At 65.4% G+C, this 54563-nt stretch carries 55 protein-coding genes and 1 tRNA gene (2 of these 56 cut by a window edge); 34 read left to right on the top strand and 22 right to left on the bottom strand.

Annotated features, from left to right (window positions below; genetic code table 11):
* Positions 1–1217 carry the 3' portion of a phosphoenolpyruvate--protein phosphotransferase gene (ptsP, locus tag AC4BAR_RS14715; RefSeq protein ID WP_490628637.1) on the top strand. Its footprint begins 568 nt before the window's first position, so 1217 of the gene's 1785 nt are visible here — the last part of the coding sequence; the start codon falls outside the window, past its left edge; it ends in the stop codon at positions 1215–1217.
* Positions 1218–1290: 73 nt separating this feature from the next.
* On the opposite strand, the gene AC4BAR_RS14710 is transcribed toward ptsP, so the two are convergent.
* The 5 genes from AC4BAR_RS14710 to AC4BAR_RS14690 all read right to left on the bottom strand — a co-directional run bounded on the left by AC4BAR_RS14710 (position 1291) and on the right by AC4BAR_RS14690 (position 5138).
* A complete protein-coding gene (locus AC4BAR_RS14710; RefSeq protein WP_490628636.1) occupies positions 1291–1803 on the bottom strand; it encodes a porin in 513 nt (170 codons plus the stop codon).
* Between the two features lie 175 nt (positions 1804–1978).
* Positions 1979–2977, bottom strand: a complete 999-nt coding sequence (gene lipA / locus AC4BAR_RS14705) for a lipoyl synthase (protein ID WP_490628635.1) — start codon at positions 2975–2977, stop codon at positions 1979–1981.
* An 18-nt stretch (positions 2978–2995) separates the two neighbouring features.
* Positions 2996–3670, bottom strand: coding sequence for a lipoyl(octanoyl) transferase LipB (lipB, locus tag AC4BAR_RS14700; protein ID WP_490628634.1), 675 nt, complete (start codon positions 3668–3670; stop codon positions 2996–2998).
* A gap of 8 nt (positions 3671–3678) precedes the next feature.
* Positions 3679–3966, bottom strand: coding sequence for an HP0495 family protein (locus tag AC4BAR_RS14695; protein WP_490628633.1), 288 nt, complete (start codon positions 3964–3966; stop codon positions 3679–3681).
* An 11-nt stretch (positions 3967–3977) separates the two neighbouring features.
* Positions 3978–5138 carry an MBL fold metallo-hydrolase gene (locus AC4BAR_RS14690; protein ID WP_490628632.1) on the bottom strand — a complete coding sequence of 387 codons (1161 nt, stop codon included), beginning with the start codon at positions 5136–5138 and terminating at the stop codon, positions 3978–3980.
* Positions 5139–5384: 246 nt separating this feature from the next.
* On the opposite strand from AC4BAR_RS14690, the gene AC4BAR_RS14685 reads away from it, so the two are divergent.
* The 9 genes from AC4BAR_RS14685 (at position 5385) to AC4BAR_RS14645 (ending at position 12499) form a co-directional block, all read left to right on the top strand.
* Positions 5385–5873 (top strand): ATP synthase subunit I, encoded by a 489-nt coding sequence (locus AC4BAR_RS14685; RefSeq protein ID WP_490628631.1) that lies wholly within the window; start codon positions 5385–5387, stop codon positions 5871–5873.
* 4 nt (positions 5874–5877) lie between these two features.
* On the top strand, positions 5878–6753 hold the full coding sequence (gene atpB, locus AC4BAR_RS14680; protein WP_490628630.1) for a F0F1 ATP synthase subunit A: 876 nt from the start codon (positions 5878–5880) through the stop codon (positions 6751–6753).
* Positions 6754–6814: 61 nt separating this feature from the next.
* Positions 6815–7078, top strand: coding sequence for a F0F1 ATP synthase subunit C (gene atpE / locus AC4BAR_RS14675; protein ID WP_007830191.1), 264 nt, complete (start codon positions 6815–6817; stop codon positions 7076–7078).
* A gap of 70 nt (positions 7079–7148) precedes the next feature.
* The gene (locus AC4BAR_RS14670) at positions 7149–7619 is read left to right on the top strand and encodes a F0F1 ATP synthase subunit B (protein ID WP_490628629.1); all 471 of its coding nucleotides are present in this window, start codon (positions 7149–7151) and stop codon (positions 7617–7619) included.
* Between the two features lie 9 nt (positions 7620–7628).
* Positions 7629–8159, top strand: coding sequence for a F0F1 ATP synthase subunit delta (locus AC4BAR_RS14665; RefSeq protein ID WP_490628628.1), 531 nt, complete (start codon positions 7629–7631; stop codon positions 8157–8159).
* 46 nt (positions 8160–8205) lie between these two features.
* Positions 8206–9759 (top strand): F0F1 ATP synthase subunit alpha, encoded by a 1554-nt coding sequence (atpA, locus tag AC4BAR_RS14660; RefSeq protein ID WP_490628627.1) that lies wholly within the window; start codon positions 8206–8208, stop codon positions 9757–9759.
* A gap of 20 nt (positions 9760–9779) precedes the next feature.
* A complete protein-coding gene (gene atpG, locus AC4BAR_RS14655) occupies positions 9780–10658 on the top strand; it encodes a F0F1 ATP synthase subunit gamma (RefSeq protein WP_490628626.1) in 879 nt (292 codons plus the stop codon).
* A 17-nt stretch (positions 10659–10675) separates the two neighbouring features.
* Positions 10676–12079 carry a F0F1 ATP synthase subunit beta gene (atpD, locus tag AC4BAR_RS14650; RefSeq protein ID WP_490628625.1) on the top strand — a complete coding sequence of 468 codons (1404 nt, stop codon included), beginning with the start codon at positions 10676–10678 and terminating at the stop codon, positions 12077–12079.
* Positions 12080–12082: 3 nt separating this feature from the next.
* Positions 12083–12499: a F0F1 ATP synthase subunit epsilon gene (locus tag AC4BAR_RS14645; RefSeq protein WP_490628624.1), complete on the top strand. Its 417-nt coding sequence runs from the start codon at positions 12083–12085 to the stop codon at positions 12497–12499.
* A 79-nt stretch (positions 12500–12578) separates the two neighbouring features.
* Here the strand turns inward: AC4BAR_RS14645 and AC4BAR_RS14640 are convergent, their stop codons facing one another.
* Positions 12579–13295, bottom strand: a complete 717-nt coding sequence (locus tag AC4BAR_RS14640) for an RNA polymerase sigma factor FliA (RefSeq protein ID WP_490628660.1) — start codon at positions 13293–13295, stop codon at positions 12579–12581.
* A gap of 473 nt (positions 13296–13768) precedes the next feature.
* Between AC4BAR_RS14640 and AC4BAR_RS14635 the strand changes: the two genes are divergently transcribed.
* On the top strand, positions 13769–14326 hold the full coding sequence (locus tag AC4BAR_RS14635; protein ID WP_490628623.1) for an OmpA family protein: 558 nt from the start codon (positions 13769–13771) through the stop codon (positions 14324–14326).
* A 166-nt stretch (positions 14327–14492) separates the two neighbouring features.
* Here AC4BAR_RS14635 and flhC read toward each other — a convergent pair whose 3' ends face one another.
* The 4 genes from flhC to AC4BAR_RS14615 form a co-directional block, all read right to left on the bottom strand.
* Positions 14493–15029, bottom strand: coding sequence for a flagellar transcriptional regulator FlhC (gene flhC, locus AC4BAR_RS14630; protein WP_490628622.1), 537 nt, complete (start codon positions 15027–15029; stop codon positions 14493–14495).
* 54 nt (positions 15030–15083) lie between these two features.
* On the bottom strand, positions 15084–15413 hold the full coding sequence (flhD, locus tag AC4BAR_RS14625) for a flagellar transcriptional regulator FlhD (RefSeq protein ID WP_490628621.1): 330 nt from the start codon (positions 15411–15413) through the stop codon (positions 15084–15086).
* Positions 15414–15757: 344 nt separating this feature from the next.
* Positions 15758–16387, bottom strand: coding sequence for a response regulator (locus tag AC4BAR_RS14620; protein WP_490628620.1), 630 nt, complete (start codon positions 16385–16387; stop codon positions 15758–15760).
* Positions 16384–17496 (bottom strand): hybrid sensor histidine kinase/response regulator, encoded by a 1113-nt coding sequence (locus tag AC4BAR_RS14615; RefSeq protein WP_490628619.1) that lies wholly within the window; start codon positions 17494–17496, stop codon positions 16384–16386. Before AC4BAR_RS14615 ends, AC4BAR_RS14620 begins: the two co-directional genes overlap by 4 nt.
* Positions 17497–17734: 238 nt before the next feature.
* Here AC4BAR_RS14615 and AC4BAR_RS14610 point away from each other — a divergent pair, with 238 nt between their 5' ends.
* From AC4BAR_RS14610 to AC4BAR_RS14595, 4 genes are read left to right on the top strand one after another with little or no spacing between them, the layout of a single operon-like run.
* Positions 17735–18571: a Rossmann-fold NAD(P)-binding domain-containing protein gene (locus tag AC4BAR_RS14610; RefSeq protein ID WP_490628618.1), complete on the top strand. Its 837-nt coding sequence runs from the start codon at positions 17735–17737 to the stop codon at positions 18569–18571.
* A gap of 60 nt (positions 18572–18631) precedes the next feature.
* Positions 18632–19081, top strand: coding sequence for a YybH family protein (locus tag AC4BAR_RS14605; RefSeq protein ID WP_490628617.1), 450 nt, complete (start codon positions 18632–18634; stop codon positions 19079–19081).
* Between the two features lie 4 nt (positions 19082–19085).
* Positions 19086–20099 (top strand): YheT family hydrolase, encoded by a 1014-nt coding sequence (locus tag AC4BAR_RS14600; RefSeq protein ID WP_490628616.1) that lies wholly within the window; start codon positions 19086–19088, stop codon positions 20097–20099.
* Positions 20092–20634 carry a DUF2946 family protein gene (locus AC4BAR_RS14595; RefSeq protein WP_490628615.1) on the top strand — a complete coding sequence of 181 codons (543 nt, stop codon included), beginning with the start codon at positions 20092–20094 and terminating at the stop codon, positions 20632–20634. The genes AC4BAR_RS14600 and AC4BAR_RS14595 overlap by 8 nt, the downstream gene beginning before the upstream one ends.
* A gap of 81 nt (positions 20635–20715) precedes the next feature.
* Here the strand turns inward: AC4BAR_RS14595 and AC4BAR_RS14590 are convergent, their stop codons facing one another.
* Together AC4BAR_RS14590 and AC4BAR_RS14585 are read right to left on the bottom strand one after the other, a co-directional pair.
* Positions 20716–21231: a c-type cytochrome gene (locus AC4BAR_RS14590; protein ID WP_490628614.1), complete on the bottom strand. Its 516-nt coding sequence runs from the start codon at positions 21229–21231 to the stop codon at positions 20716–20718.
* Between the two features lie 174 nt (positions 21232–21405).
* A complete protein-coding gene (locus tag AC4BAR_RS14585; protein WP_490628613.1) occupies positions 21406–22722 on the bottom strand; it encodes a hypothetical protein in 1317 nt (438 codons plus the stop codon).
* A gap of 287 nt (positions 22723–23009) precedes the next feature.
* Here AC4BAR_RS14585 and AC4BAR_RS14580 point away from each other — a divergent pair.
* The 12 genes from AC4BAR_RS14580 (at position 23010) to AC4BAR_RS14525 (ending at position 38696) form a co-directional block, all read left to right on the top strand.
* A tRNA-Arg gene (locus AC4BAR_RS14580) sits at positions 23010–23085 on the top strand.
* 730 nt (positions 23086–23815) lie between these two features.
* The gene (locus AC4BAR_RS14575) at positions 23816–24676 is read left to right on the top strand and encodes a 3-hydroxybutyryl-CoA dehydrogenase (RefSeq protein WP_490628612.1); all 861 of its coding nucleotides are present in this window, start codon (positions 23816–23818) and stop codon (positions 24674–24676) included.
* 431 nt (positions 24677–25107) lie between these two features.
* Positions 25108–26748: an acyl-CoA synthetase gene (locus AC4BAR_RS14570; protein WP_490628611.1), complete on the top strand. Its 1641-nt coding sequence runs from the start codon at positions 25108–25110 to the stop codon at positions 26746–26748.
* An 11-nt stretch (positions 26749–26759) separates the two neighbouring features.
* Entirely contained in the window at positions 26760–27512 is a 753-nt protein-coding gene (locus AC4BAR_RS14565; protein ID WP_490628610.1) for an ABC transporter ATP-binding protein, read from the top strand.
* Positions 27509–28222, top strand: a complete 714-nt coding sequence (locus tag AC4BAR_RS14560; RefSeq protein ID WP_490628609.1) for an ABC transporter ATP-binding protein — start codon at positions 27509–27511, stop codon at positions 28220–28222. Before AC4BAR_RS14565 ends, AC4BAR_RS14560 begins: the two co-directional genes overlap by 4 nt.
* A 42-nt stretch (positions 28223–28264) precedes the next feature.
* A complete protein-coding gene (locus AC4BAR_RS14555) occupies positions 28265–29473 on the top strand; it encodes an ABC transporter substrate-binding protein (RefSeq protein WP_490628608.1) in 1209 nt (402 codons plus the stop codon).
* A gap of 76 nt (positions 29474–29549) precedes the next feature.
* A complete protein-coding gene (locus tag AC4BAR_RS14550; RefSeq protein WP_490628607.1) occupies positions 29550–30437 on the top strand; it encodes a branched-chain amino acid ABC transporter permease in 888 nt (295 codons plus the stop codon).
* Positions 30438–30447: 10 nt separating this feature from the next.
* A complete protein-coding gene (locus tag AC4BAR_RS14545; protein WP_490628606.1) occupies positions 30448–31419 on the top strand; it encodes a branched-chain amino acid ABC transporter permease in 972 nt (323 codons plus the stop codon).
* A 453-nt stretch (positions 31420–31872) separates the two neighbouring features.
* On the top strand, positions 31873–33549 hold the full coding sequence (locus AC4BAR_RS14540) for a hypothetical protein (protein WP_490628605.1): 1677 nt from the start codon (positions 31873–31875) through the stop codon (positions 33547–33549).
* Positions 33550–33829: 280 nt separating this feature from the next.
* Positions 33830–35656 carry a peptidase domain-containing ABC transporter gene (locus AC4BAR_RS14535; RefSeq protein ID WP_490628604.1) on the top strand — a complete coding sequence of 609 codons (1827 nt, stop codon included), beginning with the start codon at positions 33830–33832 and terminating at the stop codon, positions 35654–35656.
* Between the two features lie 32 nt (positions 35657–35688).
* Complete coding sequence (locus AC4BAR_RS14530) at positions 35689–37023, top strand: HlyD family type I secretion periplasmic adaptor subunit (protein WP_490628603.1); 1335 nt, start codon at positions 35689–35691, stop codon at positions 37021–37023.
* A 95-nt stretch (positions 37024–37118) separates the two neighbouring features.
* Positions 37119–38696 (top strand): TolC family protein, encoded by a 1578-nt coding sequence (locus tag AC4BAR_RS14525; RefSeq protein WP_490628602.1) that lies wholly within the window; start codon positions 37119–37121, stop codon positions 38694–38696.
* Positions 38697–38705: 9 nt separating this feature from the next.
* Here the strand turns inward: AC4BAR_RS14525 and AC4BAR_RS14520 are convergent, their stop codons facing one another.
* On the bottom strand, positions 38706–39938 hold the full coding sequence (locus tag AC4BAR_RS14520; protein ID WP_490628601.1) for a YbfB/YjiJ family MFS transporter: 1233 nt from the start codon (positions 39936–39938) through the stop codon (positions 38706–38708).
* A gap of 173 nt (positions 39939–40111) precedes the next feature.
* Here AC4BAR_RS14520 and AC4BAR_RS14515 point away from each other — a divergent pair, with 173 nt between their 5' ends.
* The 4 genes from AC4BAR_RS14515 (at position 40112) to AC4BAR_RS14500 (ending at position 41903) form a co-directional block, all read left to right on the top strand.
* Positions 40112–40603, top strand: coding sequence for a hypothetical protein (locus AC4BAR_RS14515; RefSeq protein WP_490628600.1), 492 nt, complete (start codon positions 40112–40114; stop codon positions 40601–40603).
* Positions 40604–40693: 90 nt separating this feature from the next.
* Positions 40694–40996 (top strand): DUF5076 domain-containing protein, encoded by a 303-nt coding sequence (locus AC4BAR_RS14510; RefSeq protein WP_490628599.1) that lies wholly within the window; start codon positions 40694–40696, stop codon positions 40994–40996.
* Positions 40965–41540: an MOSC domain-containing protein gene (locus AC4BAR_RS14505; protein ID WP_490628598.1), complete on the top strand. Its 576-nt coding sequence runs from the start codon at positions 40965–40967 to the stop codon at positions 41538–41540. The genes AC4BAR_RS14510 and AC4BAR_RS14505 overlap by 32 nt, the downstream gene beginning before the upstream one ends.
* Positions 41541–41597: 57 nt before the next feature.
* Entirely contained in the window at positions 41598–41903 is a 306-nt protein-coding gene (locus AC4BAR_RS14500) for a DUF1840 domain-containing protein (RefSeq protein ID WP_490628597.1), read from the top strand.
* 73 nt (positions 41904–41976) lie between these two features.
* Here AC4BAR_RS14500 and AC4BAR_RS14495 read toward each other — a convergent pair whose 3' ends face one another.
* The 8 genes from AC4BAR_RS14495 to AC4BAR_RS14460 form a co-directional block, all read right to left on the bottom strand.
* The gene (locus tag AC4BAR_RS14495) at positions 41977–42957 is read right to left on the bottom strand and encodes a tripartite tricarboxylate transporter substrate-binding protein (RefSeq protein WP_490628596.1); all 981 of its coding nucleotides are present in this window, start codon (positions 42955–42957) and stop codon (positions 41977–41979) included.
* Between the two features lie 105 nt (positions 42958–43062).
* Entirely contained in the window at positions 43063–44310 is a 1248-nt protein-coding gene (locus tag AC4BAR_RS14490) for a phenylacetate--CoA ligase family protein (RefSeq protein ID WP_490628595.1), read from the bottom strand.
* A 14-nt stretch (positions 44311–44324) separates the two neighbouring features.
* Positions 44325–45134 (bottom strand): ABC transporter ATP-binding protein, encoded by an 810-nt coding sequence (locus tag AC4BAR_RS14485; protein ID WP_490628594.1) that lies wholly within the window; start codon positions 45132–45134, stop codon positions 44325–44327.
* A gap of 99 nt (positions 45135–45233) precedes the next feature.
* Entirely contained in the window at positions 45234–46571 is a 1338-nt protein-coding gene (locus AC4BAR_RS14480) for an ABC transporter substrate-binding protein (protein WP_490628593.1), read from the bottom strand.
* A gap of 126 nt (positions 46572–46697) precedes the next feature.
* Positions 46698–47774: a branched-chain amino acid ABC transporter permease gene (locus tag AC4BAR_RS14475; protein WP_490628592.1), complete on the bottom strand. Its 1077-nt coding sequence runs from the start codon at positions 47772–47774 to the stop codon at positions 46698–46700.
* Between the two features lie 51 nt (positions 47775–47825).
* Positions 47826–48755 (bottom strand): branched-chain amino acid ABC transporter permease, encoded by a 930-nt coding sequence (locus tag AC4BAR_RS14470; RefSeq protein WP_490628591.1) that lies wholly within the window; start codon positions 48753–48755, stop codon positions 47826–47828.
* Positions 48756–48763: 8 nt separating this feature from the next.
* Complete coding sequence (locus AC4BAR_RS14465) at positions 48764–49546, bottom strand: ABC transporter ATP-binding protein (protein WP_490628590.1); 783 nt, start codon at positions 49544–49546, stop codon at positions 48764–48766.
* 11 nt (positions 49547–49557) lie between these two features.
* The gene (locus AC4BAR_RS14460) at positions 49558–51501 is read right to left on the bottom strand and encodes an AMP-dependent synthetase/ligase (RefSeq protein WP_490628589.1); all 1944 of its coding nucleotides are present in this window, start codon (positions 51499–51501) and stop codon (positions 49558–49560) included.
* Positions 51502–51664: 163 nt separating this feature from the next.
* Here AC4BAR_RS14460 and AC4BAR_RS14455 point away from each other — a divergent pair, with 163 nt between their 5' ends.
* Positions 51665–52399 carry a Crp/Fnr family transcriptional regulator gene (locus tag AC4BAR_RS14455; protein WP_490628588.1) on the top strand — a complete coding sequence of 245 codons (735 nt, stop codon included), beginning with the start codon at positions 51665–51667 and terminating at the stop codon, positions 52397–52399.
* Positions 52400–52426: 27 nt separating this feature from the next.
* Complete coding sequence (locus tag AC4BAR_RS14450) at positions 52427–53254, top strand: pseudouridine synthase (protein WP_490628587.1); 828 nt, start codon at positions 52427–52429, stop codon at positions 53252–53254.
* Between the two features lie 4 nt (positions 53255–53258).
* Here the strand turns inward: AC4BAR_RS14450 and AC4BAR_RS14445 are convergent, their stop codons facing one another.
* On the bottom strand, positions 53259–53924 hold the full coding sequence (locus AC4BAR_RS14445; protein ID WP_490628586.1) for a hypothetical protein: 666 nt from the start codon (positions 53922–53924) through the stop codon (positions 53259–53261).
* Positions 53925–54093: 169 nt separating this feature from the next.
* On the opposite strand from AC4BAR_RS14445, the gene htpG reads away from it, so the two are divergent.
* Positions 54094–54563, top strand: partial view of a molecular chaperone HtpG gene (gene htpG, locus AC4BAR_RS14440; RefSeq protein ID WP_490628585.1) — the beginning only. 1474 nt of this gene lie beyond the right edge of the window; only the first 470 of its 1944 coding nucleotides appear in the window; it begins with the start codon at positions 54094–54096; its stop codon lies beyond the right edge, outside the window.

Raw genomic sequence — 54563 nt, 5'->3', positions numbered from 1 at the left:
CGCCGGCCGACATGCTGCAGTTCAAGCAGAGCGTGTTTGCCGGCTTCGTGACCGATGTCGGCGGCAAGACCTCGCACACCGCCATCGTGGCGCGCAGCATGGACATCCCGGCCGTGGTGGGAGCGCGCAGCGCCAGCCAGCTGGTGCGCCAGGACGATTGGGTCATCATCGACGGCGATGCCGGCGTGGTCATCGTCGACCCGTCGCCCATCATCCTGGCCGAATACGGTTTCAAGCAACGCCAGGGGGAGCTGGAGCGCGAGCGCCTGACGCGGCTGCGCTACACACCGGCGGTGACGCTGGACGACCAGAAGGTGGAGCTGCTGGCCAACATCGAAATGCCCGACGACGCCCCGGCCGCGGTGAGCGCCGGCGCGGTGGGCGTGGGCCTGTTCCGCAGCGAATTCCTGTTCATGGGGCGGCAAGGCCAGTTGCCCGGCGAAGAGGAGCAGTACCAGGCTTACCGGCGGGCGATCGAGGGCATGCAAGGCCTGCCGGTCACCATCCGCACCGTGGACGTCGGGGCCGACAAGCCGCTGGCCAAGGCCGGCGAGCGCGGCTACCGCGACGACGCCCACCTGAACCCGGCCCTGGGGCTGCGCGCCATCCGCTGGAGCCTGGCCGACCCGGCGATGTTTTTGACCCAGCTGCGGGCGGTGCTGCGGGCGGCTGCCCATGGCCAGGTGAACCTGCTGTTCCCCATGCTGGGCAATGCCCGCGAGATCCGGCAAACCCTGGCGCTGGTGGACGTGGCCCGCGCCGAGCTGGACCAGCGTGGCGTGGCCCATGGGGCCGTGAGCCTGGGCGCGATGATCGAGGTGCCGGCGGCGGCCCTCAACGTCAAGCTGTTCCTGCGCTACTTCGACTTTCTGTCCATTGGCACCAACGACCTGATCCAGTACACCCTGGCCATCGACCGGGCCGACGAGTCGGTGGCCCATTTGTACGACCCCACCCACCCGGCGGTGCTGCGCCTGGTGGCCGACACCATTGCCGAGTGCAACGCCCAGGGCAAGGGCGTCAGTGTGTGTGGCGAAATGGCCGGCGACGTGGGGCTGACCCGCTTGCTGCTGGGCATGGGCCTGCGCAGCTTTTCCATGCACCCGGCGCAGATTCTGGCGGTCAAGCAGCAGGTGCTGCGGGCCGACACCGCCAAGCTCAAACTGTGGGCCCAGCAGGTGATGGCGGCCGACGAGCCGGCCGAGCTGCTGGCCTGAGGGCGCCGTCAGCCACCCAGAAAAAAGGGCACCCGAGGGTGCCCTTTGCCGTTGGCTGTCCGGGTGGACAGCGTCAGAACGCGTACTTGGTGCCCACGCTGAAGGTGTGGACCGGTTCGCCCTCGAACTTGGTGTAACGGTAGTCGCCGGTCAGGCTCAGTGCCGGTGCCAGCGGGTAGTCCACGCCGGCGCCCAGGTAGAGGCGGTTGCGGTCGACCTTGACGCCGTTGACCTTGCTTTCCAGGTTGACCACACCGGCCTTGAACCGGCCGGTCAATTCCGGCGTCAGCGGGTAGCTGGCCACCAGGCCGGCATAGGCGCCGCGCAGCTTGATGCCCTGGTCTTTGCCCAGGCTGTCGGCACCGAATTCAACGGCCAGGCTGGGGTCGATCTTGTAACCCAGGGCCAGGCCCAGGCCTTGGTCGCTGTACTTCACCTTGGTGCCACTGCCGTTGTCCAGCTTGGCGCGGGCCATGTTGAGTTTCGCTTCGAAATACAGGCCATTCACTTGGCTGCTCTGGGCGCTGGCGGTGCCGGCCAAACCGAGAGCCAAGGCCAGTGCGGTGGCGGTCAATCCATGGTGCATGTGTGTGCGTGGAACCTGGGCTTGCACCCAGTCAGGGACAGCGCCTGCCTCCACTCCTTTCGGTTCTGTGCTGTCGGGTGGGCGCCACGGATCCCGCAGGGGCCCGCTGGCATTGGGCCGGATTCTAGGGAGTCTGTCTCGCCGAGGCCAGCGGCAGTTTGTAAAGTGGCCCGACTCAGCCCGGCACACCGGCCGCGTGGGCCTGCTGGTCGGCATGGTAGGAGCTGCGCACCATCGCCCCCACCGCGGCATGGCTGAAGCCCATCTCGTAGGCCTTGGCCTCGAACATCTTGAAGGTGTCGGGGTGGACGTAGCGGCGCACCGGCAGGTGGCTGTTGCTGGGGGCCAGGTACTGGCCGATGGTCAGCATGTCGATGCCGTGGTCACGCATGTCCTGCATGGTGGCCAGGATCTCGTCGTCGGTTTCGCCCAGGCCCACCATCAGCCCGCTCTTGGTGGGCACGCCGGGGTGCAAGGCCTTGAACTTCTTCAGCAGGTTCAGGCTGAAGGCGTAGTCGCTGCCGGGCCGGGCCTCCTTGTAGAGCCGGGGCACGGTTTCCATGTTGTGGTTCATCACATCGGGCGGCGCGGCCTTGAGGATCTCCAGCGCCCGGTCGTCGCGGCCCCGGAAGTCGGGCACCAGGATCTCGATCTGGGTGCCGGGCGAGAGCTCGCGGGTGCGGCGGATGCAATCCACAAAATGCTGGCTGCCGCCGTCGCGCAGGTCGTCGCGGTCCACGCTGGTGATCACCACGTACTTGAGTTTCAGCGCGGCGATGGTCTGGGCCAGGTTTTCCGGCTCGTTGGCGTCCAGCGGGTCGGGCCGGCCATGGCCGACGTCGCAGAAGGGGCAGCGGCGGGTGCATTTGTCACCCATGATCATGAAGGTGGCCGTGCCCTTGCCGAAGCATTCACCGATGTTGGGGCAGGAGGCCTCCTCGCACACGGTGACCAGCTTGTTCTTGCGCAGGATGTCCTTGATCTCGTAGAACCGGGTGGTGGGTGAACCGGCCCGCACACGAATCCAGTCGGGCTTTTTCAGCACCTCGGCCTGTTGCACCTTGACCGGGATGCGTGACAGTTTGGCCGCGGCCTTTTGTTTGGCCGACGGGTCGTAGCTGTCGGTGGATTGCACGTCCCGAACCACGGGGCGGGAGACTTCGGGGCGGCTCATCAGGGGCTCTCTTTCGGCTCAGGGGGCAAGGCAGTGCACAAGCTTGTGGCTCAGCACCTCGGCGGCCTCACCCCAGGTGGTGGAGACCCCGATTGTAGAAAGGTCCACTGTCTGCAGGCCGGCGTAGCCGCAGGGGTGGATGCGTGAGAAGGGTGCCAGGTCCATGGCCACATTGAGGGCCACGCCGTGGTAGGTGCAGTGCCGGCTGACCTTGATGCCCAGTGCGGCGATCTTGCCCAGGCCGGCAAAGGGTGCTGCGTCGGAGGTGCTGGTGCGCAGCATGGCGTGGGACGCCGGGTCATCCAGCCGCACGTAGATGCCGGGCGCACCCCGCACGCGGTGGCCGGTTACGCCAAAGTGGGCCAGGGTGCGCAGCACCGCGTCTTCCACCCGGTACACATACTCCTTGACGAAGTAGCCGGTCCGGCGCAGGTCCAGCAGCGGGTAGGCCACCACCTGGCCGGGACCGTGGTAGGTGACCTGGCCGCCGCGGTCGGTGCTGACCACCGGAATGTCGCCTGGCGCCAGCAGATGGCTGGCCTGGCCGGCCAGGCCCTGGGTGAAGACCGGCGGGTGCTCGCACAGCCACAGCTCGTCGGGGGTGTCGGCGGTGCGCTGGGCGGTGAAGGCCTGCATCGCGGCATAGGCCTCGGCGTGGGGCACATGACCCCAGTGCCGCATCAGCACTTCCATCGCCGCGCTTACAAGACCACCCGCACCATGGGGTGGGTGCTGAGCGTGCGGTACAGCTCGTCCAGCTGCTCGCGCGAGGTGGCGGTCACTGTGATGGTGACGCCCAGGTACTTGCCGGCCTTGCTGTCGCGCAGTTCGATGGTGGAGGCGTCAAAGGCCGGGTCGAACTGCCGGGCGATGGACGCCACCGCATTCACAAAGCCCTCCACGTTGGTGCCCATGACTTTGATGGGGAAGGGGCAGGGGTAGTCGATCAGCGACTCGGCGCGCTCGGGGGGTGGGGTGGGGGTGTTCATGGCGCGGTGGCTCAGCGGGTGGCGGTCGAAGGGAAGATTTTGCCGGTGGCGGCGGTGCGGGGTGCGGTTCGAAGGGCCAGGGGGCGGGTTTCGCCGATGGCCATGACATCGAATGCCGCGTCGGCAATGCCTTGGCGGCGGCGCTCGGCGGCCAGGTCTTTGGGTGGCTGGTCCAGGGCTTCGTCGCTCAGCTTGAAGGTGCCCCAGTGCACGCCAATGCTGCGTTTGGCGCCCAGGTCCTTGTGCACCATCACCGCCTCGCGGGGGTTGATGTGCTGGTCTTTCATGAACCAGTGGGGCTCATAAGCGCCGATGGCGATCAAGGCCAGGTCAAAGCCTCCGTCGCGCTGGCGGTCGGCAAAGCGCTCGCGGGTGCGGACGAAGTCGCCGCTGTAACCGGTGTCGCCGCTGAAATACCACTGGAAGTCGCGGTGAAACACCGCCCAGCCACCCCACAGGCTGCGGTTGCGGTCGCTCCAGCTGCGGCCCGACCAGTGCTGGACTGGGGTCAGGAAAAATTCGGTGTCGCCCACCCGGTGCGATTGCCACCAGTCCAGTGCCACCACGTGGCGTATGCCCAGGTCTTGCAGCCAGGCCTCAACCCCCAGCGGCACAAGAAACAGCGGCGGGCCACCGGCCTGGGCGGCGAGGGCCACCACGCTGGCTTGGTCCAGGTGGTCAAAGTGGTTGTGCGACACCACCACCACGTCCACGTGGGGCAGATCGGCCAGCGCAATGCCAGGCGGCTGCAGGCGTTGGGGGCCGATGAAGGAAACCGGCGAGGCGCGTTGGCTGAACATCGGGTCGGTCAACACGGTCAGGCCACCGGCCTGCACCAGGGTGGTGGCATGGCCTATCCAGGTCACGGAGGGCGGCGCAGCGGGTCCGCCTCGGGTCTGGCGGCGCAGCCCTGCCAGGTCGGGTGCCGCGGTGGGGGTGGGGGGGGCGGCTGGGGTGTCACCAAACAACTGGCGTTCGGAGAGCCAGCGGGCCAGGTCGCCGAGCGATTTGCTGACGGTGCCGATGTCGTTGTTGCGAAAGCCGGTGGCGGTGTGGTGCGGACGCTCGGGGGCCTCGTAGGGGTTGGGGGTGCTGCAGCCTGCCAGCAGCAAAATCAGGCCACAGCCCAGCCACAGGTGGCGGCGCAGGTTGCGAGAAAGCGACAGTGTCATCGTGCGCCGGGTGCGGGTGAAGTTCGGTGGTGGGGTGGCGCCGGTCTCGCTGGCGACACACCCTGATACAGTTGCGGGCGGCGTGTGAAACAACGCCGAATCCGATTGTCCGACATGGGCCGAGTCTCTGCCTCTGTGCGGCCTTCGCGCGCAGTCGTGGGGCCATTGTGGAGATTTCCACGGGTTTCTACGTATAATCAGAGGCTGCGCAAAAAAGTTCCCAAGCAACCAAGGCGTATTCAAGGGATGTCACAAATCTCCTCACGCCATGAAGACGGTGCCGACGACTACGGACTGGGCGAAGCCCCGCCGTTGACGGCGGAGCAAGTCAAAACGCTGCGCGCCACGCAGCCCCAGCTTTCGCCCTGGCGAGTGCTTGGTTGGCAGGTGGTGGCGGGTGTGCTGGTTTCAAGTGCGGCCTGGCTGATCACCCGGCAGGCGGTGGTGGCTTGGTCGGCGGCTTACGGGGCCTTGGCGGTGATTTTGCCCGGGGCCCTGTTTGCGCGAGGTTTGACGGGGCGTTTCTCTTCAATCAACCCAGGCACGGCTGTGTTCGGGTTCTTTTTGTGGGAAATGGCCAAGATCGCCTTGTCGGTGGCCATGCTGGTGGCTGCGCCAAGGTGGGTTGTGCCGCTGAGCTGGCCGGCGTTGCTGGTGGGCCTGGTGGTGACGATGAAGGTGTATTGGGTGGCCATGGTGGTTGCACCCAAAAAGTTGAAACAGACAAACGAGTAAACAGATGTCTTCTGGAACCGGACCTACAGCAGGTGAATACATCATTCACCACCTGACGCACCTGCAAACGCAGGCGCCGAAGTCGGTGGCTGATTTTTCAGTCTTCAACCTCGACTCTTTGTTCTTCACCATCACCCTGGGGGTGTTGGGTTGCTGGCTGCTCTGGCTGGCAGCGCGCAAAGCCACCTCGGGTGTGCCCGGTCGCTTCCAGGCGGCGGTGGAGTTGCTGGTCGAGATGGTCGACTCCCAGGCCAAGGGCATCGTGCACAACGCCAACAGCCGCAAGCTGGTGGCCCCGTTGGCGCTGGTGGTGTTTGTCTGGATTTTCCTGCTCAACGCCATGGACTTGCTGCCGGTGGACCTGTTGCCCCTGATCTGGGAAGCCATCTACGGCGCCGCTGGCCATGACCCGCACCACGCCTACTTGCGTGTCGTGCCCACCGCCGATTTGTCGGTGAGCATGGGTCTGTCGGTGTCGGTTCTGGTGGTCTGCCTGGTTTACAACGTCAAGATCAAGGGTGTCGGCGGTTGGGCGCACGAGCTGGTGACGGCGCCGTTCGGCACCAGCAAGAACCCGGTGTTCGCGCTGATCCTCGGTGTGTTGAACCTGTCCATGCAGATGATCGAATTCATCGCCAAGACCGTGTCGCATGGCATGCGGTTGTTCGGCAACATGTACGCCGGCGAACTGATTTTCTTGCTCATCGCCCTGATGGGTGGTGCCTGGTCGCTGAGCGCCACCGGCATCGGCCTGGCCATCGGCCACATCATTGCCGGCACCGCCTGGGCTATTTTCCACATCCTGATCATCACGCTACAAGCCTTCGTGTTCATGATGTTGACCCTGGTGTACATCGGCCAGGCGCATGACGCTCACTGAGCGCAAACCCTTTCCCTTTCCGTTTTCTTTTTTCGTTAACCAAAGTCCTCTAGGAGTCATCATGGAAGTTATCAGCTTTGTCGCACTGGCCGCCGGCCTGATCATTGGTCTGGGCGCTGTGGGCGCTTGTATCGGTATCGGCATCATGGGCAGCAAGTACCTCGAATCCGCTGCACGCCAGCCCGAGCTGATGGGCGAACTGCAAACCAAGATGTTCCTGCTGGCCGGTCTGATCGACGCGGCTTTCATTATCGGTACCGGTATCGCCCTGTGGTTCGCCACGGCCAACCCGTTCCTGGCCCAAATCGCCAACCTGCCGAAGTAATTTTTCGCCGGATTAACGAAATTCATTCCCTGGTGGGGCGCGCAGCGCACCCCGGGGGTAAGGATGAAAAGTGAGCATTACCGGTACCCTGATCATTCAGATGATCGTGTTCCTGATTCTGGTCGGGTTCACGATGAAGTTCGTGTGGCCGCCCATCGCTGCCGCCCTGGACGAACGCGCCAAAAAGATCGCGGACGGCCTGGCCGCGGCGGACAAGGCCAAGTCGGAACTGTCGGCTGCCAACAACCGCGTCGAAGCCGAACTGGCCAAGTCGCGCACCGAGTCAGCGGCACGCCTGGCTGATGCCGAGCGCCGCGCGCAGGTCATCATCGAAGAAGCCAAGGCCCGTGCCACGGAAGAAGGCAACAAGATCGTGGCTGCGGCCAAGGTCGAGGCCGAACAGCAGTCCATCAAGGCCCGCGAAACCCTGCGCGAGCAGGTGGCTGCGCTGGCTGTCAAGGGTGCCGAACAAATCCTGCGCAAAGAGGTCAACGCCTCGGTGCACGCCGATTTGCTGGGCCGCCTGAAGACCGAGCTGTAAAGGTAGACCATGGCCGAAATCGCCACCATCGCCCGCCCTTACGCCGAAGCCCTGTTCCAATCCGCCAAGGCCGATCTGTCGGGCGCGGCCACCTGGCTCGACCCGTTGGCTGCCCTGGCGGCCGACGCCCAGCTGCAGCAGTTTGCCGACAGCCCCAAGGTCAGCTCGGCCCAGGTGTTCGACGTCATCGTCGGCGCTTCCGGGTTGTCTTTGTCCGAGCATGCGAAGAACTTTCTGCGCACCGTGATCGACAACGGCCGCCTGGTGGCCTTGCCCGAGATCGCTGCCCAGTTCCGCGCGCTGAAGAACGCCCAGAGCGGCTCGTCGGATGCCACGGTCTACAGCGCCTATCCCATTGATGGGGCGGCCCTGGCCGACGTGGCGCAAACCCTGGAAAAGCGCTTTGGGCGCAAGCTCAATGTGGCAGTGGCGCTGGAGCCGGCCCTGATCGGCGGCATCCGCGTGGTGGTTGGCGATGAGGTGCTCGACACGTCCGTCAAAGCCCGTCTTGAACAAATGAAAGTGGCCCTGACCGCCTGAGGGTGGTGTGGGTCTGTTGGTAATTTAAAGAAAGAAGGAAAGAGTCATGCAACTCAATCCCGCAGAAATTTCTGAACTGATCAAGAGCCGGATTGAGGGGCTGTCTGCCAGCGCCGACATTCGCAATCAGGGTACCGTGGTCTCCGTGACCGACGGCATCGTGCGCGTCCACGGCCTGTCCGATGTGATGCAGGGCGAAATGCTGGAATTCCCCGCCACCAAGGACGGCCAGCCGACCTTTGGTCTGGCCCTGAACCTCGAGCGCGACTCCGTCGGCGCCGTGATCTTGGGTGAGTACGAGCACATCTCCGAAGGCGACACGGTCAAGTGCACCGGCCGCATTCTGGAAGTGCCGGTGGGTCGCGAACTGATTGGCCGCGTGGTCAACGCGCTGGGTCAGCCGATCGACGGCAAGGGCCCGATCAACGCCAAGATGACCGACGTGATCGAAAAGGTCGCTCCCGGCGTGATCGCGCGTAAATCGGTGGACCAGCCGGTGCAGACCGGCCTGAAGTCGATCGACTCCATGGTGCCCGTGGGCCGTGGCCAGCGCGAGCTGATCATTGGCGACCGCCAGACCGGCAAGACCGCTGTGGCGATCGACGCGATCATCAACCAGAAGGGTCAGAACATGACCTGCGTCTACGTTGCGATCGGCCAGAAGGCTTCGTCGATCAAGAACGTGGTGCGCGCGCTGGAACAAGCCGGCGCGATGGAATACACCATCGTCGTGGCCGCTTCCGCTTCTGAATCGGCTGCCATGCAGTTCGTGTCGGCCTACTCCGGCTGCACCATGGGCGAGTACTTCCGCGACCGCGGCGAAGACGCGCTGATCGTGTACGACGACCTGTCCAAGCAGGCCGTGGCCTACCGCCAAGTGTCGCTGCTGCTGCGCCGCCCGCCAGGCCGCGAAGCCTACCCTGGCGACGTGTTCTATCTCCACAGCCGTCTGCTGGAGCGTGCCGCTCGCGTGAACGCCGACTACGTCGAAGCCTTCACCAAGGGTGAAGTCAAGGGCAAGACCGGTTCGCTGACCGCCCTGCCCATCATCGAAACGCAGGCCGGTGACGTGTCCGCTTTCGTACCGACCAACGTGATCTCGATCACCGACGGCCAGATCTTCCTGGAAACCAGCCTGTTCAACGCCGGTATCCGCCCCGCCATCAACGCCGGTATCTCGGTGTCGCGCGTCGGTGGTGCAGCCCAGACCAAGCTGATCAAGAGCCTGTCCGGCGGTATCCGTACCGACCTGGCCCAGTACCGTGAACTGGCTGCGTTCGCGCAGTTTGCTTCCGACCTGGACGAAGCCACCCGCAAGCAGCTGGACCGCGGTGCCCGCGTGACCGAGCTGCTGAAGCAGGCTCAGTACAGCCCGCTGTCCATCGCCCTGATGGGTGCGACGCTGTTTGCTGTGAACAAGGGTTTCATGGACGACGTGGACGTCAAGAAGATCCTGTCGTTCGAGCACGGCCTGCACGCCTACCTGAAAGACAAGCACGCTGCACTGCTGGCCAAGCTGGACAAAGACAAGGCCATGGACAAGGATGCCGAAGCCGAATTGACCGCTGCCATTGGCGCGTTCAAGAAGTCTTTCGCCTAATTTCCTAGCAGGAGCCCGTTATGGCAGCAGGCAAGGAAATACGCGGCAAGATCAAATCGGTGGAGAACACCAAGAAGATCACCAAAGCCATGGAAATGGTGGCCGCGTCCAAAATGCGCAAGGCGCAGGAGCGCATGCGTTCGGCCCGGCCTTACAGCGACAAGGTCCGCAACATTGCGGCCAACCTCGGCAAGGCCAACCCGGAGTACACGCACGCCTTCATGAAGACCAACGACGCCAAGTCGGTGGGCTTCATCGTGGTGACCACCGACAAGGGCCTGTGTGGCGGCATGAACACCAACGTGTTGCGTGCGGTCACCAACAAGCTGCGCGACTTCCAAAACGAAGGCGTGTCGGCCCAGGCCGTGGCCATTGGCAACAAGGGCCTCGGTTTTCTGAACCGGGTCGGCGCCAAGGTCGTGTCGCATGTGACGCAACTCGGTGACACGCCGCACCTCGACAAGCTGATCGGCCCCGTCAAGGTGCTGCTCGACGCTTACGTCAAGGGCGAAGTCAGCGCGGTCTACCTGAGCTACACCCGCTTCATCAACACGATGAAGCAGGAGCCGGTGGTGGAGCAGTTGCTGCCCCTGTCGGCTGCCAAGATGGAAGCGGAAGCCCAGGCCGGTGGCGGTGAGCACGGCTGGGACTACATCTATGAGCCCGATGCCCAGTCCGTCATTGACGAATTGCTGGTGCGCTACGTCGAGGCACTGGTCTACCAGGCGGTGGCCGAGAACATGGCGTCCGAGCAATCGGCCCGGATGGTGGCCATGAAGGCCGCCACCGACAACGCCGGCAGCGTCATCGGTGAGCTGAAGCTGGTCTACAACAAAACGCGTCAGGCAGCGATCACGAAAGAACTTTCGGAGATCGTGGCAGGCGCCGCGGCGGTTTAATTTAATTGGAGCAACAAATGGCTCAAGTTCAAGGCAAGATTGTTCAATGTATCGGCGCCGTGGTGGACGTCGAATTCCCGCGCGACCAGATGCCCCGCATCTATGACGCACTGAAGATGGACGGCTCGACGCTGACCCTCGAAGTGCAGCAGCAGCTCGGCGACGGCATTGTCCGTACCATTGCGCTGGGTTCGTCGGACGGCCTGCGCCGCGGCAACATGGTGTACAACACCAACAACCCCATCACCGTGCCCGTGGGCAAGGCCACACTGGGCCGCATCATGGACGTGCTGGGCAGCCCGATCGACGAGCGCGGCCCGGTGTCGGCTTCCCTGTCCGCTTCCATTCACCGCAAGGCCCCGGCCTACGACGAACTGAGCCCCTCGCAAGAGCTGCTGGAAACCGGCATCAAGGTGATTGACCTGGTGTGTCCGTTCGCCAAGGGCGGCAAGGTGGGTCTGTTCGGTGGCGCCGGTGTGGGCAAGACCGTGAACATGATGGAACTCATCAACAACATCGCCAAGGCCCACAGCGGTCTGTCGGTGTTCGCCGGTGTGGGCGAACGTACCCGCGAAGGCAACGACTTCTATCACGAAATGGCCGATTCCGGCGTGGTGAACCTCGAGAAGCTCGAAGAGTCCAAGGTCGCCATGGTCTACGGTCAGATGAACGAGCCCCCAGGCAACCGTCTGCGCGTGGCGCTGACCGGCCTGACCATCGCCGAATCCTTCCGCGACGAAGGCAAGGATGTGCTGTTCTTCGTGGACAACATCTACCGCTACACGCTGGCCGGTACCGAAGTGTCCGCTCTGCTGGGCCGCATGCCTTCCGCCGTGGGCTACCAGCCGACGCTGGCCGAAGAAATGGGTCGTCTGCAAGAGCGCATCACCTCGACCAAGGTGGGCTCGATCACCTCCATCCAGGCCGTTTACGTGCCTGCAGATGACTTGACCGACCCGTCGCCTGCCACCACCTTCGCCCACTTGGACTCCACCGTGGTGCTGTCGCGTGACATTGCCGCCCTGGGTATCTACCCCGCTGTGGACCCGCTGGACTCCACCAGCCGCCAGCTGGACCCGCTGGTTGTCGGTGAAGAGCATTACTCGGTGGCCCGCGCCGTGCAAGGCACGCTGCAGCGCTACAAGGAACTGCGCGACATCATCGCGATTCTGGGCATGGACGAACTGGCACCGGAAGACAAGCTGGCCGTGGCCCGTGCCCGCAAGATCCAGCGTTTCCTGTCGCAGCCTTTCCACGTGGCCGAAGTGTTCACCGGCTCGCCCGGCAAGTACGTGCCGCTGTCGGAAACCATCCGCGGCTTCAAGATGATTGCCAACGGCGAGTGCGATCACCTGCCCGAGCAGGCGTTCTACATGGTCGGCACGATCGACGAAGCGTTCGAGAAGGCCAAGAAGGTCTAAGCCATGAACACCATCCACGTCGATGTTGTCAGCGCCGAGGAGTCCATCTTCTCGGGCGAGGCCCGGTTTGTGGCTTTGCCCGGTGAAGCGGGTGAACTGGGCATCTACCCGCGTCACACGCCGCTGATCACCCGTATCCGCCCTGGCTCGGTGCGGATCGAGAAGGCCGACGGCAGCGAGGAGTTCGTGTTCGTGGCCGGTGGCATTCTGGAAGTGCAGCCCAACCACGTGACCGTGCTGTCCGACACCGCCATCCGCGGCAAGGACCTCGACGACGAGAAGGCCAACGCCGCCAAGGCCGCAGCCGAAGAGGCGCTGAAGAACGCCAAGAGCGACCTGGACCTGGCCAAGGCCCAGTCCGAGCTGGCCGTCATGGCCGCCCAGATTGCCGCCCTGCGCAAGTACCGCCAGAAGAAATAAGCCAGCCCTGCTGGCACCAGACAAAAGGCCCGACGGGAAACCGTCGGGCCTTTTGCATTGCTGCGGGGGGATGCCTTGCTCAGTGGGCCTGCAGGTTGTTGCGCAACCGGGCGATGGACTGCCCATGCAGCTGGCACACGCGCGATTCGGTCACACCCAGCACCACTGCGATTTCCTTCAGCTTCATGTCGTGTTCGTAGTACATGCTCATCACGTACTGTTCGCGTTTGGGCAGCACCTGAATGGCCGCCGCCAGCGCGCTGTGCTTGCGGCTGGTGCCGAGCTGGCGCATCGGGTCGGCCTCCATGTCCCCGGCGTGGCGATCAAGGAACTCGTCACCTTCGCTGGCCGACGACACCAGGTCTTCCAGGTACACCAGTTGCACGCCGCGGGCCTTGGACAACAGTTGCCGGTACTCGCGCAGGCTCAGCTGCATGGCCTCGGCGATCTCGGCCTCCGAAGGCGCATGGCCCAGGCTTTGTTCCAGTTTGTGCACCACGCGGTCGATGTCCTTCTGGCTGCGCCGCGCACCGCGTGAGGCCCAGTCCACGCCGCGCAACTCGTCCAGCATCGCGCCCTGAATGCGCTGCGCCGCAAAGGTCTCAAACTGCACACCTTGGGACGCGTCGAAGCGCGACAGCGCTTCGGTGAGGCCGATCATGCCGACTTGCACCAGGTCGTCCAGTTCCACACTGGGCGGCAACCGAACAATCATCCGGTGGGCGAGCTTGCGCACCAGCGGGCTGTAAAGCCGAATCAGCGCGTTGTGCTCGATTTGTGTTTTGTTGGACGGCATGGTCAGGCAACCCATCGTTCGGCCGCTCAGCAAATGGCGGCCGTCGTGCGGCCAGAGGTCGGGGCGGGGGTGCGGAGCCGCAGGCGAGGAATACAGGGGCAGTGCATCACAACTTTCATGTCGGGTCTGTGGCCATCCGGGGGTGGTGTGCCGTGCGCTGGACACCGGCGACGGCATGAAAGCAAGTTTGACAGTCGCCTCCCTCGGCATTGCCCCAAAGAGCCAGGGAAAGCCCGGCTTAATTGCCCATTGCCCTGGCGGCCTTGGGCGGAAGAAAAGAAATTCTTTGAAGGTGAGGGCCGCGTCCGGCGAACCTGGCTTCTGGCTGAGAATGGCGTCGTAAAATAGCCAAAATACAATGGGTCCGCCCCTGTAGCGCACGCAAAAAAGCTGAAAATGCAGGGGCTGGGCGTATACTTTTGTATCAATCTGCGTTGCAGGCAACTTTTCTAAAAACTGAGGATGGTCCCGACATGAAATTTCTTATCGCATCACTGAGCGTGGCTGCGCTGCTGTTGGCTGGCTGTGCATCGACTCCCCCCAAGGGCGAGGAAGTTTCCGTTTACTACTACGGCAACCGTGCGCCCAGTGCCTCCGCAGGCAGTGGCGCTGGCGGCGACGGCGCGGGTTCCCAGGCCATTGCCACGGCCCGCCCGGCCGCGGTGACCGCGGTCGCACCGACCGACGGCGCTGGCCCTCCCGGCGTGCCTACCGTGGTGTACTTTGACTACGACAGCTTCGTGGTCAAGCCAGAATTCACCGGTGTCGTGCAGTCCCATGGCAAGTTCCTGATCGCCAACCGCGATCGCAAGGTGCTGATCGAAGGCAACACCGACCAGCGCGGTGGCCGTGAATACAACCTGGCCCTGGGTCAGAAGCGTGCCGAGGCTGTGCGCAAGTCGCTGGTGTTGCAAGGCGTGGCCGACAACCAGGTGGAAGCCGTCAGCCTGGGCGCTGAAAAGCCCGCCTCGACCGAGCTGACCGAAAAGGGTTATGCCCTGAACCGTCGCGCCGAATTCCGTTACCGCTGAGCATTCGCTTCGGCGAAGGCGAATCACCAAGCCGTCCCAGCGCAAGCTGGGGCGGCTTTTTCTTTGGCTGGCGTCAAAAAGGGGATGGGCAAAACGCCAACGGGCCCTCGTGAGGGCCCGTTGGGGATGCTGGCAAACCCGCTGGCCTTGGCCAGTGGGCGCGGTGTCAGTGCAGGTGGATGGAGCCGAGCGACTGGCCCTTGCCTGCCCGTGCCGGTGGGTTGCACAGGCCACACACGTAGTGCTTGGCGTTCTCGTAGGGTTCGCTGACGAAGAGACCGCTGCAATGCTTGCACTTGGTCATGGTCAGCATGCCGTTGTCGACGAACTTCATCAGACGCCAGGCGCGGGTGATGGACAGCAGCGGTTCCACATCGCAGGCCTTCATCTGCTCGCAGTACAGCGAGTAGGCCTTGATCACTGAATCAATCTCTTCCAGGTCGCTGGTCTTGGAGATGTACTCGTGGATGTTCAGAAACAGCGAGGCGTGGATGTTGGGCTGCCAGGTCAGGAACCAGTCGGTCGAGAACGGGAGCTGGCCCTTGGACGGTGACTTGCCCGACACTTCCTTGTACAGGCGCAGCAGGCGCTCGTAAGACAGGCTGGTTTCGGTTTCCAGGACTTGCAGGCGCGCGCCGAGTTGAATCAGGGTCACGGCACGTTCAATTTGCCGGGTTTCATTGAGAATGCTTTTGGCGATCATGGCGGGTACTCCTGGAATGTCCTGTGTCGGGTGGCTGGTGCAGCAACCGGTCTCTTACATGGCTTCTTTGAAATTGCCAGCCATCAGAATGTTGGCGTGCAAGCGGGCCGTTTGGCTGTTTGACGACTTGCCGAGGTTTTGCTGGGTCAGCAGGTTCCACACGGTGGTGTCGTCCATGCGGAAGCGGCACAGCAGGGTGTTGACCGAGGCCACCTTCATCAACTGGGCCGGCGACAGGCCGACGATGGTGTTGGCGGTGTCTTCCGAGATGCCCAGGCGGAACAGCGCGTTGACCTTGTCCTGGCGGATGAGGCGCTGGGCCAGCATCAGGTAAGACATGTTGGTCTCACGGATGTCTTCAAGGATTTGGTCGTCTTGTTGCATGGTGTCACTCCAGTCAGAAACTATCGGGAAATTTGCCGCTTTTCTGCAAATCAGAGGGTTTGAAAATCTGTTTGCGATGGATGAATTGTGAAGTGGGGGGCGGGGTTCTTGAGTTAGCAAACGGCTGTTTCAACTGTCCATTTCCACCGCATGCCGTGTCTGGAAAATTCCTACACAACTAATGCCGGAATTCGATCGGAAATGCCGAAAAGCGGAAATAGTCGAGGTTTCACGGCGGTGAAGCCGGGGCAATCCATGCTAGATCGGCCCGAAGGGGTGGGCCTGCGCCCGGAAGCGGGGGAACGGCGGTGACGAAATCCGCCCCGAGGGGGCGTGCCGCGGGCCTAGACCAGGCCGTTGCGGATGGCGTAAACCGTGAGTTCGGCGTTGTTGGAGAGCTTGAGCTTCTCCAGCACCCGGGCCCGGTAGACGCTGACGGTCTTGGGGCTGAGCATCAGCTCATCGGCAATGTCCGACAAGCGTTTGCCCGAGGCGATTTTCAGCAGCGTCTGCATCTCGCGGTCGGACAAGGTGTTGTGCGGCGCTTCGGTGGGCTCGTTGGTCAGGCTGTCCACCAGCATCTGCGCGATTTCGGGTGTCACGTACTTGCGGCCCAGCGACACCACCCGCACCGCATTGATCAGCAGCAGCGGGTCGCCGGCCTTGTTGACGTAGCCCGACGCGCCGGCCCGCAGGCTGCGGATGGCGTACTGGTCTTCCGGGTACATCGAGACCATCAAGACCTTGATCGGCGAGCCCTCGGCCTTCAGTGTGGTGAGCACATCCAGGCCATCGCGGCCCGGCAGGTTGATGTCGAGCAGCAGCACATCGCAAGGCGTGTTGCGCAACACCTCGCGCAGCTCGGCGTAGTCGCCGGCCTCGCCCACCACCTGGATGTCCACCGCCTCGCTGATGGTGTCGCGGATGCCTCGCCGCACCAGCGCGTGGTCGTCACACAGCACGACGCGGATCATGCGCCCCCCTTGCCATTGGCAAAGAAGTCCGGGTCGACCAGCGGCACCGACAGAATCACCGCCGTGCCCTGCGGGCTGGTGCTCACGTCCACCCAGCCGCCCACCGTCTGCGCCCGCTCGTGCAGGCCGCGGATGCCGAAGGATTTGGGCTTGGCCAGGTCGGCGTCGTCCAGGCCTTTGCCGTTGTCGCTGATTTCCAGCGACAACACGCCGGTGTCGGGTGTCATGTGCAAAGTGACCTCGGTTGCATGGGCGTGTTTCACCACGTTGTTCAGCGCTTCCTGCGCGGTGCGGTAGGCCACTTGCTGCACCTCGTCGGGCAGGCTGATCTGGGGCTGGGTGGTGTGGAACACAGTGCGTATGCCGGTGCGCTTCTCGAAGGTGCGGGCCAGCCACTCGATGGCATGGACCAGGCCCTGGTCGAGCACCGCCGGCCGCAGGTTGACCATGATGCGCTGGGTCGACTGGATGGCCTGGTCAATGGTCTCCAGCGAGTTCAAGGCCCGGCCCACCACCGCCTCTTCCGAAGCATGGCGGCTGATCCAGGACATGTCGAACTTCAAAGCGGTGAGCACGCTGCCGATCTCGTCGTGGATCTCGCGGGCGATGGTGGTGCGCTCGGCCTCGATGCTGGTCTGCAAATGCCGCGCCAGTTCGGCGATGCGCTGCTGCGACTCGCGCAGCTTGGCGTCGGCCTGCTCGCGGGCAATCAGGTTCTGCTTGGCCTCATGGGCCCGCTGCAGCGCCGGGCTGAGCCGGTGCAGGCCGTCTTTCAACACATAGTCGCTGGCCCCTTCGTGCAGGATGCCGATGGCCGCGGTCTCGCCAATGGCACCGGAGACGATGATGAAGGGCGTGGTTGGGTGGCAGGTCTTGGCCAGCCGCAGAGCGTCCAGCGCGGTGCAGTCGGGCAGGTTGTAGTCGGCCAGGATCGCGTCAAAGCGCGACGAGGCGATCTGCTGCGCAAACGCGTCGAAGTTGTCGACCCAGGTGGCCTGGACGGGGAAGCCTTCGCGTTGCAACGCGAACACCACCAGTTCATGGTCGGCCTCGGAATCCTCCAGATGCAGGATGTGAAAAGGCGCCGGTTCGGTCACAGAGTGCTGCATGGTTGCCAGGGGAAAAACACCCGCGCGCCCTGCAGGCGACGGGGTGTCATGAATCCCAGCCATGGTAGCGCAAGCCCGGGCCCTTGGGCCGCAGAATAGACTGGTGAATACGCGACCCTGCGGCCTCAGTGGCGGGGCCACCCCGGCCAGACGGCCACGCTGTTCTGTGCTTCAATCAAGGCCCTTTTTCCCCTGCCTGCCGGTGTGGCTGTGACCACACCCGCCGCAGGCCGTTGTCATGACCCTGTCCCCACTCCACGCCCTGCAGGCGGCCGAGCGCCGCCCGCCGCCACCGGCCCCAGGCCAACGCCGCCCGTCGCTGGTGATCGCCGGTGCGGCCGGTGCGCTGGGCACCGAGTTGCTCACACGGCTGGCCGGGGCGCAACGCCATGCCCCTGTGCAGGTGCTGGTGCGCGAGCCCTTCACCGCTGGCCTGCGCGAGGTCACCCCCTTGCTGGTGCCCGACGCCTTGCACGGCGAGCAGGCCTGGCTGGACGACTGGCATCGCACCACGCTGCCCGCCTTGCAGGCCGATGTGGGGGTGGTGGTGTTCGACGTGCCCCGCCTGTACCACGACCGCGAGCGTGCGCTGTGGATGCCTGTGCCCGGCCAATTGCCCGCGTTGGCGCAGTGGCTGCATGCCTGTGGCGTGCGCACCCTGGCGGTGGTATTGCCCCATGCGCCGGGGCGGCTGCCCGAGGCCTTGAAGCGCGGCCTTGCCACGCTGGACGAGCAGGCGGTGGCGGCGCTGGGCTTTGAGCGCCTGATGATTGTGCGCACCGCCCAGAAACCCCAGGCCGCCACGCCACCGGCCAACCCGTTGGCCCGCGTGGCCCAGTGGATGCTATCGGTGTTTGGCTACATGGTGCCGCAGAGCGAGCAGCCGGTGCGGGCCAGCAAGGTGGCCGAATTCGTCACCACCGCGCTGCACGAGTTGCCGCCGGGCATCCACATCGCGGCGCCAGAGACGGTGTGGCGGGCGATGCAGGGACCACTCGCCGCGGTGGTGCGCCACTGGCTGGGGCGCGGCGATCCGGAGACTGCGCCACGGCCGATGCCGCTCAGCCGGCGCTGAATCAGCCGTCCAGCGGCCAAAGCGCGGCACAATGAAGCTCCCTCGCACACGCTTGCACGCATGACCAAAGCCAAACTCCAGGCCGCCACGGTGGGTGGCACCGCCGACGACACCGAAGCGGCCTTCTACGACGCGCTGCAAAGCGGCGACATCGAGCGCCTGATGGCCTGCTGGGCCGACGAGGACGAGGTGGTCTGTGTGCACCCTGGTGGGCCCCGGCTGGTGGGGCTGGCGGCCATCCGGGCAAGTTTCGAGCAGATGTTTGCCAACGGCACCATCCAGGCTTTTCCCGGCAATGTGCGCCGGGTGCAGTCGCTGGCCAGCGCGGTGCACAACCTGGTCGAACGCATCGACGTGCTGACCGCCGACGGCGTGCGCCAGGCCAGTGCGGTGGCCACCAACGTGTACCACAAGACCCCGCAGGGCTGGCGCATGGTGGTCCACCACGTCACGCCGGGGGTGTCCTCCGACCTGCACGATTTTTCCGAAGTTCCCTCCACACTGCACTGAAGCCATGCAGTACCGCGCCCCTGCCTGGCTGCCCGGTGGCCAGGCGCAGACCATCTGGCCGGCCGTGATGTCGCGCCGGGTGTTTGGGGCGCCGCCCGAATACCGCCGGCAGCGCTGGACCACCCCCGACGGTGACTTTGTCGACGTCGACTGGCTGCACCAGCCCGACGCCCCCGCCCACACGCCGCGGCCCTTGCTGGTGCAGTTCCACGGCCTGGAAGGTTCGTCGCGCAGCCACTACTCGGAGGCCTTTGCCGAGTTCGCCCGCGAGCGGGGCTGGGCCTTTGCCGTGCCCCATTTCCGCGGCTGCAGCGGTGAGTTGAACCTGGCCCCCCGGGCCTACCACTCCGGTGATTTCGAGGAGATCGGCTGGATGCTGGCGCGTTGTGCGGCCCACCATGCGTTGAACGGCGGCGGCCCGGTGCTGGCGGTGGGCATTTCGCTGGGTGGCAACGCCTTGCTGCGCTGGGCCGAAGAGGCCGGTGAGGCGGCCGCGCGCACGGTGCAGGCGGTGGCGGCCGTGTGTTCGCCGATCGACCTGGCGGCCGGCGGCTGGGCCATCGGCCGGGGCTTCAACCGGCTGGTTTACACCCGCATGTTTTTGCGCACCATGAAACCCAAGGCCCTGGCCAAGCTGGCCCAGCACCCCCGTTTGTTCCGCCGCGAGGCCTTGCTGGCAGCACGCGACCTGTACGAGTTTGACAACGTGTTCACCGCCCCGCTGCACGGCTACCGCAACACCGAAGATTACTGGTTGCGGGCCTCGGCCAAGCCCCATCTGCACCAGATCCGGGTGCCGGCCCTGGTGGTCAATGCCCGCAACGACCCCTTTGTGCCGGCCTCCAGCCTGCCGCAGGCCAGCGAGGTCGGTCGCCATGTCACGCTGTGGCAGCCGGCGCAGGGCGGCCATGTTGGCTTTGCCCACGGCCGGCCGCCCGGCCATGTGCGGGCCATGCCCGATGCGGTGGGTGGCTGGCTGGCCACGCATTTGCCCACCGCGGAGGTGAGCCATGGATGACATCGTCCGGCAGGCCATGGCCAAGTGGCCCAACGTGCCGGATTGCTATGGCTGGCTGGGGCTCGACGCGCGTGGTCAGTGGTGGATGCGTGACGATGGCGCGCAGGCGGCCGGGCCGTTTGCCGGCGGCACGGCGCGCAGCAAGGGCTCGGTGCTGCGGCACGACAAGCTGGTGGAGTTCATTGGCCGCAACTACGCGGCGGACGACCAGGGCCAGTGGTTCTTCCAGAACGGGCCGCAGCGCGTCTATGTGGAGCTCGAGTGGGCGCCCTGGGTCTGGCGCATCGCCAGCGACCTGACCGTGACCTCTCACACTGGGCAGCCAGTGGTGGTGCGGCGAGCGGTGCTGGACGAACTGGGCCATGTCTACCTGGAGACCGACCGGGGGCTGGGCCTGGTCCACACGCTGGACGTGGCCACCGCGGCGCTGGCGATCGAGCAGCGCCTGTGGTCGCTGGAGGAACTGGCGGCCAGCACCTTGCCCGGCCGTTTCGGCTACGTGGTCAGCCCGACGCTGCAACGCGCGACTGGCTGACGGAAGTGCCGCGGCAGCGAACTCGCTCGCCCATGAAAAAAGCCGGTCACTGACCGGCCTTTCACTGGGGGAGAATTGCGCTTATTTCGCAGCAGCCGGTGCGGCTTTTTGTGGCACGTCAAACTTGGCGCCAGCTGCATTCGCCATGTGCACCACGGCACGGCCGATTTCCACATCGTCAAAATCGCCACCGCCTTGGGCACCCATCGCGCCCTTGCCCTTCAGGGCCGAGGTCAGCAAGGCCTCATAGCCGGTCTTGATGCGGGGCGCCCAGGCGCCGGCGTCGCCGATCTTGGGCGCGCCGGCCACACCGGCGGTGTGACAGGCTGTGCACTGGGCCGCGAACACTTCTTCGCCGCTCTTCAGCGGGCGATTGGCATCACGGATTTCCACGCTGCCCACCTTTTGCAGGCGACTGGCGATGGATTTCTGCATTTCGGCTTCACTGACGCCGGGTGCAGGCTTGTTGCCCGACACCACGTAAAACACCAAAGCAATGATGCCAAACACGGGGACAACAAAGGAGAAAAAAACCGCGACCAGCAACTGCATGGGGGTCTTGATGGGGCCGGTGTGGTCTTCAGCTTGTTCGCTCATAGGGTCTTGAGGCAAGAGATTTAGGGGTAACCCGGGATTCTAACGGCTAGTGCGGGCGATTTTCCGCGCTTCATCCCGGCAGGGGCCAAAAAAAGGGCCTTGCAAGCAAGGCCCTTTGGCTGAGGTGTATCGCACCTCGGACGGCCTTTGCCTGTGCAAAGGCCTGGGGTCAGATCAGAGGGGCAGTTGACCCAGGCTCAGCAGCTGGGTCACGGGGGCCAGCGCGGTGATGGACGCCAGGGCGCCGGTGTCCAGCGGCAGTGCGGGGGTGGCCGGCAGGGCCGGTGCTTCACCGCCGGTGGGCAGGGCCGGGGCATTGCCCAGCAGACCGGTGATCGTGGCCGTCAGGGCGCCAGCATCCGGCAGCGCGGGAGCGCCACCGGTGGGCAGGGCGGCACCGCCGAGCAGACCCTGCACGGCAGCCAGTGGAGCGCCTTCGGTCAGCAGGCCACCCAGCACGGGCAGGGCCGGTGCTTCACCGCCGGTGGAGGTGGCGCCAGTGGGCAAGCCAGCACCACCGAGGCCACCCAGCAGACCGGTCAGGGCGCCGGTGGGGTCGGAGCCGCCACCCATCAGGCCACCCAAGCCACCGAGGCCGCCGCCAGCGGCGCTGGTGTCGAGAATCAAACCACGGTTGTCCACCAGCGCGCCGCTGGTCAAGGTGTCCAGAGGGCCGGTGTCACCGGCCAGACCACCCACGCCCACCAGCGGGTCGAGCGAACCGCCGGCATTGACCGTGTCAAGCAGCTGCTGGTCGACCAGGCCGAAGGACTCGCCGTTCGTGCCGTTGGTGCCAGCGGGGCCCGCCGGGCCGGCTGCACCGTCGGTGCCGTTCGTGCCATTCGCACCTGCGGGGCCCGTCGCACCGGTCGCGCCGGCGGGACCTGCGGGGCCGGCTTCGCCTTGGGGACCGGGAACGCCGTTGCCGTCACCGTTGTTGCCATCGTTGCCGTTGCCGCGGGCCAGACCGGCCAAACCCAACAGACCCAACGCGCCCAGACCGGCGCCAGCCAGGCCACCCGAGCCGGCCTTTTTCACCGCCACCGAGGCGATGTCCTGCGCTTCGGTGGCGCCCATGAAGAGTTCGCCGGAGACCATGTCCACCTGCACCTGGTCCACGCCAGCGGCCAGGGGGCGCACGCCGATCACGGCCTCGGTGCCTCCGGAAAACACGCCGGTCAGCGGGGCCTTGTTGCCACCGGGGCTGGGGAACACCACATTGGCTGAGCCGTCTTTGGGCACCAGCACCTTATCACCTACCTGCAAGACCTGCTCCGAAGTCACCGGGATGCGCGCGCTGCCGCGAACAATCTCGACGCCGGACGACGCACCGGTCAACACGGCCAGCGCTGGCGCAGTGCCCGCTTTGGCACCCACATCGGCCACAGCGGCCGCGGCTTCGGTGGTGGCCTGGGCCAGCAGGACCGGGGCGCCGACGGGGGGTTGAGCGACGGCCACGCCCGTCAGGGCATTGTCTTGGGAAGTGATCATGGGAATCTTTCTGCGAACAGATCAAAGGGAATGGTTCAGTGGGCGAAATACTAACGCAACATCTTGTGACACTAGTGCTTTTTGCGTACCTCCATGCTCAATTCGAGGGGAAAACACAACTTTTTCACGGCTTTTTGGGTGCCCCTTCGATGAAATGAGGTGTTTTGTATGCACCCGGGTCTGCCAGGGCTGGAGGCCGCTTCATCCTCTTATCGTCCGTGCAGGCGAGGTCTGAACCCTGCCTTGAGAAGCTCGCCGCCCTGATTGGCATGCGACAATCCACAGATGCGGCTGTAGCTCAGTGGATAGAGTATTGGCCTCCGAAGCCAAGGGTCGTGGGTTCGATCCCCGCCAGCCGCACCATCAATTCTTCGGCAAACGCACCCCGCGTGCGAATCCTGGCCTCGGCCGGATCAATGCCCTTTTCCTTTGCGAAGCCGTTCATCCTGCCGAAGCGCCGCCAGACGGGGATTCGGTCGCGTCTGACGCAGGCGCCGATCGGTGCTTCCCTCACCAGGGGCTTGGCCTCGGTTGGGGGTCGGCGTTGAAGCTGGTCACCGCGATCGCCCCAACCCCGTCACGCCCGGCTTCAGGCGCGGTGTCCAAAGTGACCAGCGCGAAGGTTGTTTTTGACATTGAGCGGGTGGGCTTGCCGGGATAAATTCGACGGCTTTGGGGGAACTTATGAGACGGGAAGGCGTTCGTGATCTCAAGCGCGCATTGCGCGCCGTAGCCCACCACACCGCCGATGGCCTGGCGTGCTAGCTCAGGCAGTCATCGGCGCTGGCGTTGTTGGAGCGCAGCATCGCGATGAAACACCGGCGATTGGCCGTGATCCGGCTCGGTTTTGCCGCCGGCACTGGCGCAGCCATCCCCGCAGCACATTGGAAGTATTGCTTCGACGCCGCCCATGTTTGCGGCGACTCACAGCTCTTAGAGACCTACCAGGCCGCATCGGCTGCCCATGCCCGCTTGCATGTGGCGGCTGAGCCGCGCGCTGGCGGGGCTTTGGCCCTGGCCCAGCCCTGACCCCATGGCCTTTGCGCATGGTCACCGCTGCATTCCGCAGTCAACGAATCACAAAGGAGTTTTCATGAGCCAGCCTTCTTCCATCCAGACCGTCGGCATCGTTGGTGCTGGCACCATGGGCAACGGCATTGCCCAGGCCTGCGCGGTCTCAGGCATTCACGTGGTGATGGTGGACATCTCTGATGCCGCCGTGGCCAAGGGCGTGGCCACCGTGGCCGGCAGCCTGGACCGGCTGATCAAGAAAGAAAAAATGACCGCCGCCGAGAAGGACGCGGCCCTGGCCCGCATCCAAGGCAGCACCCGCTACGAAGACCTCAGCGCCGCCCAGCTGGTGATCGAGGCGGCCACCGAGAACTTCGAGCTCAAGGTCAAGATCTTGAAGCAGCTCGACGGCCTGCTGGCGCCCGAGGTGCTGATCGCCTCCAACACCTCGTCCATCTCCATCACCCAGCTGGCCGCGGTGACGCAGCGCGCCGAGCGTTTCATCGGCATGCATTTCTTCAACCCGGTGCCCATGATGGCGCTGGTGGAAATCATCCGTGGCCTGCAGACCAGCGACGCCACCCACGCGGCGGTGCACGCGCTGGCCATGGCGCTGGGCAAGACCCCCATCACGGTGAAGAACGCGCCGGGCTTTGTGGTCAACCGCATCCTGGTGCCCATGATCAACGAGGCGCTGTTTGTGCTGTCCGAGGGCCTGGCCACGCCGGAGGACATCGACGCCGGCATGAAGCTGGGTTGCAACCAGCCCATCGGTCCGCTGGCCCTGGCCGACATGGTGGGCCTGGACGTGTGCCTGGCGGTGATGGAGGTCTACCTGAAGGAATTCGGTGACTCCAAGTACCGCCCCTGCCCGCTGCTCAAGGAGCTGGTGGCGGCCGGCCGCCTGGGCCGCAAGACCGGCCACGGCATTTACCGCTACTGACGCGGCCGGCGAGTTGCCCCTTGTCACCGGTTCCGTCAGCCCCTGAGCCCACCCGCTTCGTGAGCCCGGAAGCCCTGTGACCGGCATGCCCCGGGGGGCAGAAACCCCCGACCGAATGGGGTTTGGCCCAGTTTCCTGGACGGTTTGCCCGGCCTTCTCAGGCCATTTTCGGTCCCAACGGCCGGAACCGGCGGCCCAAATGGACCCTCTTCTTTGGCGGGCGCACGCCTGCGCCCCGCCCTCCCCCTGTCGCCCATTTGCCTCCTGCTGCACGCGAATCGGTGTGCGGTCCGTTGGTGCTTGCACCTATGCCATCGCCGATGCCCGTCGATACACTGCGGAACAGCTTTAAGGGTGCGGTTTCGCAATGACAAATGATGCCGGGCGGCGCATGATGCGGGTCAACCCGTGAGAGAAGAAGGCGAATGCTGATGAGTGCCAACGTCTACCAGACCGGACTGGACAAAAACAATGCCAACCACGTCCCGTTGTCGCCACTGAGTTTTCTGGAGCGCACCGCGCTGGTCTACCCCCGTCGCATCGCCCTGGTGCATGGCCCGATTCGCCAGACCTGGGCCGAGACGGAGGGGCGCTGCCGCCGGCTGGCCAGCGCGCTGGTGGCCATGGGGGTGGGCGAGGGCGACACCGTGGCCGCCATGCTGCCCAACACCCCACCGATGTTCGAAGCCCATTTCGGCGTGCCCATGGCCGGCGCTGTGCTCAACACCCTCAACACCCGTCTGGATGCGGCGGCCATTGCCTTCATGCTGGAACACAGCGGCGCCAAGGTGTTGTTGACCGACCGCGAGTTTTCCAGCACCGTGGAGGCTGCACTGGCCTTGATGACGGGCCCCCAACCGGTGGTGGTGGACGTGCCCGATGCCGAATTCAGCGGTGGCAAGGCGCTCAGTGAACTGAGCTACGAGGCCTTGCTGGCGCGCGGTGACCCGGCGCATCGCTGGTCGCTGCCCAGCGACGAGTGGGACGCGATCGCGCTCAACTACACCTCGGGCACCACCGGCAACCCCAAGGGGGTGGTGACCCACCACCGCGGCGCTTACCTGAATGCGGTGTCCAACGTGGTCACCTGGGAGATGCCCCGCCACCCGGTCTACCTGTGGACGCTGCCGATGTTCCATTGCAACGGCTGGTGTTTTCCGTGGACCCTGGCCTTGCAGGCCGGCACCAGCGTGTGCCTGCGGCGGGTCGACGCCGAACTGATTTTTTCGCTGATGCGCGAGCACAAGGTCAGCCACCTGTGCGGCGCGCCCATCGTCTACGGCATGTTGATCAACGCGCCGGCCGCACTGCGTGCCGGGCTGGACCACCGCATGCAGGGCCTGATTGCCGGGGCCGCGCCGCCCTCGGCCATCATCGAGGGCTGCGAGCGCATGGGCATCGACATCACCCATGTCTATGGCCTGACCGAGGTCTACGGGCCGGCCGCGGTGTGTGCCAAACAGGACGACTGGGCGGGCCTGCCGATTGGCGAGCGGGCCAGCCTGAACTCGCGCCAGGGCGTGACCTACCCGCTGCAGCAGGCCATGGCGGTGCTGAACCCCGAAACCCTGGAACCGGTGCCGGCCGACGGCGAAACCATGGGGGAAATTTTCTTCCGCGGCAACCTGGTGATGAAGGGCTACCTGAAGAACCCCGAGGCCACGGCCGAGGCTTTTGCCGGCGGCTGGTTCCACACCGGCGATCTGGCGGTGTGCCACCCCGATGGCTACGTGAAGATCAAGGACCGCAGCAAGGACGTCATCATCTCCGGCGGCGAGAACATCTCCAGCGTCGAGGTGGAGGACGTGCTGTACCGCCACCCGGCGGTGCTGGTGGCCGCCGTGGTGGCCCAGCCCGACGCCAAATGGGGCGAGGTGCCCTGTGCCTTTGTGGAGCTGCGCGAAGGCGTGGCCGTGACGGCCGAGGACATCATGGCCCATTGCCGCACCCACATGGCCCGCTTCAAGGTGCCCAAGCAGGTGGTGTTCGGCGTGGTGCCCAAAACCGCCACCGGCAAGATTCAGAAGTTTGTGCTGCGCGAACAGATGCGTTCGGCTTCGGCCATCGATTGAAGGGTTGTTGGATGTCAGAAGACTTTATTTTGCAGACCACCGGGCTCACCAAGGAGTTCAAGGGTTTTGCCGCCGTGCAGGGCGTGGACCTGAACGTGTGCCGCGGCCACATCCATGCGCTGATCGGGCCCAACGGGGCCGGCAAGACCACGGTGTTCAACCTGTTGACCAAATTTCTGCAGCCCACGGCGGGAACCATCCGCTTCAACGGCATCGACATCACCCGCGAGGAGCCGGCCCAGATCGCCCGCCGCGGGGTGGTGCGGTCGTTCCAGATCTCGGCCACCTTTCCCCACCTGACGGTGCTGGAGAACGTGCGGGTGGCGCTGCAGCGCAAGATGGGCAACACCTTCCATTTCTGGGTGCCGCAGTCTCGGCTGAATGTGCTGCGTGACCGCGCTGTGGAGTTGCTGGAGTCGGTGGACCTGGGTGACTGCATCGACGCAGTGACCATGGAGCTGCCCTATGGCCGCAAGCGGGCGCTGGAAATCGCCACCACGCTGGCGCTGGAGCCCGAGCTGATGCTGCTGGACGAACCCACCCAGGGCATGGGCCATGAGGACGTGGGCCGGGTGGTGGAGCTGATCCGCAAGGTGTCGGTCGGCCGCACCATTTTGATGGTGGAGCACAACCTGTCGGTGGTGGAATCGCTGAGCAACGTCATCACGGTGCTGCAGCGCGGCGCCATTCTGGCCGAAGGTCCGTACGAGGCGGTGTCCAAAGACCCGCGGGTGCTGGAAGCCTATGTGGGGGTGGAAGCATGAGCGCCGACAACGAGGTCCTGCTGAAAATCGGCAACCTGCAGGCTTATTACGGCGAGTCCCACATCCTGCATGGCATTGACCTGGAGGTGCGGCGCGGCGAACTGGTCACGCTGCTGGGGCGCAACGGCAGCGGCCGCACCACCACGCTCAAGTCCATTCTGGGGCTAGTCGGTCGCCGCACCGGCACGGTGGAGTACGCCGGTCAGAACATCCTGGGCATGGCCTCCCACCGCATCGCCCGCATGGGCGTGGGCTACTGCCCCGAAGAGCGCGGCATTTTCTCCGGCCTGACCACCGAAGAAAACCTGATGCTGCCGCCCCAGGTGGCCAAGGGCGGCATGTCGCTGGACGAGATTTACGCCATGTTCCCCAACCTGCAGGAGCGCCGGTCCAGCCCGGGCACCCGGTTGTCGGGCGGTGAGCAGCAGATGCTGGCCATGGCCCGCATCCTGCGCACCGGCGCCAGGCTTCTGTTACTCGATGAAATCACCGAAGGCCTGGCCCCTGTCATCGTGAAAAAGCTCGCCGAGGTGATCCGCTTGCTTAAGCAACGGGGCTACACCATCATTTTGGTGGAGCAGAACTTTCGCTTCGCCGCCCCGCTGGCCGACCGCCACATCGTGCTGGAGCATGGCCGCATTGTGGCCACCGTCACCAAAGAGCAACTGCCGTCCAGCACCGACATGCTGCACCAGCTGCTGGGCGTCTGATTCCCTGTCTTGTTTTCCCACTGTCCACCCTAGGAGATATTCATGAAACTCAAACCCCTCTTCTCCGCCATTGGTTTGGCGCTGGCCGCCATGGGCGCTGCCCAGGCCCAGGTGTCTGACGGGGTCGTGAAAATCGGCGTGCTGACCGATTTGTCCGGTCTCTACTCCGACGTTGCCGGCCAAGGCACGGTGGTGGCCACCCAGATGGCCATCGATGACTTCATCGCCAAGGAAAAACCGGCCTTCAAGATCGAGATGGTGTCGGCCGACCACCAGAACAAGGGCGACATTGCCGCCAACAAGGCCCGTGAATGGCTGGAGCGCGACAAGGTGGACACCGTCACCGAGCTGGTCACCACCTCGGCGGCGCTGGCGGTGATGAAGATCGCCAAGGAAAAGAACCGCATCGCGCTGGTGTCGGGTGCGGCATCGACCCGCATCACCAACGAAGACTGCAACGACGTCACGGTGCACTGGACCTATGACACCTACGCGGTGGCCAACGGCACGGCCAAGGCGGTGGTCAAGCAGGGCGGCAAGAAGTGGTTTTTCCTGACCGCCGACTACGCCTTCGGCCAGTCGCTGGAAAAAGACGCCACCGACGTCATCAAGGCCAACGGCGGCGAGGTGGTGGGCTCGGTGCGCCACCCCTTCCCCGGCACCGACTTTTCGTCCTATCTGCTGAAGGCCCAGTCGTCGGGCGCACAAATCATCGGCCTGGCCAATGCCGGTGGCGACACCATCAACTCCATCAAGCAGGCGGCCGAGTTCGGCATCACCGAAAAGCAATCGCTGGCTGGCCTGCTGATGTTCATCACCGACGTGCATTCGCTGGGCCTGAAGACCACCCAGAACATGTACCTGACCGAAGGCTTCTACTGGGACCTGAACGACGACACCCGGGCCTGGTCCAAGCGCTTCTTTGAGAAGCACAAGCGCATGCCCACCATGGTGCAGGCCGGCCAGTACTCGTCCATCATGCATTACCTGAAAGCGGTCAAGGCGGCTGGCAGTGACGACACGCAAAAGGTCATGGCCCAGATGAAGAAGGCGCCGATCAGCGACTTCTTTGCCAAGAACGGCAGCATCCGTGCCGACGGCCGCATGGTGCACGACATGTATTTGCTGCAGGTCAAGAAGCCGTCCGAGTCCAAGACGCCTTGGGACTACTACAACGTGCGCGCCACGATTCCCGCCGCCGAGGCTTTCCAGCCGCTGGCCGCGTCCAAGTGTTCGCTGGTGAAGAAGTAAACACTGAGGCAATCCCTGGCGGCGGCCGGGGTGGGTGTCCCCCACCTCGGTCTGCGGCCTGCCCAGTTCAGGAGCTGTGATGGAAATTTTCGGTGTGTCTTCCCAGGCGCTGTTCGGTCAGTTGCTGCTGGGCTTGATCAATGGCTCGTTCTATGCCGTGCTCAGTCTGGGGCTGGCGGTCATTTTTGGTCTGCTCAACATCATCAACTTCTCGCACGGCGCGCTGTACATGATCGGCGCCTTTGTGGCCTGGATAGGCATCACCCAGTTCGGTATCAACTACTGGTTTGCGCTGGCCCTGTCCCCGCTGCTGGTGGGGGTGCTGGGCGTGGTGATTGAGCGGCTCTTGTTGCGTCACCTGTACCAGCTGGACCACCTCTATGGCCTGTTGCTGACCTTTGGTCTGGCACTGATTGCCGAGGGCGTGTTCCGCAATTTCTACGGCATTTCCGGCAGCACCTACGAGGTGCCGGAGTTGCTGCAAGGTGGCGTGAACCTGGGCTTCATGTACCTGCCCATTTACCGGGGCTGGGTGGTGGTGGCCTCGGTGGTGGTGTGCCTGGCCACCTGGTTCCTGATCGAAAAAACCCGGCTGGGCGCCACGCTGCGCGCCGCCACCGAACGCCCGCAGCTGGTGCAGGCGCTGGGCATCAACGTGCCCCTGATGATCACCGTCACCTATGGCGCGGGGGTGGCGCTGGCCGCGTTTGCCGGCGTGCTGGCCGCGCCCATCGTGCAGGTCAATCCGCTGATGGGCTCCAACCTGATCATCGTGGTGTTCGCGGTGGTGGTCATCGGCGGCATGGGCTCCATCCTGGGTTCCATCGTCACCGGCCTCGGCCTGGGCATTGTGGAAGGGCTGACCAAGGTGTTTTATCCCGAGGCTTCGGCGGTCGTGATTTTCGTGATCATGGTCATCGTCCTGTTGTTGCGTCCCGCGGGCCTGTTCGGTAAACAGGCGTGAAAGCATTGTTATGACCCAATCCGCACTCGCCACCCCTGGCAGTTCCGTCCGTCCCGTGTGGATGTTTGCCGCCCTGATCGTGCTCGGCTGCGTCGCACCCTTTGTGCTGTACCCCACCTTTCTGATGAAGGTGTTGTGTTTTGCGCTGTTTGCCTGCGCCTTCAACCTGTTGCTGGGCTTTGCCGGGCTGCTGTCCTTTGGCCATGCCGCCTTCTTCGGCGGGGCCGCCTATGTCTGTGGCTGGCTTTGCAAGGAGCAGGGCTGGTCGCCGGAGCTGGGCATCCTTGCCGGTACGGTGGTGGCCGCGGTGCTGGGGCTGGTGTTTGGACTGCTGGCGATTCGCCGGGCCGGCATCTATTTCGCAATGATCACGCTGGCTTTGTCACAGCTGGTCTATTTCTTGGCCTTGCAATTGCCGCAGACCGGTGGCGAAGATGGCCTGCAAGGCATTCCGCGCGGCAAGTTGCTGGGCCTGATTGACCTGTCCGACAACATCAGCATGTATTTCTTTGTGTTTGCGATGTTCATGCTGGGCTTTGCGCTGATTTACCGCACCATCCATTCCCCGTTCGGCCAGGTGCTGAAGGCGATCCGCGAAAACGAGCCGCGTGCCATCTCGCTGGGCTACGACGTCGACCGTTACAAACTGCTGGCCTTTGTGATCTCCGCCGCCCTGGCCGGCATGGCCGGCGCGATGAAGTCGCTGGTGTTCCAGCTGGCCTCACTGACCGATGTGCACTGGCATGCCTCGGGCGAGGTGGTGTTGATGACGCTGTTGGGCGGTCTGGGCACGGTGCTGGGCCCCGCGGTGGGCGCCTCGGTGATCGTGGCGCTGCAAGACCAACTGGCCGACAAGGTGGGGTCCTGGGTCACCGTCATCATGGGCGTGATCTTCGTGGCCTGCGTGCTGTTGTTCCGCCGTGGCCTGGTGGGCGAACTGGCCGCCTTGCGCCAGCGCCTCAAAGGCGCGGCCGCACCCTGATGCGGCTGGCCTGAGGGGTCGGCCCAAGCCGACCCCTCTTGGCAAAGCCCTGCGACGGCAGCGGCATTTCAGCCCCACAGGCGTTTTCTGGCGCCCGGCCGGGCAGCGGAGAAAACCGGCGCCAGCGGCGGCGAATTCCGGGCCGAAATTTTTCCCCCAACCCGCTCCAGCCCGTCGCCAATCGAAATATTCATGAATTAAGTCACGCATTCAATTGTTTGATTGTGTGAACCAAAGCATTAAAGTTTCAGCTCCCACACGCGGATACCTATAATCTGTCACCAGTAAGTACCAAATATCCTGTTTTTCAAAGGATTTTTCATGATCGCTACCCAAGAGTCCACTTTCAAAGGCCCTCTGCTTGCAGACGAAGGCGTGACCACCCTCGCGCAAGCGAATGCAGCACCCGCCACCACGGCCACCGCTGCGGCGGCGGTCCCCCAGACCTCTGGCTTGGGTACGCTGTCCGGTGCCACCCCGGGCGTAGAAGTTGTGCGCGGTGCCTCGCGCATCCCCGTCGACAGCGCCACCACGCTGATGGCCGGTGACCGTGTGGTGGTGCCGCAAGGCGGCTCCGCCAACGTGGTGTTCCCCGGCCCCGGTGGTAACAAGACGCCACTGACCGGTGTTTTCTCCGGCGGCTCCGATGCTGTGATTGGCGTGAAGACGCTGTCGCCCGGTGTCGAGCAGGTCACGGTGGACATGAACAACGGTGAGCTCTTCGTCGCCACGCCCGAACCGGGCGATGCGGCTTCGGTGGCCGTCAAGAAGAAGGGCGTTGCCGGCAGCGATGGCCTGGGCGCTGGCGCTCTGGGTCTGTTGGGCCTGCTGGGCCTGGCCGCTCTGGCCAAGGGCAACGGTTCAGATGGCGCTAACGGCACGAATGGCACCGACGGGACCAATGGCGGCCCTGGCCCCACCACCACGCCGACCCCGACGCTGGCCCCAACCGGCACCCCCGTTCCCACCGGCACGCCTGCACCGACTGGTACCCCGGCGCCCACGGGCACCCCGGCACCCACGGGTACCCCGGCCCCGACTGGCACGCCTTTGCCCACGGGCACCCCGGCCCCGACCGGCACGCCCGCTCCCACGGGCACGCCTGAGCCCACGGGCACCCCGGCTCCGACCGGCACGCCGGCGCCCACCGGAACCCCGGCGCCCACGGGCACCCCGGCCCCGACCGGCACGCCTGAGCCCACTGGCACGCCAGCGCCCACCGGCACCCCGGCCCCGACGACCACGCCTGCACCCACCACGGCCCCTGGCCTGCTGGACCCCACCGCCGTGCTGGTCGACAACCTGACCAACACGTTGGACAACACCCCTCTGGGCAACCTGGGCCTGAGCACCACGCTGCAGCCGGTGGACGACCTGGTCAAACAGGTCACTGATTTGGGCAACAACCTGACCGCACCGCTGGGCTTGGCCCCTGGCGTCGATGCCCCGAACTCGCTGGACCCCGTGGACAACCTCGGCTTCGGTGTGACGGCCCCGGTGGGTGATGCGGTCACCCCGGTGGTCGACGCGCTGCTGGGCACGGGCGCCACGCCCACCCTGATCAACCCGATCGACACCCAGGTCGACCAGCTCACCAACGGCCTCAGCAACTTCCTGGGCGGCGCCATGGGTGGCGTGCCCAGCGGCGCGGGCAGCGGTGGCGAAGGCAATGTCTCGCTGCTGGGTGGCTTGCTGAACGTCTCCGGCAGTGGTGGCAGCCAAAACGGCTTGCTGGCCCCGGTGACCAACCTGCTGGGTGGCACCTCGGCCGCCAGCACCTCGGCCGGCCCGGCTGACATGTTGGCCCCGGTGACCAACCTGCTGGGTGGCGACGCGCTGGCCCCGGTGACCAACCTGCTGGGTGGCGACGCGCTGGCCCCGCTGACCGGCCTGCTGAGCAGCACCCCCCTGGGTGGTGCGGCCGCACAGTCCCCGGTGCCGACCGACCTGGCCGCGCCGCTGGCGTCCCTGGTGCCGGCCGACGCCGGCGGCCAACTGTCTGCCGTCACCGGCCTGCTGTCGGGCGACACCAGTGCACTGACCTCCGCTCCGCTGCCGGTGTCCAGCCTGGCCGGTGGTGCAGAAGGCAACCCGGTCACCGGTTTGCTGAGCGGCCTGTTGCACCGCTGACCTGGGTGGTGCAAGCCCCGTTGCCGGGTGCTTGTGACCAGTCCATCCCCAAAGCCGCAGGGTCTGACGACCTTGCGGCTTTTTTCATGGGCCAGCGGTGCTGGCATGCAGGGAAAAACCCAGCCCTATTCAAATCATGGGGCGGGTGCAGACAGCGTAAACTCGTGCCCATTCATTGGTTGCTCCTCATTCGTCAGCGGGGCACTGCCCGGGGCCTTGTTTCAACGGCTCACCGGGCGGTCACTGTCCTGACATCCTTCGCGAACCCCCGACACACACCATGTTTAAATTTTTGTTGCCCCGACAACTGGTGAACAGGCCAGCCACGGATGCGGGTGTCACGCCCCACGGGGCGGCGTTGCACGAGGCCTTCACGTCGGCTTACCCGCTGATCAAGCAGGCCGCATGGTGGTCGCTGCCCATCAGCCTGTTTGGTCTGCTGCCGTCCATCTTCACCTTGCAGGTGTACGACCGGGTGATCGGGCGCAACGGCTACGCGTCGCTGGTGGCCTTGCTGGCCGGCATCCTGACCTTCATGATGGTGGAGTTGTGGCTGCGCAACAAACGCACCCGGGCCCTGCGGGACGCCGGCGCCACGGTGGACCACGGGGTGTCCAACGCGCTGATGCAGTCCATGCTGCAGCGGCCCTTGCGGGCGCTGGAGTCGCGACCCGCCACCGCCTGGTTCTTGCTGTTCCGCGATGTGGGCGCGGTGCGTGCCACCGTCACGGGTGGTTTGGTGACTTCCATCTTTGACCTGCCGGTGGCCATTTTTGCGCTCATCATCATCGGCCTGGTGGCCTGGCCTCTGCTGCCGGTGCTGGTGATTTTCCTGACGGTGCTGGCGTTCTTTGCCTGGTGGTGGGCCGACGAGGTGCGCGCCGGTCGGGTCGAAGAGGTGTTGCGTGGGCGCAGCCTGGACCAGGTCACGTCGGAAATCTGCCGGGCCCGTGAAACCCTCAAAAGCCTGGGCCATGACCAGCCTGTGGTGGCCATGTGGCAGCAAAACTACAACGCCTGGCTGGCCGAGAGCTTTCGCAAGAACGGTGAGATCGAGCGGGCCCGGGAACTGACCACGGTGATGCTGTCGGTGTTCCAGATCGTGCTGGTGTCGGTGGGCGCGCTGGCCGTGATGTCGCAGTGGATGACGGTGGGCGGGCTGATCGCCTCCAGCATGCTGGCCGCCAAGGCGCTGTCGCCGGTGGCCGGCCTGGCGTCCAACTGGCGCTCGCTGGCCATCGCCACCGAAGCCGCGCGCCGCCTGGAGGGTGTGCTGAACGAGCAAACCGACCGCCGCCCCGGCGGCATTCTGTTGCCCAAGCCGCGCGGCACCATCAAGTTGCACGAGGTCAGTTTCCAGTTCGCAGAGAACTCGGCCCCGGTGCTGGACAACGTCAACCTCGAAATCGGCCCCGGTGGCTTGCACGTGATCGTCGGCAAAAACGGCGCCGGCAAGTCCACGCTTGTGAAGCTGGTGGCCGGCCTGTACACCCCCAACAGCGGCAAGATTTCGGTCGACGAATACGACTTGTCGCAGTTCGCCCGGGAAGAGCTGGTGCAGTGGATCAGCATCCTGTCGCAAGAGGTCTACCTGTTCGGCGGCGAGCTGATCGAGATCCTGCGCCGCGCCGCGCCCGACCAGACCGACGAGCGCATTGTGGCCGCCTGCCGCCTTTCTGGCGCACACGACTTCATCTCCCGCCTGCCGGCCGGTTACCGCACCGTGCTGGGCGAGGGCGGCATGGGCCTGTCCATGGGTGAGCGGCGCAAGCTGGCGCTGGCCCAGCTGTTCCTGCGCGACCCGGCGGTGGTGATCCTGGACGAGCCCAGCAACGACCTCGATTACCAGGCCGAAACCTCACTGATCGCCGCGCTGATGGCCGCCGCCCGCAGCCGCACCATCATCGTGGTGACCCACTCGCTGCGCATCGTCGCCAGTGCCACCCAGGTGCATTACGTCACCGGCAACGGCAATGTGGAAAGCGGCTCGGCCTCAGTGATGGTGCCCAAGCTGTTTGGCGTCAAGCTGCCACCGCCCGCGGCCGCCGCCACGGCCATCGCCGGGGCGCAGAAGCCCGCGGCCTCCACCGAACAGTCTGACAGCTGAAATCCCATCCCCGGCCACTCAAAGTCGAAGTCATGGACTCCACGAACAATCAATCGCTTCCGCAAGTGCTGCAGGGCCCCGCGGGCTCGGTCAAGGCCCTGCCTTATGCCGGCGCAGGAAAAAAATCGGCCAAGGCCTTCTTCTGGGGCGGCGGGGTGCTGCTGGCGGCCTTCGGCCTGGGCTTCCCCGTCGAGTCGGTGGTGGTGGCGCCGGGCCGGGTCATCCCGTCCGACCAGGTCAAGATCGTCCAGCACTTGGAGGGCGGCATCGTCAGCGAGGTCATGGTCAAGGACGGTGACAAGGTCAAGGCCGGCCAGCCCCTGGTGCAGATCGACCTCGGCGGCAACAGCCTGAACCTCGAGGAATTGACGGCCCGCACCATGTCTTTGACCGCCGCGCGCATCCGGCTGATGGCGGAAAGCCAGGGCAAGAACATCACCCGCGCCGACTTCGGCAAGGACATCGACGAGTCGGTCTACCAGGCCGAGGCCGGTGCCTACCAGGCGCGCTCGCTGGAGCAGCGCGGCATTGTCGACGCCGCCGAATCGCAGCTGGCCCAGGCTCGCAGCCGTTTGCTGGAGCAGCAGGAACGGGTCAACGCGCTGGCCTCGCGCCTGGCGCTGTACCAGAAGGAAGTGAGCCTGTCGCAGCAACTGCTGGATGAAAAGCTCATTCCGCAGCTGGAGGTGCTGGAGAAGCAGCGCCAGCTCGAAACCGTGCGCGGCGACCTGGCGGTGGCCAAGCAAAGCGTGCTGGCCGCCACCAGTGCCATCGGTGAGGCCCAGGGCAAGATCCTGGAGGCCCAGGGCCGCTTCCGTCGCCGGGCCTCGGACGAGCTGTCCACCGCAGAGCGGCAGCTCGCCAGCTTGAGCGAAGACCTGTCGCGCGCCAAGGTGCAGCGCTCACGCACGGTGGTGCGGGCGCCGGCCAACGGCATCGTGAAAAGCCTGCGCAACCCCAGCCCGGGCTGGGTGGTGCGGCCAGGTGAGCAAATCATGGAAGTGGTGCCCGACCAGAACCAGATCACCTTCGAGGCCAAGCTGAGCCCCACCGACCGCGGCTTCGTGCATGTCGGTCAGCCGGCGACCATCAAGGTCAGCGCCTACGATTTCCTGCGCTATGGCGCGGTCGACGGCAAGGTCACGCTGGTCGGCGCCGATGCCGACTCCGATCCCACCAACCCGACGGTGCGCACCTACTACCGCTTGCTGGTCAGCAGCGACAAGGAGTATGTGGGCAAGCCCGATCACCCGATCACCGCCGGCATGGACGTGCAGGTCGACCTGCTGGTCGGCCGCGACCCCTTCATTTGGTACATTCTGCGGCCGGTGCTGAAGGTCCAGCGCGAAGCATTTCAGGAGCCTTGATCGTGTTCAGACTATCGCCGCTGAGTTGGGCCGTTTCGCTGTGCTGGTTGGCTGTCCACGCGGGCGCACAGGCCCAGGACGGAGTGGCGCCGTCGTTGACGCCCTCCACCACCTTGTCGGGGCGGACGCTGGGCGCGGTGGGCTACGGTGACCAGGTCAAGCGGGCCATCCTGGTGATGGCCCAGGACCATCCCGAGGTGCTGGCCGCCCAGGCCAGCCTGGCCTCGGGCGGCTTCGATGCCGAAGCCGCCAAGCGCGGCCGCTACCCGCGTTTGTCGGTGGCCACCGCCTCCGGCCGCTCCACCACCTTTATTTCGCAGAACAACTCGGTGTCCCGGCCCTTCACCGCGGTGACAGCCAGCGCGCGCGCCACGCTGCTCGATGCCGGTGGCCTCAGTGCCCGCGTGCGGGCCGCCGAAGCCAACACCAACGCCCTGGAAGAAGGGCTGCGCTCCACCGTGCAAAAGGTCATGCTGGACGGCATCACCGCCTACATGCAGGTGCTGCGTTACGACCTGAAAAAGCGCATCGCCGCCAAGTCCACCCAGGTGCTGGACGAAATGACCCGGGCCGAGCAGCGCAAGGTCGACCTGGGCGCCACCGGCCAGAGCGATGCCCGGCTGGCGGCCTCGCGGCGGGCCGGCGCCGCGGCCAAGCGGCAGGAGTTCGATGCGCTGCTGACCGATGCGGTGGCCAAGTTCGAAACCTATTTCAAGTTTTCCCCCAACCCCTCGGCTTTGCCTTCTCTGGCGGTGCCCAAGGCCTGGCGCACCCCGACGCTGAACGAGGCCTTGCAGCTTGCCGAGGCCAACAGCGCCGAACTGGCCGAAGCCAAGGCGCGGGTGGAACGGGCCAACGCGGTGGTCGACCGCGAAAAATCCGCCCGCTTCCCCACCGTGGACGGCGTGATCTCCAAGAGTTCGGACAACCGCGGCCTGACGGTCGAACCCACCCGGGCGGCGCTGGAGCTGAACTTCAACGTCGGCAATGGCTTCGACATCCAGACCCGCGTCAAGGCGGCGCTGGTCGACGTGGCCGCCCAGGAGGCCAAGGTCGAGGCCTCGCGCGCCAACGTGGTGGAAGTCACCTCGGGTTCATGGGCCCGCACCCAGTCCGGCCTGGAGCGTGTCAAGCAGCTGTCCGATGCGGCCAGCGAGGCCAACGCCGCCTACCAGGCCAAGCGCCGTTTGCTGGCCTTTGGCCGCGAGGTGTTGACCAATGTGCTGGACGCGCAGTTGGAGCACTACAACCTGCTGCTCGACCTGGTGGACGCGGTGGTTGACCTGCGCATCGCCGAGTTCCGGCTGGCCCGCACCGCCGGCCGCCTGCTGGTCACGCCCGAGGGCGACAACGCCTGGGTCAACCAGGTGGTGACCAACGGCTCGCTTGACGATTTGTTCACCGAAGGCCTGCTGGAGTTCGTCTGCAAATCCGACAGCCCGGGTTGCGGCAGCACCTCGGTGGCGGCCGCCGGCGACCAGCGCAGCCCCACGCTGAAGCGGGCCACGGCCCTGAAAGACGTGCCGGGGGCCAGCCCCTTTCTGGCCCCGGCCAGCCCGCCGCCTGCGCGCGAGCTGCCTGCCAAAGAGGCGCCAGCGGCCAACCCCTTCCTGGCCCCGCCCAAGGAAGCGCCGGTCACCAGCCCCTATTTCCTGCCCCCGTTGGGCAACTGAGCCCCAGGCTCAGGCGGCCGCGGTTTTCGGACAGAAACGGATCAAGGCCGCGTACAGCGCGGCCCCGGCGAGCAGGGCCAGCGCGGCCGTCTCCAGCGCCAGGTCAAAGCCCTCGGCGGTGGAGCGACTGCGCTGCAGCAGCACCGCCACCCAGGCCGGCCCCAGGATTTGGCCCAGGCCGTACAGTGCGGTGATCAGCCCCATGTAGCTGGCCGCCGCCGCCGGCCACAAACGGCGCGCCTCCTGCATGGCAAAAAAGGTCAGCGCGGTGAAGGGCAGGCCCAGCAGCAGGCTGCCCAGTGCAAAGCCGGCCAGGCTGGGCTGCCACAGGCCGATGGCAATGCCGCTGGCCTGCATCAGGTAGGCGGCTACTAGCAGCCAGCGCAGATCGGTCACGCCGCGGATGCGGGTGGCCAGCAGGGCCCCCAGCACCACCCCCAGGCCGAACAGCGGCCAGAACAGGTCAATCCAAGGCGAGCCCGGCAGGGCCGCGCGGGCAATCACCGGCAAAAAGGTGGCGGTGATGATGTAGCCAAAACCCGCCAGGCCATAGGCCAGCGCAAAACACGCCAGCTCGGCCAGGCCGGCCCGCCCCGCCACCGGGCTGTGGCCGCCCGCAGTCACCGGGGCCGGTGCCCCGGTCTGGCCAAACACCCGCCACACCGCCGCCGTCAGCAGCGCCGCCAGCACACCGAACACCAGCCAACCGGTGGCCGCCTGGCCATGGCTGGCCACCAGCGCCGACGCCGACAGGCCACTGCCCACAATGCCCAGGCCAGGCCCGGTGTAGATGGCGCCGCCCAGTGCGGTGGCGTTGTGCCGGGCCAGCTGGGCCAAACACCAGCCCGAGGTGAACACAAACACCAGCGCGCTGGCCACGCCGGCGGCAAAACGCATCGCTGCCCAGGCACCGGGCCAGGGCAGCACCATGCCCAGCGTCAGCACCACCGTGGCCGCCAGGCCGATGCGCACCCAGCTCGCGCTGTTCACCGGCGGCAGGCCCAGGCGCCGCCACAGCCAGGGTTGCAGCGTGCAAAAAAGCGCGCCGGCCAGGTAGCCCAGGTAGTTGGCGCTGGCCAGCCAGCTGGCCGCCGCCAGCGTGATCACGCCGTCGTTCAGCATCATGGGCAGCAGCGGCGTGAAGGCAAAGCGGCCAATGCCCATGGCGGTGGCCAGGGCCAGCGCGCCGGCCAGCACCAGGGTTCGGGGCGAGGTCGGTCGGGTGGGGGGTGGGGATACCATGGGTGGATGCGGCGCCCACAGGCCGCCGCGTCGTCCATGTTAGCCGCCCGCAACGGGCGGTGGGCCGCGCATGCAAAGCCTGTGCAAATCACTGTGGCAAACGCCCTCATGTGGCTAACATGGAAGCCCTGTGGCGACGGGGTCCGTCCGTTGCCTTGTGCCTAGGAGACGCCATGACACTCAAACCCTTTCTGGTGGCCGGGTTCGGCCTGTTGTTGCTGGGCCGCGCCGCCGCACAAACCAGCCCTGAATTGACGCTGCAATTCCTCAGCGACAGCGAGAAGGCCGGCTTCAGCGCCCGCCTTGGCTGTGTGGCCGAGATCATCAAACTGCCGGAGAACAAGACGGTGGCCCTGGTGGGCGACGCCAAGGCCGCACTGGTCAAGGTGGGCAAGGCCTCCAGCGAGCACTATGTGTATTTCCGCAATGCCAAGGAAGCCAAGTTCGGTGGTCTGACGCCGTCGGCCTCCGGTGACTTCGTGGTCGAGGCCTCGCTGTTGAAGAACGGTGACGAGGCCTTGTGTGAGCCGGTGGGCTGCCGCGCCATTCCGGCCCGCATGCTGCTCGACGTGAGCTCGCGCGAGGGCAAGAACCGGCTGGTCGACAGCAACGTGCTCATCCATGACAAATGCGGACGCCTGGAGGCCAAGCGCCTGCTGCACTGAGAGGGCCAAGCCCACACCAGGCTGGCGGTTGCGCGTGGATAATTCGCCCTGGTTTTCCTTGCCCACGCACCACCATCAGGAGCTTTCACCGTGACCCAGTCGACCCTTGCCGGCACCTTGCCACCGCCCGAACTCGCCCATGAGGAGGGCGCCTCCGAAGTGTTGCGGGTCTGGGTGGGCTCAGACAACACCTTGCAATGCAACCTGAAGGTGCAGTGGGAAGACCCGGGCCAGTGGGGCTTGCTGCTGGCCGGCATTGCCCGCGACGTGGCCGGTGCCTACGAGCGGCAGGGCGCCGACCCCCAGGCGGCGTTTGAACGCCTGTACGCGGTGTTCGAGAGCGAGTTCGTTCCGACCACCGATGTCGACGAGACCCCCGCCGCCGACGCCTGAGCACCCCGAGGGCCGCACCGGCCTGCGTGCGCTCGGCCACCGCTTTCCGCGGGCCGGGCGTCTGGAAGCGATCGTGCTGCGGCCGGCACGCGGCCAGCCGGCCGTGGCCGTGTCCGAGGCCATGGTCCTGGTGGGCCAAGGCCTGGACGGTGACCGCAGCGCCGCCCGCCTGCCTTCGGCCGGTGCCAGCGCTGCCCGGCAGCTCAGCCTGCTGCAGGCCGAACACCTGCCGGTGATCGCCGCCTTGGCCGGCCTGGCCGAGGTGCAGGCCATCGCGCTGCGGCGCAACCTGGTGGTGTCCGGCCTCAACCTGCTGGCGGCCCGCGCGCTGTTCAAGGACTGCCCGCTGGTGCTGTGTCTGGGCGAGTCGGTGGTGCTGGAAATCACCGGCCCCTGCGCCCCTTGCTCGCGCATGGAAACGGTGTTGGGCCCCGGCGGCTACAACGCCTTGCGCGGCCATGGTGGCATGACCGCCCGGGTGCGGGTGGGTGGGCTGCTGAAAGCGGGGGACGCCGTGCGTTGTCTGCCCGACGGCGCGTTCTGAAGGCTGCGGCTTATCATAGTGCCGTGTGGTGTTCACACGGCATTTCCAAGGCCCCCCATGCTGTACGTTTTCAAATCCCGGGCCGCTGGTGACCTGATCATGCTGGAGCCCAACGGCCGGCGTGTGTTGCAAATCATCGGCAAGGACCCCGGGCCCAAGGGCATCATCCTGCCCGAGCAGATGGCGGCCGCGGTGGCTGCGCTGGAGGCCAGCGTGGCGCAGGACGAGGCCCAGCGCGCCGCAGCCGATCCCGACGCCCCCGAACACCCCGAGGCGGTGTCATTGCGCCAGCGCGCCGCCCCCTTCATTGCCATGCTGAAGCAATGCGGCAAGGCCGACAAGGAAATCGTCTGGGGGGTGTAGCCGGCCGTTGGCCGCCCCGTGCCAAGGGGGCGGCAGGCCGCTGTCGGGGCCGGGCCGGCCCGGAGGGAAACGCTCAGTCGGCGTAGACGCCGGCGGCCTTGATGATGGGGCTCCACTTGGCGATCTCGGCCGCCACAAATTTCTTGTGCTCAGCCGACTCCATGCGCTTGTCGGTCACCACCACCGCGCCCAGGCCTTCCTGCTTCTTGATGAACTCCGGGTCTTTCAAGGCCACCTTCAAGGCCTCGTTGAGCTTGGCCGTCACATCGGCCGGCGTGCCCTTGGGTGCGTAAAGGCCGTGCCAGATGGTGACCTGGAAGTTCTTCAGGCCCGACTCGTCCATGGTCGGGATGTCTTTCAGCGCCGGGGTGCTCAGCCGCTTGGTGGTGGTGACGGCAAAGGCCTTGACCTTCTTGGCCTCGATCTGGGTGCTGGTGTTGGTGGTCTGGTCACACATCAGGTCGATCTGGCCGCCAATCAGGTCGGTCATTGCCGGCGCCGTGCCTTTGTAGGGCACGGTGGTCATCTCGTTCTGCGTGGCCGACTGGAACAGCAAGCCACACAGGTGCGAGGCCGAGCCGATGCCGGCATTGCCCAGGTTGACCTTGCCCTTGTTCTGCGTCATCCAGGCGGTCAGTTCCTTGAAGTTGCTGGCCGGCAGCGACGGCCGGGCGATCAGCGTCATGGGCACGTCATTGACCATGCCCAGGTACTCGAAGTCGCTCTCCACCTTGAACGGGATGTTGCGCACCAGCGTCGGCATGGTCGACATGCCGATGTGGTGCAGCAGCACGGTGTAGCCATCGGGGCTGGCCTTGGCCACCTTGTTGGCGCCGATGGAGCCGCCGGCGCCAGCCGCGTTGTCCACCACGATGCTGATGCCGCCCAGCGGCTTGCGCAAGGCCTCGGCCAGGTCGCGGGCCACCCGGTCGGTGGGCCCGCCGGCGCTGAAGGGCACCACGATGGTGATGACCTTGTCCTTGGCCGGGAAGTCAGCGGCCTGCGCCGCAAAGGCGGCCACACCCAGGGCCAGCACGGTCACAAAGGATTTCATGGGATCGCTCCAGTCGTCAACAAAACGACATGCTAAGACGGTCTGCCGACCGTCACAACGCGGCAACTACCTAAGGATGGCCCCAGCGCCGCTGGGGCCATGGCCTCATTTGTAGCTGCGGGCGTCTTCGATGACCTTGCCGTCGTTGGGCAGGCTGCCGGGGCTGACCAGCTCCACCGTGCCGCGCAGCTTGGTGACGTCGCGGATGGCGTCGCTCAAACGGGTGGGCAGGTCGTGGGCGCCGTCCGGCGCTTCCACCTTCAGCGTCATGCTGTCGTTGGCCATCTCGCCGGTCACCACCAGGCGGGCCTTGACCACCTCGGGGAAGCGCTTGGCGATGTCGGCCACCTGGCCGGGGTGCACAAACATGCCACGGATCTTGGTGGTCTGGTCGGCCCGGCCCATCCAGCCCTTGATGCGGGTGTTGGTGCGGCCGGTCGGGCATTCGCCCGGCAGCACCGCCGACAGGTCGCCGGTGCCGAAGCGGATCAGCGGGTAGTCGCGGCTGAAGGTGGTCACCACCAGCTCGCCCACCTCGCCTTCGGGCACCGGGTCACCGGTGCCGGGGCGCACAATTTCCACCAGCACCCGCTCGTCCAGCACCAGGCCTTCGCGGGCCGGGGTTTCGTAGGCGATCAGGCCCAAGTCGGCGGTGGCGTAGCACTGGTACACGTCCACCCCGTGCTGGGCAAACCAGTCACGCAGGCTGGGCGGGCAGGCCTCGCCGGACACCAGGGCCTTTTTCAGGCTGGGCAGGGCCACACCCATCTCTGCGGCTTTTTCCAGAATGATCTTCAGAAAGCTGGGCGTGCCGGCATAGCCCGCAGGCTTGAGGTCGGCCATCACCTGCACCTGCTGCTCGGTCTGGCCGGTGCCGCCCGGGAACACGGTGCAGCCCAGGTAGTGGGCGCCGGTTTCCATCATCGAGCCAGCCGGCACAAAGTGGTAGCTGAAGCAGTTGTGCACCAGCTCGCCGGGGCGGAAACCCGCGGCAAACATCGCCCGGGCCACACGCCAGTAGTCTTCGCGGTGGCCTTCGGGTTCGTACAGCGTGCCGGGGCTGGCAAAAATGCGCGGCATGCCGGCGCCATAGGTCACGGTGGCAAAACCGCCAAAGTTGTCGCTGCCGCGCTGGGCTTTTTGCTGTTCCAGCAGCTCGTGCTTGCGCGTCACCGGCAGCTTGGCCAAGGCCTCGCGGCTGGTCACGGAGGCAGGGTCAACATCGGCAAACAGCTTGCCGAAAGCGACCGAGTTTTCCTTGGCAAAAGCCACATGGCCGCGCAGCGCGTGCAACAGCGAGGCTTCGCGGTCCTGCGGGTCGCGGGTTTCGAGGGGGTCGAAGAAATCGTTCATGCTGTGGATCCCCTTCACGCCAGCCAGCGCTTGCGGCGCTTGTAGCTCTTGACGTCCTTGAACGACTTGCGTTCGCCGCCGCCCATGCCGAGGTAGAACTCCTTGACGTCTTCGTTGCTGGCCAGGTCCTTGGCCGCACCGTCCATCACCACCCGGCCGCTCTCCATGATGTAGCCGTAGTCGGCGTAACGCAGCGCCATGTTGGTGTTTTGCTCGGCCAGCAGGAAGGTGACGCCTTCCTTGGCGTTGAGGTCTTTGACGATCTCGAACACCTCTTCCACGATCTGCGGCGCCAGGCCCATCGAGGGCTCGTCCAGCAGCACCATGCTGGGGTTGGCCATGATGGCGCGGCCGATGGCGCACATCTGCTGCTCACCGCCGGAGGTGTAGGCGGCCTGCGAGCCCTTGCGGGTCTTCAGGCGGGGGAAGTAGGTGTAGACCTTGTCGAGGTTGGCGGCGATCTCGCCCTTGTCCTTGCGGGTGTAGGAACCGGTCAGCAGGTTCTCTTCGATGGTCAGGTGGGCGAAGCAATGCCGGCCTTCCATCACCTGAACCACACCGCGCTGCACCAGATCGGCCGGCGACAGGTTTTCGATGCGCTCGCCACGCAGTTCGATCGAGCCCTTGGTGACCTCGCCACGCTCGCCCTTGAGCAGGTTGGAGATGGCCCGCAGCGTGGTGGTCTTGCCCGCGCCGTTGCCGCCCAGGATGGCCACGATGCCGCCTTCGGGCACCGACAGGGAGACCCCCTTGAGCACGAGGATCACGTGGTTGTAAATGACCTCGATGCCATTGACGTTGAGAACGATGTTTTGCTGTGTCATGGTGGTAGTGTGAGCAATCGACGGGCCTGCACCGGCAAGCCCGTCGATTGCTGGCTCCGTGGGGAGCCAGCCTGGCCCTTGCGGGCCGTGGGGGTCAGATCAGGACTGGCAATCCGACGCGGGGCGACGGGTGATCTTCTTCTCGGCAGCGTACTTGTCGGCTGCGGCCTTGACCATGGGGTTGATCACGGTCTCGTCCGCTTGGTACCAGTCGGAGGTGAAGTTCCAGTTCTTGCCGTCCCAGGTCTGCACGCGGGCCCAGGCCGCGCCCATGTGGTCCTTGCACGAGGTGGAGATGGGGCGCAGCACGCCAGCGAAACCGGCACCGTCGAGCTTCTTCTGGTCGAGGGCCAGGTTCTCCAGGCCCCAACGCACCTGCTCACCGCTCATGCGCTTGCCCTTGCCATAACGCTCTTGCGCACGGCGCACGCCTTCCACCGCCAGGTAGGCCGCGAACACGCCGCGCATGTACAGCACCTGGCCGACTTCTTCCTTCGGACCCGTGCCCTGGCCCTTGCCATGGACTTCGGCCAGGATGTCTTTCACCACCTTGGCTTCGTAAGCGGGGCCGTGTTGCAGGGCCAGCGCGTTGTAGCCCTTGGAGGCATCGCCCACGTCACGCACATCGGGCTCGGCACCGGCCCACCACACGCCGTACATCTTTTCGCGCGGGAAGCCAGTGGCTTGCGCTTCCTTGATGGCGGTGGAGTTCATCACACCCCAGCCCCACAGGAACACGTAGTCGGGCTTGCTCTGACGCACTTGCAGCCAGGTGGCCTTTTGCTCCACGCCGGGGTGGGTCACAGGCAGCAGGCTCAGCTCGTAGCCGTAGGCACGCGAGAGTTCCTGCAGCAGCGGAATGGGTTCCTTGCCATAGGGGCTGTCGTGGTACACCAGGGCGATCTTCTTGCCCTTGAGCTTGTCCGCGCCGCCTTCTTTCTTGGCGATGTGCTGCACCAGCACGTCGGCCGCCACCCAGTAGGTGCCAGTCAGCGGGAAGTTCCACTTGAACACGCCGCCGTCGGCCGACTCGCTGCGGCCATAGCCGGCGGTGATCAGCGGAATCTTGTCTGCGGGGGCCTTCTCGGTCAGCGCGAAGGTGATGCCGGTCGACAGCGGCTGGAAGGTGGTGGCGCCACCGTTCTTGCCCTTCAGGCGCTCGTAGCATTCCACACCGCGGTCGGTGGCGTAGCCGGTTTCGCACTCTTCGTACGAGACCTTCACACCGTTCAGCAGGTTCTTGGACTGGGCCAGCTTGAGGTAATCCACATAGCCGTTGGCGAAGGGAATGCCGTTGGCCGCGTAGGCGCCAGTGCGGTAGGCCAGCACCGGGAAGAACTGTTCATTGGACTGGGCCAGGGCATTCGTCGTGACCAGCACCGACGAGGCGCCTGCCGCCGCGACGGTGATGGCCAGAATCAGGTTTCGTAGCTTCATGGGAACTCTCCTTGAAAAAATGAAAAACGCGCTTGAGTAAAACTGCAAACCATCAAAAAGTCATCAGTGATTGCGACTAGGTAATACCGATGGGTCCAACGCGTGCAACAGCTGAATCCACTGGGCTCAGTGGGGGAATGGCCACAGGCGCAGCTTCTGTTTGCCAATGCTCCACAGCTTGGCCAGACCATGCGGCTCGACGATCAAGAACCACACGATCAAGGCGCCGAACACCATGAACTCAACGTGCGACACGGTGGCCGTGTCGATGTGCACGCCCAGCACATTGCCCATCCAGGGCAGGAACTGGTTCAGGAAAATCGGCAGCACCACGATGAAGGCGGCGCCGAAGAAGCTGCCCATGATGGAGCCCATGCCGCCAATGATCACCATGAACAGCAGCTGGAAGGAGCGGTCCACCGAGAAGGCCGCCGGCTCCCAGGAGCCCAGGTGCACAAAGGCCCACAGCGCGCCGGCCGTGCCGACGATGAAAGAGCTCACCGCGAAGGCCGACAGCTTGGCGTACATCGGGCGGATGCCGATCACCGCGGCCGCCACGTCCATGTCACGGATGGCCATCCACTCGCGGCCGATGGCGCTTCGCACCAGGTTCTTTGACAGCAGCGCAAACACCACCAGGAAGGCCAGGCAGAACAGGTATTTGTTCAGCGGGGAGTCGATGGCCCAGCCCAGCACCTGCAGGTCGGCCACCGAGGCCGTGCCCGACGACGAGTCGTTGGTGAACCACTTGACCCGCAGGAACAGCCAGTCGCAGAAGAATTGCGCGGCCAGCGTGGCGATCGCCAGGTACAGGCCTTTCACGCGCAGGCTGGGAATGCCGAACAGCATGCCCATCGCGGTGGAGGCCAGACCGCCCAGCAGCAGCGCTGGAATCAGCGGCATGCCCTCGATGCGGACCATGAAGTTGTAGGCCGCGTAGGCCCCCACCGCCATGAAGGCGCCGGAACCGATGGAAATCTGGCCGCAGTAGCCGACCAGGATGTTCACGCCCAGCGCCGCCAGCGACAGGATCACAAAGGGGATCAGGATGGCGCGCAGCATGTACTCGTCGGCCAGCAGGGGCACGCCGATGGCGGCAAAGGCAATGATGGCCAGCACGGCCCAGCGGTCCTGGGCGATCGGAAAGATTTGCTGGTCGGCTTTGTAGCTCGTTTTGAACTGGCCGTTTTCGCGGTAAATCATGGTGTGGTCTCGAACGGAATCGGTGGGGCTGTCAGGGTCTGAAGGGTGTGGTCAGACCCGGTCGATGATCTTCTCGCCGAACAGGCCTTGCGGACGGAACAGCAGGAACACCAGCGCCAGCACATAGGCAAACCAGATCTCGATGCCGCCACCCACATAGGGGCCGAGGTAAACCTCGGACAGCTTCTCGCCCACGCCGATGATCAGGCCGCCGACGATGGCGCCGGGCACCGAGGTCAGGCCGCCCAAAATGAGCACTGGCAGCGCACGCAGCGCGATGGTCGTCAGCGAAAACTGCACCGACAGCTTGGAGCCCCAGATGATGCCGGCCACCAGCGCCACCATGCCGGCCACGCACCAGACGATGACCCAGATGCGGTTCAGCGGAATGCCGATCGATTGGGCGGCCTGGTGGTCGTCGGCCACCGCGCGCAGTGCCCGGCCGGTGGTGGTTTTCTGGAAGAACACCGACAGCAGCGTCACCAGCACCACGGCGATGGCGGCCGCCACCATGTCTTCCTTGCTCAGCAAAATGCCGCCCGGGAAAATCGATTCAAAGGCGATCAGCGGCTCTTTGGGCATGCCCACGTTGATCTGGTAAATCTGGCTGCCGAACAGGGTCTGGCCAAAGCCTTCGAGGAAGTAGGTGATGCCCAGCGTGGCCATCAGCAGCGTCGCGCCTTCCTGGTTCACCAGATGGCGCAGCACCAGCCGCTCCACCAGCCAGGCCAGTGCAAACATGATCAACGCGGAAATGATGAAGGCCGCCACGTTGGCAAAAATCAGGCTGTCGATGCCGGTCCACTTCGGAATCCATTCCGAGAAGCGGGCCATGGCCAGGGCGGCAAACAGCACCATCGCGCCCTGCGCGAAATTGAACACGCCGGAGGCCTTGAAGATGAGCACAAAGCCCAGCGCCACCAGCGAATAAAGCATGCCGACCATCAGGCCGCTGAAAAGGGTTTCGAGGAAGAATGCCATGGTGGTGCTCAATGACTGGTGCCGAGGTAGGCGCTGATGACTTCGGGGTTGTTGCGGACTTCGTCGGGCGTGCCGTCGCCGATCTTCTTGCCGTAATCCAGCACCACCACGCGGTCGGAGATGTCCATCACCACGCCCATGTCGTGCTCGATCAGCACGATGGTGGTGCCGAACTCGTCGTTCACGTCGAGGATGAAGCGGCACATGTCCTGCTTCTCCTCGACGTTCATGCCGGCCATGGGCTCGTCAAGCAGCAGCACCTTGGGTTCCAGCGCCAGCGCGCGCGCCAGGTCCACCCGCTTCTGCAGGCCGTAGGGCAGCTGGCCCACCGGGGTCTTGCGGAAGGCCTGGATTTCCAGGAAATCGATGATCTTTTCCACCACCGCGCGGTGCTGCATTTCTTCGCGCTCGGCCGGGCCGATGCGCAGCGCCTGCATCAGCAAATTGCTTTTGATGCGCAGGTTGCGGCCGGTCATGATGTTGTCGAGCACGCTCATGCCCTTGAACAGCGCCAGGTTCTGGAAGGTCCGGGCAATGCCCATCTCGGCCACCTGGCGGCTGCTCATGTGCTTGAAGGTCTGGCCGCGGAAGGAGATCTTGCCCTCCTGCGGTGAATACACCCCGTTGATGCAGTTCAGCATCGAGCTCTTGCCGGCCCCGTTGGGGCCGATGATGGCGCGGATCTCGTGCTCCTTCACGTTGAAGGAGATGTCGGTCAGCGCCTTGACGCCGCCGAAGCGCAGGCTGATGTTGCTGACGTCGAGGATGACGTCGCCGATTTTCTTGCTCATATGCGTCAGTCTCAGGCGGCCGTTTTGACCGGAGTGAAAGTCTTGGTGTCGAAGATCTTCAGCGTGGCGCTGATGCTGCCGGTGCGACCGTCTTCGAACTTGACCTGGGTCTCGATGAACTGCTCGGACTTGCCGCCGTACAGCGCGTCCACCAGCGGCTGGTATTTGTCGGCGATGAAGCCGCGCCGGACCTTGTTGGTGCGGGTCAGCTCGCCGTCGTCGGCGTCCAACTCCTTGTGGAGCACCAGAAAGCGGCTGACCTGGCTGCCGGCCAGCAGGGCGTCGCGGCTCAGGTCGGCATTGACCTGTTCCACGCATTCCTTGATCAGGCTGTAGACCTCGGGTTTTTGCGCCAGGTCGGCGTAGCCGGCATAGGGCAGGTTGCGGCGCTCGGCCCAGTTGGCCACCGCGTCGAAGTCGATGTTGATCATCACGCAGACTTTTTCGCGCTTGTCGCCCAGGGCCACGACTTCCTTGATCTGCGGGAAGAACTTGAGTTTGTTCTCCACGTACTTGGGCGCAAACATCGCGCCGTCGTGCTCGCCGCCCATGATGCGGCCGACGTCCTTGGCCCGGTCAATGATCTTCAGATGGCCTTCGTTGTCCAGGAAGCCGGCGTCGCCGGTGTGGTACCAGCCGTCGGCCGTCAGCACCTCGGCGGTGGCGGCCGGGTTCTTGTAGTACTCCTTCAGCAGGCCGGGCGACTTGACCATCAGCTCGCCGTCCACCACCTTGATCTCCACGCCCTTCAGCGGCACACCCACGGTGTCGGCGCGGGCCTGGTTGTCGGGCTGCACGCAGACGAACACCGCGGTTTCGGTCGAGCCGTACAACTGCTTCATGTTGATGCCGATGGAGCGGTAGAAGGTGAACAGGTCGGGGCCGATGGCCTCGCCGGCGGTGTAGGCCACCTTGACCCGGCTCAGGCCCAGGTTGTTGCGCAGCGGGCCGTAGACCAACAGGTCGCCCACCGCGTACAGCAGGCGGTCGACAGCGCTCACCGGCAGGCCGTCCATGCGGGCCGGGCCCACCTTTTTTGCGATGCCCATGAAGTACTCGAACATCTTGCGCTTCACGGTACCGGCGTCTTCCATGCGAATGGTCACGCTGGTCAGCAGGCCTTCAAACACCCGGGGCGGCGCGAAGTAGTAGGTCGGGCCCACTTCCTTCAGGTCGATGGTCACGGTGGCGGCCGACTCGGGGCAGTTCACCACGTAGCCGCAGCTCAGCCACTGGGCGTAGGAGAAGATGTTCTGGCCGATCCAGGCCGGCGGCAAATAGGCCAGCACGTCTTCGGTCGGACCCAGGCGGTCAAACTCGGCGGCCGCGGCCGCCCGGTTGCCCAGCGTGTAGTGGGTGTGCACCACGCCCTTGGGGTTGCCGGTGGTGCCCGAGGTGTAGAACATGGCCGCCACGTCGGACGCGGTGGCCTTGGCAATCTCGGCCTTGAAAAAGCCCGGGTTTCGGGCCACAAAGGTCTTGCCGGTCTCGATCAGCGAGTCCAGCGACGCCAGGCCTGGCTCGTTGTAGCTGCGCAGGCCACGCGGGTCGTCGTAATAGATGTGGCTCACCGCCGGGCAGGGCTCGCGGATCTCCAGCAGCTTGTCGACCTGCTCCTGGTCTTCGACCATCGCAAACCGGGTGCCGGTGTTGTTGATGGGGAACACACATTCCGGACCGGCGGCGTCCTGGTACAGCGGCACCGGAATGGCGCCCAGCGACTGGGCGGCCAGCATGGTGGCGTACAGCCGGGGCCGGTTGGAGGCAATCAGCACCATGTGCTCACCGCGCTGCAGCCCGGCCAGGTGCAGGCCACCGGCGATTTGCTCGACCAGCGTGACCATGTCACGCCAGCTCAGCGTTTGCCAGATGCCATACTCTTTTTCGCGCATCGCCGGCGCGTCAGGGCGCTCTGCGGCGTGTTTCAACAACAATTGGGGGAACGTGGCTTGCATCCCGCTTCCTCGGTTCATGGGTAAAAGTGCGTCAACATGGGTGTGACACTGTGGCCCGGATGGTAAGCAAGTGTTTGACGTTATTTTGTCGTTTCGCCGACAATCCTAGGGTGACCCCTAGGAGGGCTTTCCCTCGCCCCCACAAATTTTGTTGACTTTGGCCATGAGTGATCGTCTCCCTCTTTACCAGCGCAGCCGCCCCCCTACCGAGACCGAGTTGGCGGGCATTCCGTGGATCCCCTTGCTCACCCCGGTGGAGCGGGCCCGCGCCGTGGCCCACCTGCGGGTGGGCGAGGCCTCCACCGCCGACCTGCTGTGCCGGGTGGGCCGGCCGGGCAACTACTGGTTTGGGGTGCTCGAAGGCCTGCTGAAGATGAGCACCGACAACAACGAAGGCCAGTCCATGACCTTTGCCGGCATCCCCGCCGGCGGCTGGTTTGGCGAGGGCACGCTGCTCAAGCGCGAGTGTTACCGCTACAACATCCAGCCGCTGCGGCGCAGCGTGGTGGCCGGCCTGCCGCTGGACGATTTCCACTGGCTGCTGGACCACTCCATCGCCCTCAACCGCTTCGTGATGAACCAGCTCAACGAGCGGCTGGCCCAGTTCATCGTGGCCCGCGAGATCGACCGCATGAACAGCCCCGAGGTGCGGGTGGCGCGCAACCTGGCGGCGCTGTTCAACCCGGTGCTCTACCCCAGCGTGGGCCAGGTGCTGCGCATCACCCAGCAGGAGCTGGCCTACCTGGTGGGCCTGTCGCGCCAGCGCGTCAACGAGGCGCTGGCGGCGTTGGAGGCACGCGGCAGCATCCGGGTGGAGTACGGCGGCCTGCGGGTGCTGGACCTCAACGCCCTGCGCAACGGCGTGGCCGAGCCCGTCACCCGCCGCCCCAGCTACTGAGCCCAACCCGACGACAATCGTCCCAGCATGACCGAGCCCCGTCCCCTTTCCCCGCCCCGCCGCATCCCCGCCTCGGCCCCCGGCGCCACGTCGCGGTTGAACAAGCGCATGGCCGAGCTGGGCCTGTGCTCGCGCCGCGAGGCCGACGACTGGATCGCGCTGGGCTGGGTGCGCGTGAACGGCCAGGTGGCCGCCATGGGCATGCAGGTGTCGCCGCAAGACCGCATCGAGGTCGACCCCAAAGCCCGGGGCCAGCAAGACAACCGCGTCACCATCCTGCTGCACAAGCCCATGGGCTATGTGAGCGGCCAGGCCGAAGACGGCCATGAGCCGGCGGTGACGCTGATTCACCCGCGCAGCCACTGGCGCGAAGACCCCAGCAGCCAGCGCTTTTCGCCGCCACAGCTGCGCGGCCTGGCGCCGGCCGGCCGGCTAGACATCGACTCGGTGGGCCTGCTGGTCTTCACGCAAGACGGCCGGGTGGCCCGCCAGCTGATCGGCGAAGACTCCGGCATGGAAAAAGAATACCTGGTGCGGGTGAGTTACGACACCGGCAACGGCCTGGTGCCAGTGACCACCGACGTGCAGGCAGTGTTTCCGCCCGAGCGCCTAGCCCGGCTGCGCCACGGCCTGAGCCTGGACGGCCAGCCGCTGAAGCCGGCCCGGGTGGACTGGCAAAACCCCGAGCAGCTGCGCTTTGTGCTCACCGAGGGCAAGAAGCGGCAAATCCGCCGCATGTGCGAGCAGGTGGGCCTGAAGGTGGTGGGCCTCAAACGCATCCGCATCGGCCAGGTCACGCTGGGCCACTTGCCGGCCGGTCAGTGGCGCTACCTGGGGCCCCACGAACGCTTCTGAGCGCTCAGGGCGCCGCCCAGGCCAGCGGCCTGAGCGGCGTGGCCAGCAGCGCCACCTCGGTCACCGGCCGGGTGGTGGTGGCCAAGGGCGCCGGCGCCCGGGCGGCGTGGTAGGCCAGCAGCGTGACGCGTTGGTGCTCGGCCGCCTGGGCCAGGTAGCGCTGGCGCTGGGCATCGGCCTCGGCCTGCAATTTGCGCCGCGAGTCCTGCCACAGATAGAGGCCGGTCACCAGGCCCGCCATCAGCGCCACCGGCGTGGCCGCCGCCGCCATCACCAGCAGGTTGTTGGCGGCCGCACCGCCAAACACCGCGCTCATGGAACTCAGGGTCTCGGCCCGCTCGGCCTCGGGCAGGCCATCGGCCCACTGGGCCAGGCCCATCTTGCCGGCCGTCAGCAACACAATGCCCAGCGGCGAGCTGGGCACCAGCGGGTTGGTTTCCACCGCGCCGGCGGCCAGCGCGCCCAGCGTGCTCACGCCATCGGCCAAACTGGCCCCGGCGGCCTGGGCGGCGGCGGGCGACAAGCCGCCCGGCGCAGGGGGCGCCGTGCCATCAGCCGCCACCCCGCGGGGCGGGTGGGACGGCAGCACCAGAAAGTTGCCGGCGCCCAGCGCCGAGCTGCCCATGGCGGCGGCGCAGGCGGCCACGGTTAGGGTGCGCAAAAGGGTCATGGGCGGCTTTCAGAATGGGCCCTTGACTGTGGCTGCGTCCGGCGCCGTCTTCTGTGCGGCAGCGTGCTTAAGTCGGTGCGCCCTTGAAACCGGCCGCAGCGCCCATAATTCCGCCTCTGCCCGCGTCCGCGGGGTGCCATTCCGCTTCATTCAGAAAAACCACGCCACCATGAGCAAGCAAACCCTTTCCTTCCAGGCCGAAGTGGCCCAGCTGCTGCACCTTGTCACCCACTCGCTGTACTCCAACCGGGAAATCTTTGTCCGTGAGCTGGTGTCCAACGCGTCCGACGCCTGCGACAAGCTGCGTTTTGAGGCGCTGAACAACGCCGTGCTGTACGAGGATGCGCCCACGCTGGACGTGCGCGTCACCATCGACAAAGCCGCCCGCACGCTGACCATCACCGACAACGGCATTGGCCTGTCGCAGCAGGAAGCCATCGACAACCTGGGCACCATTGCCAAGAGCGGCACCCGCGAGTTCATGGGCAAACTCAGCGGCGAGCAAAAGGCCGACGCGCAGCTGATTGGCCAGTTTGGCGTGGGTTTTTATTCCGGCTTCATCGTGGCCGACAAAATCACCGTGGAGTCGCGCCGCGCCGGCCTGCCGCACAGCGACGGCGTGCGCTGGACCAGCACCGG

The organism is Rhodoferax sp. SPJ4 (genome assembly GCF_058216275.1).
The sequence above is the reverse complement of the archived record's forward strand: the minus strand, read 5'-3'. Positions and strand labels throughout refer to the sequence as shown.

Coding starts and splice junctions, on each gene's coding strand:
- atpA (WP_490628627.1), top strand. CDS start 8,206: ATGCAACTCAATCCCGCAGAAATTTCTGAACTGATCAAGAGCCGGATT.
- AC4BAR_RS14495 (WP_490628596.1), bottom strand. CDS start 42,957: ATGAAATCCTTTGTGACCGTGCTGGCCCTGGGTGTGGCCGCCTTTGCG.
- atpB (WP_490628630.1), top strand. CDS start 5,878: ATGTCTTCTGGAACCGGACCTACAGCAGGTGAATACATCATTCACCAC.
- AC4BAR_RS14535 (WP_490628604.1), top strand. CDS start 33,830: ATGTTTAAATTTTTGTTGCCCCGACAACTGGTGAACAGGCCAGCCACG.
- lipA (WP_490628635.1), bottom strand. CDS start 2,977: ATGAGCCGCCCCGAAGTCTCCCGCCCCGTGGTTCGGGACGTGCAATCC.
- AC4BAR_RS14585 (WP_490628613.1), bottom strand. CDS start 22,722: ATGATCACTTCCCAAGACAATGCCCTGACGGGCGTGGCCGTCGCTCAA.
- AC4BAR_RS14690 (WP_490628632.1), bottom strand. CDS start 5,138: ATGACACTGTCGCTTTCTCGCAACCTGCGCCGCCACCTGTGGCTGGGC.
- AC4BAR_RS14640 (WP_490628660.1), bottom strand. CDS start 13,295: ATGCCGTCCAACAAAACACAAATCGAGCACAACGCGCTGATTCGGCTT.
- AC4BAR_RS14485 (WP_490628594.1), bottom strand. CDS start 45,134: ATGACACAGCAAAACATCGTTCTCAACGTCAATGGCATCGAGGTCATT.
- AC4BAR_RS14555 (WP_490628608.1), top strand. CDS start 28,265: ATGAAACTCAAACCCCTCTTCTCCGCCATTGGTTTGGCGCTGGCCGCC.
- AC4BAR_RS14590 (WP_490628614.1), bottom strand. CDS start 21,231: ATGAGCGAACAAGCTGAAGACCACACCGGCCCCATCAAGACCCCCATG.
- flhD (WP_490628621.1), bottom strand. CDS start 15,413: ATGCAACAAGACGACCAAATCCTTGAAGACATCCGTGAGACCAACATG.
- AC4BAR_RS14480 (WP_490628593.1), bottom strand. CDS start 46,571: ATGAAGCTACGAAACCTGATTCTGGCCATCACCGTCGCGGCGGCAGGC.
- AC4BAR_RS14530 (WP_490628603.1), top strand. CDS start 35,689: ATGGACTCCACGAACAATCAATCGCTTCCGCAAGTGCTGCAGGGCCCC.
- AC4BAR_RS14450 (WP_490628587.1), top strand. CDS start 52,427: ATGACCGAGCCCCGTCCCCTTTCCCCGCCCCGCCGCATCCCCGCCTCG.
- AC4BAR_RS14610 (WP_490628618.1), top strand. CDS start 17,735: ATGACCCTGTCCCCACTCCACGCCCTGCAGGCGGCCGAGCGCCGCCCG.
- AC4BAR_RS14545 (WP_490628606.1), top strand. CDS start 30,448: ATGACCCAATCCGCACTCGCCACCCCTGGCAGTTCCGTCCGTCCCGTG.
- AC4BAR_RS14490 (WP_490628595.1), bottom strand. CDS start 44,310: ATGAACGATTTCTTCGACCCCCTCGAAACCCGCGACCCGCAGGACCGC.
- AC4BAR_RS14455 (WP_490628588.1), top strand. CDS start 51,665: ATGAGTGATCGTCTCCCTCTTTACCAGCGCAGCCGCCCCCCTACCGAG.
- AC4BAR_RS14605 (WP_490628617.1), top strand. CDS start 18,632: ATGACCAAAGCCAAACTCCAGGCCGCCACGGTGGGTGGCACCGCCGAC.
- AC4BAR_RS14500 (WP_490628597.1), top strand. CDS start 41,598: ATGCTGTACGTTTTCAAATCCCGGGCCGCTGGTGACCTGATCATGCTG.
- AC4BAR_RS14515 (WP_490628600.1), top strand. CDS start 40,112: ATGACACTCAAACCCTTTCTGGTGGCCGGGTTCGGCCTGTTGTTGCTG.
- AC4BAR_RS14520 (WP_490628601.1), bottom strand. CDS start 39,938: ATGGTATCCCCACCCCCCACCCGACCGACCTCGCCCCGAACCCTGGTG.
- AC4BAR_RS14505 (WP_490628598.1), top strand. CDS start 40,965: ATGTCGACGAGACCCCCGCCGCCGACGCCTGAGCACCCCGAGGGCCGC.
- atpD (WP_490628625.1), top strand. CDS start 10,676: ATGGCTCAAGTTCAAGGCAAGATTGTTCAATGTATCGGCGCCGTGGTG.
- AC4BAR_RS14695 (WP_490628633.1), bottom strand. CDS start 3,966: ATGAACACCCCCACCCCACCCCCCGAGCGCGCCGAGTCGCTGATCGAC.
- AC4BAR_RS14470 (WP_490628591.1), bottom strand. CDS start 48,755: ATGGCATTCTTCCTCGAAACCCTTTTCAGCGGCCTGATGGTCGGCATG.
- AC4BAR_RS14615 (WP_490628619.1), bottom strand. CDS start 17,496: ATGCAGCACTCTGTGACCGAACCGGCGCCTTTTCACATCCTGCATCTG.
- AC4BAR_RS14575 (WP_490628612.1), top strand. CDS start 23,816: ATGAGCCAGCCTTCTTCCATCCAGACCGTCGGCATCGTTGGTGCTGGC.
- AC4BAR_RS14460 (WP_490628589.1), bottom strand. CDS start 51,501: ATGCAAGCCACGTTCCCCCAATTGTTGTTGAAACACGCCGCAGAGCGC.
- AC4BAR_RS14710 (WP_490628636.1), bottom strand. CDS start 1,803: ATGCACCATGGATTGACCGCCACCGCACTGGCCTTGGCTCTCGGTTTG.
- flhC (WP_490628622.1), bottom strand. CDS start 15,029: ATGATCGCCAAAAGCATTCTCAATGAAACCCGGCAAATTGAACGTGCC.
- atpG (WP_490628626.1), top strand. CDS start 9,780: ATGGCAGCAGGCAAGGAAATACGCGGCAAGATCAAATCGGTGGAGAAC.
- AC4BAR_RS14620 (WP_490628620.1), bottom strand. CDS start 16,387: ATGATCCGCGTCGTGCTGTGTGACGACCACGCGCTGGTGCGGCGAGGC.
- AC4BAR_RS14600 (WP_490628616.1), top strand. CDS start 19,086: ATGCAGTACCGCGCCCCTGCCTGGCTGCCCGGTGGCCAGGCGCAGACC.
- AC4BAR_RS14635 (WP_490628623.1), top strand. CDS start 13,769: ATGAAATTTCTTATCGCATCACTGAGCGTGGCTGCGCTGCTGTTGGCT.
- AC4BAR_RS14565 (WP_490628610.1), top strand. CDS start 26,760: ATGTCAGAAGACTTTATTTTGCAGACCACCGGGCTCACCAAGGAGTTC.
- AC4BAR_RS14465 (WP_490628590.1), bottom strand. CDS start 49,546: ATGAGCAAGAAAATCGGCGACGTCATCCTCGACGTCAGCAACATCAGC.
- AC4BAR_RS14570 (WP_490628611.1), top strand. CDS start 25,108: ATGAGTGCCAACGTCTACCAGACCGGACTGGACAAAAACAATGCCAAC.
- lipB (WP_490628634.1), bottom strand. CDS start 3,670: ATGGAAGTGCTGATGCGGCACTGGGGTCATGTGCCCCACGCCGAGGCC.
- AC4BAR_RS14475 (WP_490628592.1), bottom strand. CDS start 47,774: ATGATTTACCGCGAAAACGGCCAGTTCAAAACGAGCTACAAAGCCGAC.
- AC4BAR_RS14685 (WP_490628631.1), top strand. CDS start 5,385: ATGTCACAAATCTCCTCACGCCATGAAGACGGTGCCGACGACTACGGA.
- AC4BAR_RS14560 (WP_490628609.1), top strand. CDS start 27,509: ATGAGCGCCGACAACGAGGTCCTGCTGAAAATCGGCAACCTGCAGGCT.
- AC4BAR_RS14595 (WP_490628615.1), top strand. CDS start 20,092: ATGGATGACATCGTCCGGCAGGCCATGGCCAAGTGGCCCAACGTGCCG.
- AC4BAR_RS14645 (WP_490628624.1), top strand. CDS start 12,083: ATGAACACCATCCACGTCGATGTTGTCAGCGCCGAGGAGTCCATCTTC.
- AC4BAR_RS14445 (WP_490628586.1), bottom strand. CDS start 53,924: ATGACCCTTTTGCGCACCCTAACCGTGGCCGCCTGCGCCGCCGCCATG.
- AC4BAR_RS14665 (WP_490628628.1), top strand. CDS start 7,629: ATGGCCGAAATCGCCACCATCGCCCGCCCTTACGCCGAAGCCCTGTTC.
- atpE (WP_007830191.1), top strand. CDS start 6,815: ATGGAAGTTATCAGCTTTGTCGCACTGGCCGCCGGCCTGATCATTGGT.